The organism is Streptomyces sp. 7R007, assembly GCF_054850255.1.
The window spans coordinates 1-55508 of sequence record NZ_JBTWMV010000039.1; the positions used below are offsets into that span (position 1 = coordinate 1).

Annotated in this window: 61 protein-coding genes and 1 tRNA gene (1 of these 62 running past the window's edge); 48 read left to right on the plus strand and 14 right to left on the minus strand. The window is 67.7% G+C overall.

Annotated features, from left to right (window positions below):
* The first annotated feature begins 94 nt into the window (after positions 1-94).
* Positions 95-1150, plus strand: coding sequence for a UDP-N-acetylmuramate dehydrogenase (locus ACYF6T_RS33975; RefSeq protein WP_461701352.1), 1056 nt, complete (start codon positions 95-97; stop codon positions 1148-1150).
* A 32-nt stretch (positions 1151-1182) separates the two neighbouring features.
* Here the strand turns inward: ACYF6T_RS33975 and ACYF6T_RS33980 are convergent, their stop codons facing one another.
* From ACYF6T_RS33980 to ACYF6T_RS33990, 3 genes are all read right to left on the minus strand, one after another.
* Positions 1183-1656 carry a carboxymuconolactone decarboxylase family protein gene (locus tag ACYF6T_RS33980; protein ID WP_461701353.1) on the minus strand — a complete coding sequence of 158 codons (474 nt, stop codon included), beginning with the start codon at positions 1654-1656 and terminating at the stop codon, positions 1183-1185.
* Between the two features lie 85 nt (positions 1657-1741).
* Positions 1742-2785: an adenosine deaminase gene (locus tag ACYF6T_RS33985; RefSeq protein WP_461701355.1), complete on the minus strand. Its 1044-nt coding sequence runs from the start codon at positions 2783-2785 to the stop codon at positions 1742-1744.
* 169 nt (positions 2786-2954) lie between these two features.
* Positions 2955-4181, minus strand: coding sequence for a pyridoxal phosphate-dependent aminotransferase (locus ACYF6T_RS33990; protein ID WP_461701356.1), 1227 nt, complete (start codon positions 4179-4181; stop codon positions 2955-2957).
* A gap of 305 nt (positions 4182-4486) precedes the next feature.
* Between ACYF6T_RS33990 and ACYF6T_RS33995 the strand changes: the two genes are divergently transcribed.
* From ACYF6T_RS33995 to ACYF6T_RS34040, 10 genes are all read left to right on the plus strand, one after another.
* Positions 4487-4559: transfer RNA gene (locus ACYF6T_RS33995), tRNA-Trp, on the plus strand.
* 108 nt (positions 4560-4667) lie between these two features.
* A complete protein-coding gene (gene secE, locus ACYF6T_RS34000) occupies positions 4668-4955 on the plus strand; it encodes a preprotein translocase subunit SecE (protein WP_461701358.1) in 288 nt (95 codons plus the stop codon).
* A gap of 80 nt (positions 4956-5035) precedes the next feature.
* The gene (nusG, locus tag ACYF6T_RS34005; RefSeq protein WP_461701359.1) at positions 5036-5899 is read left to right on the plus strand and encodes a transcription termination/antitermination protein NusG; all 864 of its coding nucleotides are present in this window, start codon (positions 5036-5038) and stop codon (positions 5897-5899) included.
* Between the two features lie 154 nt (positions 5900-6053).
* Positions 6054-6488: a 50S ribosomal protein L11 gene (gene rplK / locus ACYF6T_RS34010; RefSeq protein WP_030747472.1), complete on the plus strand. Its 435-nt coding sequence runs from the start codon at positions 6054-6056 to the stop codon at positions 6486-6488.
* Positions 6489-6571: 83 nt separating this feature from the next.
* Positions 6572-7297, plus strand: coding sequence for a 50S ribosomal protein L1 (gene rplA, locus ACYF6T_RS34015; RefSeq protein ID WP_461701360.1), 726 nt, complete (start codon positions 6572-6574; stop codon positions 7295-7297).
* Positions 7298-7431: 134 nt separating this feature from the next.
* Positions 7432-8346 carry a LolA-like protein gene (locus ACYF6T_RS34020; protein WP_461701361.1) on the plus strand — a complete coding sequence of 305 codons (915 nt, stop codon included), beginning with the start codon at positions 7432-7434 and terminating at the stop codon, positions 8344-8346.
* 331 nt (positions 8347-8677) lie between these two features.
* Entirely contained in the window at positions 8678-9208 is a 531-nt protein-coding gene (gene rplJ / locus ACYF6T_RS34025) for a 50S ribosomal protein L10 (RefSeq protein ID WP_461701362.1), read from the plus strand.
* Positions 9209-9315: 107 nt separating this feature from the next.
* On the plus strand, positions 9316-9705 hold the full coding sequence (gene rplL / locus ACYF6T_RS34030; protein ID WP_461701412.1) for a 50S ribosomal protein L7/L12: 390 nt from the start codon (positions 9316-9318) through the stop codon (positions 9703-9705).
* Positions 9706-10252: 547 nt separating this feature from the next.
* Entirely contained in the window at positions 10253-13738 is a 3486-nt protein-coding gene (gene rpoB / locus ACYF6T_RS34035; protein WP_461701363.1) for a DNA-directed RNA polymerase subunit beta, read from the plus strand.
* A gap of 93 nt (positions 13739-13831) precedes the next feature.
* Positions 13832-17731 (plus strand): DNA-directed RNA polymerase subunit beta', encoded by a 3900-nt coding sequence (locus ACYF6T_RS34040; protein WP_461701364.1) that lies wholly within the window; start codon positions 13832-13834, stop codon positions 17729-17731.
* 53 nt (positions 17732-17784) lie between these two features.
* Here ACYF6T_RS34040 and ACYF6T_RS34045 read toward each other — a convergent pair whose 3' ends face one another.
* The 6 genes from ACYF6T_RS34045 to ACYF6T_RS34070 form a co-directional block, all read right to left on the minus strand.
* Complete coding sequence (locus ACYF6T_RS34045) at positions 17785-18786, minus strand: M48 family metalloprotease (RefSeq protein ID WP_461701365.1); 1002 nt, start codon at positions 18784-18786, stop codon at positions 17785-17787.
* Positions 18787-18813: 27 nt separating this feature from the next.
* Positions 18814-19323 carry a Pycsar system effector family protein gene (locus ACYF6T_RS34050; protein WP_461701367.1) on the minus strand — a complete coding sequence of 170 codons (510 nt, stop codon included), beginning with the start codon at positions 19321-19323 and terminating at the stop codon, positions 18814-18816.
* The gene (locus ACYF6T_RS34055) at positions 19320-20393 is read right to left on the minus strand and encodes an SPFH domain-containing protein (RefSeq protein WP_461701368.1); all 1074 of its coding nucleotides are present in this window, start codon (positions 20391-20393) and stop codon (positions 19320-19322) included. Before ACYF6T_RS34055 ends, ACYF6T_RS34050 begins: the two co-directional genes overlap by 4 nt.
* A gap of 12 nt (positions 20394-20405) precedes the next feature.
* Entirely contained in the window at positions 20406-22559 is a 2154-nt protein-coding gene (locus ACYF6T_RS34060) for a hypothetical protein (protein ID WP_461701370.1), read from the minus strand.
* Complete coding sequence (locus ACYF6T_RS34065) at positions 22556-23308, minus strand: hypothetical protein (RefSeq protein WP_461701371.1); 753 nt, start codon at positions 23306-23308, stop codon at positions 22556-22558. Before ACYF6T_RS34065 ends, ACYF6T_RS34060 begins: the two co-directional genes overlap by 4 nt.
* A 125-nt stretch (positions 23309-23433) precedes the next feature.
* Positions 23434-24150 carry a Crp/Fnr family transcriptional regulator gene (locus tag ACYF6T_RS34070; RefSeq protein WP_461701372.1) on the minus strand — a complete coding sequence of 239 codons (717 nt, stop codon included), beginning with the start codon at positions 24148-24150 and terminating at the stop codon, positions 23434-23436.
* Between the two features lie 340 nt (positions 24151-24490).
* Here ACYF6T_RS34070 and ACYF6T_RS34075 point away from each other — a divergent pair, with 340 nt between their 5' ends.
* The 37 genes from ACYF6T_RS34075 (at position 24491) to truA (ending at position 48657) form a co-directional block, all read left to right on the plus strand.
* Entirely contained in the window at positions 24491-24958 is a 468-nt protein-coding gene (locus tag ACYF6T_RS34075; RefSeq protein ID WP_461701373.1) for a DUF1707 and DUF4190 domain-containing protein, read from the plus strand.
* Between the two features lie 338 nt (positions 24959-25296).
* Positions 25297-25668, plus strand: a complete 372-nt coding sequence (gene rpsL, locus ACYF6T_RS34080) for a 30S ribosomal protein S12 (RefSeq protein WP_003948652.1) — start codon at positions 25297-25299, stop codon at positions 25666-25668.
* Positions 25669-25670: 2 nt separating this feature from the next.
* Positions 25671-26141 carry a 30S ribosomal protein S7 gene (gene rpsG, locus ACYF6T_RS34085; RefSeq protein WP_003998848.1) on the plus strand — a complete coding sequence of 157 codons (471 nt, stop codon included), beginning with the start codon at positions 25671-25673 and terminating at the stop codon, positions 26139-26141.
* A gap of 39 nt (positions 26142-26180) precedes the next feature.
* A complete protein-coding gene (gene fusA, locus ACYF6T_RS34090) occupies positions 26181-28307 on the plus strand; it encodes an elongation factor G (protein ID WP_461701374.1) in 2127 nt (708 codons plus the stop codon).
* 156 nt (positions 28308-28463) lie between these two features.
* Positions 28464-29657 (plus strand): elongation factor Tu, encoded by a 1194-nt coding sequence (gene tuf, locus ACYF6T_RS34095; RefSeq protein ID WP_461701376.1) that lies wholly within the window; start codon positions 28464-28466, stop codon positions 29655-29657.
* Positions 29658-29922: 265 nt separating this feature from the next.
* Positions 29923-31071 (plus strand): acyltransferase family protein, encoded by a 1149-nt coding sequence (locus ACYF6T_RS34100; protein WP_461701378.1) that lies wholly within the window; start codon positions 29923-29925, stop codon positions 31069-31071.
* Positions 31072-31470: 399 nt separating this feature from the next.
* On the plus strand, positions 31471-31779 hold the full coding sequence (gene rpsJ, locus ACYF6T_RS34105) for a 30S ribosomal protein S10 (protein WP_003948644.1): 309 nt from the start codon (positions 31471-31473) through the stop codon (positions 31777-31779).
* A 16-nt stretch (positions 31780-31795) separates the two neighbouring features.
* On the plus strand, positions 31796-32440 hold the full coding sequence (gene rplC, locus ACYF6T_RS34110; protein WP_189933353.1) for a 50S ribosomal protein L3: 645 nt from the start codon (positions 31796-31798) through the stop codon (positions 32438-32440).
* 8 nt (positions 32441-32448) lie between these two features.
* On the plus strand, positions 32449-33105 hold the full coding sequence (gene rplD, locus ACYF6T_RS34115) for a 50S ribosomal protein L4 (protein ID WP_461701379.1): 657 nt from the start codon (positions 32449-32451) through the stop codon (positions 33103-33105).
* Entirely contained in the window at positions 33105-33524 is a 420-nt protein-coding gene (rplW, locus tag ACYF6T_RS34120) for a 50S ribosomal protein L23 (RefSeq protein ID WP_461701380.1), read from the plus strand. Before rplD ends, rplW begins: the two co-directional genes overlap by 1 nt.
* Before the next feature lie 38 nt (positions 33525-33562).
* Positions 33563-34399, plus strand: coding sequence for a 50S ribosomal protein L2 (gene rplB, locus ACYF6T_RS34125; protein ID WP_242772511.1), 837 nt, complete (start codon positions 33563-33565; stop codon positions 34397-34399).
* Between the two features lie 12 nt (positions 34400-34411).
* Complete coding sequence (rpsS, locus tag ACYF6T_RS34130; RefSeq protein ID WP_003998828.1) at positions 34412-34693, plus strand: 30S ribosomal protein S19; 282 nt, start codon at positions 34412-34414, stop codon at positions 34691-34693.
* Positions 34694-34736: 43 nt separating this feature from the next.
* Positions 34737-35084, plus strand: coding sequence for a 50S ribosomal protein L22 (rplV, locus tag ACYF6T_RS34135; protein ID WP_351143382.1), 348 nt, complete (start codon positions 34737-34739; stop codon positions 35082-35084).
* Positions 35084-35911: a 30S ribosomal protein S3 gene (gene rpsC / locus ACYF6T_RS34140; RefSeq protein ID WP_240863444.1), complete on the plus strand. Its 828-nt coding sequence runs from the start codon at positions 35084-35086 to the stop codon at positions 35909-35911. Before rplV ends, rpsC begins: the two co-directional genes overlap by 1 nt.
* A 5-nt stretch (positions 35912-35916) precedes the next feature.
* Positions 35917-36336: a 50S ribosomal protein L16 gene (gene rplP / locus ACYF6T_RS34145; RefSeq protein ID WP_055536777.1), complete on the plus strand. Its 420-nt coding sequence runs from the start codon at positions 35917-35919 to the stop codon at positions 36334-36336.
* Positions 36336-36560 (plus strand): 50S ribosomal protein L29, encoded by a 225-nt coding sequence (gene rpmC / locus ACYF6T_RS34150; RefSeq protein WP_007494763.1) that lies wholly within the window; start codon positions 36336-36338, stop codon positions 36558-36560. The genes rplP and rpmC overlap by 1 nt, the downstream gene beginning before the upstream one ends.
* A complete protein-coding gene (gene rpsQ / locus ACYF6T_RS34155) occupies positions 36557-36841 on the plus strand; it encodes a 30S ribosomal protein S17 (protein ID WP_039656223.1) in 285 nt (94 codons plus the stop codon). Before rpmC ends, rpsQ begins: the two co-directional genes overlap by 4 nt.
* 98 nt (positions 36842-36939) lie before the next feature.
* Positions 36940-37308: a 50S ribosomal protein L14 gene (rplN, locus tag ACYF6T_RS34160; protein ID WP_003998823.1), complete on the plus strand. Its 369-nt coding sequence runs from the start codon at positions 36940-36942 to the stop codon at positions 37306-37308.
* 2 nt (positions 37309-37310) lie between these two features.
* Positions 37311-37634 (plus strand): 50S ribosomal protein L24, encoded by a 324-nt coding sequence (gene rplX / locus ACYF6T_RS34165; protein WP_076097138.1) that lies wholly within the window; start codon positions 37311-37313, stop codon positions 37632-37634.
* Entirely contained in the window at positions 37634-38191 is a 558-nt protein-coding gene (gene rplE, locus ACYF6T_RS34170; protein ID WP_014674377.1) for a 50S ribosomal protein L5, read from the plus strand. Before rplX ends, rplE begins: the two co-directional genes overlap by 1 nt.
* A gap of 5 nt (positions 38192-38196) precedes the next feature.
* A complete protein-coding gene (locus tag ACYF6T_RS34175; RefSeq protein ID WP_003948630.1) occupies positions 38197-38382 on the plus strand; it encodes a type Z 30S ribosomal protein S14 in 186 nt (61 codons plus the stop codon).
* A 214-nt stretch (positions 38383-38596) separates the two neighbouring features.
* Complete coding sequence (gene rpsH / locus ACYF6T_RS34180; protein ID WP_006130772.1) at positions 38597-38995, plus strand: 30S ribosomal protein S8; 399 nt, start codon at positions 38597-38599, stop codon at positions 38993-38995.
* A 24-nt stretch (positions 38996-39019) separates the two neighbouring features.
* Positions 39020-39559, plus strand: coding sequence for a 50S ribosomal protein L6 (rplF, locus tag ACYF6T_RS34185; RefSeq protein ID WP_461701383.1), 540 nt, complete (start codon positions 39020-39022; stop codon positions 39557-39559).
* Positions 39560-39562: 3 nt separating this feature from the next.
* Entirely contained in the window at positions 39563-39946 is a 384-nt protein-coding gene (rplR, locus tag ACYF6T_RS34190) for a 50S ribosomal protein L18 (RefSeq protein ID WP_029380981.1), read from the plus strand.
* 36 nt (positions 39947-39982) lie between these two features.
* Positions 39983-40588 (plus strand): 30S ribosomal protein S5, encoded by a 606-nt coding sequence (gene rpsE / locus ACYF6T_RS34195; protein ID WP_014674381.1) that lies wholly within the window; start codon positions 39983-39985, stop codon positions 40586-40588.
* 2 nt (positions 40589-40590) lie between these two features.
* Entirely contained in the window at positions 40591-40773 is a 183-nt protein-coding gene (gene rpmD, locus ACYF6T_RS34200) for a 50S ribosomal protein L30 (RefSeq protein WP_003998814.1), read from the plus strand.
* A gap of 2 nt (positions 40774-40775) precedes the next feature.
* A complete protein-coding gene (gene rplO, locus ACYF6T_RS34205) occupies positions 40776-41231 on the plus strand; it encodes a 50S ribosomal protein L15 (protein ID WP_014674382.1) in 456 nt (151 codons plus the stop codon).
* Between the two features lie 188 nt (positions 41232-41419).
* Positions 41420-42733, plus strand: coding sequence for a preprotein translocase subunit SecY (gene secY, locus ACYF6T_RS34210; RefSeq protein ID WP_461701385.1), 1314 nt, complete (start codon positions 41420-41422; stop codon positions 42731-42733).
* On the plus strand, positions 42733-43395 hold the full coding sequence (locus tag ACYF6T_RS34215; RefSeq protein ID WP_461701387.1) for an adenylate kinase: 663 nt from the start codon (positions 42733-42735) through the stop codon (positions 43393-43395). The genes secY and ACYF6T_RS34215 overlap by 1 nt, the downstream gene beginning before the upstream one ends.
* A gap of 95 nt (positions 43396-43490) precedes the next feature.
* Positions 43491-44327: a type I methionyl aminopeptidase gene (gene map, locus ACYF6T_RS34220; protein ID WP_461701389.1), complete on the plus strand. Its 837-nt coding sequence runs from the start codon at positions 43491-43493 to the stop codon at positions 44325-44327.
* 153 nt (positions 44328-44480) lie between these two features.
* Entirely contained in the window at positions 44481-44702 is a 222-nt protein-coding gene (gene infA, locus ACYF6T_RS34225; RefSeq protein ID WP_003948620.1) for a translation initiation factor IF-1, read from the plus strand.
* Between the two features lie 29 nt (positions 44703-44731).
* Positions 44732-44845, plus strand: coding sequence for a 50S ribosomal protein L36 (rpmJ, locus tag ACYF6T_RS34230; protein ID WP_003998809.1), 114 nt, complete (start codon positions 44732-44734; stop codon positions 44843-44845).
* A 188-nt stretch (positions 44846-45033) separates the two neighbouring features.
* Entirely contained in the window at positions 45034-45414 is a 381-nt protein-coding gene (gene rpsM, locus ACYF6T_RS34235; protein WP_461701393.1) for a 30S ribosomal protein S13, read from the plus strand.
* A gap of 70 nt (positions 45415-45484) precedes the next feature.
* Positions 45485-45889, plus strand: a complete 405-nt coding sequence (rpsK, locus tag ACYF6T_RS34240) for a 30S ribosomal protein S11 (protein ID WP_003956432.1) — start codon at positions 45485-45487, stop codon at positions 45887-45889.
* A 147-nt stretch (positions 45890-46036) separates the two neighbouring features.
* Positions 46037-47059 (plus strand): DNA-directed RNA polymerase subunit alpha, encoded by a 1023-nt coding sequence (locus ACYF6T_RS34245; RefSeq protein WP_003966937.1) that lies wholly within the window; start codon positions 46037-46039, stop codon positions 47057-47059.
* A gap of 105 nt (positions 47060-47164) precedes the next feature.
* Entirely contained in the window at positions 47165-47668 is a 504-nt protein-coding gene (rplQ, locus tag ACYF6T_RS34250; protein ID WP_461701395.1) for a 50S ribosomal protein L17, read from the plus strand.
* Positions 47669-47811: 143 nt separating this feature from the next.
* Complete coding sequence (truA, locus tag ACYF6T_RS34255; protein WP_461701397.1) at positions 47812-48657, plus strand: tRNA pseudouridine(38-40) synthase TruA; 846 nt, start codon at positions 47812-47814, stop codon at positions 48655-48657.
* A 13-nt stretch (positions 48658-48670) separates the two neighbouring features.
* Here truA and ACYF6T_RS34260 read toward each other — a convergent pair whose 3' ends face one another.
* The 5 genes from ACYF6T_RS34260 to ACYF6T_RS34280 form a co-directional block, all read right to left on the minus strand.
* A complete protein-coding gene (locus tag ACYF6T_RS34260) occupies positions 48671-50698 on the minus strand; it encodes an acyltransferase family protein (protein WP_461701398.1) in 2028 nt (675 codons plus the stop codon).
* Between the two features lie 24 nt (positions 50699-50722).
* The gene (gene manB, locus ACYF6T_RS34265) at positions 50723-51820 is read right to left on the minus strand and encodes a mannose-1-phosphate guanylyltransferase (RefSeq protein WP_461701400.1); all 1098 of its coding nucleotides are present in this window, start codon (positions 51818-51820) and stop codon (positions 50723-50725) included.
* A 15-nt stretch (positions 51821-51835) separates the two neighbouring features.
* Positions 51836-53029 carry a glycoside hydrolase family 113 gene (locus ACYF6T_RS34270; RefSeq protein ID WP_461701402.1) on the minus strand — a complete coding sequence of 398 codons (1194 nt, stop codon included), beginning with the start codon at positions 53027-53029 and terminating at the stop codon, positions 51836-51838.
* A gap of 59 nt (positions 53030-53088) precedes the next feature.
* Positions 53089-54438, minus strand: coding sequence for a glycosyltransferase family 2 protein (locus ACYF6T_RS34275; RefSeq protein WP_461701403.1), 1350 nt, complete (start codon positions 54436-54438; stop codon positions 53089-53091).
* 334 nt (positions 54439-54772) lie between these two features.
* Positions 54773-55508: the 3' portion of a glycoside hydrolase family 26 protein gene (locus ACYF6T_RS34280; protein ID WP_461701404.1), read on the minus strand. Its footprint extends 608 nt past the window's final position; 736 of the gene's 1344 nt are visible here — the last part of the coding sequence; its start codon lies off the right edge, out of view — the gene reads right to left on this strand; it ends in the stop codon at positions 54773-54775.

A 55508-nucleotide genomic window follows, 5' to 3' on the forward strand; every position in this document is an offset into this window, starting at 1 on the left:
CCCCCCCGGCCCCGACCCCACCCCACACCGCAGGCGCTACGTGCACCCCCACCGAACCCGCACAGGCGCCGCAGGCACCCGTACCCTAGAGCCCGTGCAGGTACGACACGACGCCCCCCTGGCCCCCCTGACCACCTTCCGGCTGGGCGGCCCCGCAACGCGACTGCTCACCGCGACCACCGACGCCGAGGTGATCGACGCGGTCCGCGAAGCCGACGACAGCAGAACCCCGCTGCTCGTCATCGGCGGCGGCTCCAACCTCGTCATCGGCGACAAGGGCTTCGACGGCACCGCCCTGCGCATCGCCACCACCGGCGCGGAACTGCACGGCACCACCCTCGAACTCGCGGCCGGCGAGACCTGGACGGACGCGGTCACCCGCACCGTGGAGGCCGGACTCGCCGGCATCGAATGCCTCGCCGGCATCCCCGGCTCCGCGGGCGCCACCCCCATCCAGAACGTCGGCGCCTACGGCCAGGAGGTCTCCTCGACGATCACCGAGGTGATCGCCTACGACCGCCACGCCGGCCGCACCGTCACCCTCACCAACGCCGACTGCGCCTTCTCCTACCGCCACAGCCGCTTCAAGGCCGACCCCGAGCGCTACATCGTCCTGCGCGTCCGCTTCGAGCTGGAGGACGCCGACGGCCTGTCGGCCCCGATCAAGTACGCCGAGACGGCCCGCGCCCTGGGCGTCGAGCCCGGCGACCGCGTACCCCTCGCCGACGCCCGCGAGACGGTACTGAAGCTCCGCGCCGGCAAGGGCATGGTTCTCGACCCCGAGGACCACGACACCTGGTCGGCGGGTTCCTTCTTCACCAACCCGATCCTCACCGACGAGCAGTTCGCCGCGTTCCACGCACGCGTGCACGCGCACCTGGGCGAGGACGTGGAACCGCCCGCCTACCCCGCGGGAGACGGCCGCACCAAGACCTCCGCGGCCTGGCTGATCGACAAGGCCGGTTTCACGAAGGGCTACGGCACCGGCCCCGCCCGCATCTCCACCAAGCACACCCTCGCCCTCACCAACCGAGGCGACGCCACCACCGAGGACCTCCTCGCGCTGGCCCGCGAGGTCGTGGCGGGCGTACGCGAGACGTTCGGGATCACGCTGGTCAACGAACCGGTGACGGTAGGGGTGACCCTCTAGGGGCCACCCCTGAAGAACACCTCAGTCAGCCGTCAGCCGAACATCCCCACCTCGTAGTCGCCCGCAGGCTGCTGGACGATGACGTTCAGGCGGTTGTACGTGTTGATGAGCGCGATGAGCCCCACCAGCGCGGCGAGCTGCTCCTCGTCGTAGTGCTTGGCGGCGTTCTCCCACACCTCGTCCGGCACACCCCCGGCCGCGTCGGCGATCCGGGTGCCCTGCTCGGCCAGTTCCAGCGCGGCCCGCTCGGCCTCGGTGAACACCTTGGCCTCCCTCCAGGCCGCGACCAGGTGCAGCCGCTGCGCGGTCTCGCCCGCAGCGGCCGCGTCCTTGGTGTGCATGTCGGTGCAGAAACCGCAGCCGTTGATCTGACTCGCGCGGATCTTCACCAGCTCCTGCGTCGCCGCCGGCAGCGACGACTCGGAGATCGCCTTGCCTGCGGTGTTGATGTACCGCAGGAACTTGCCGGCGACGGGGTTGGCGAAGAGGTTGAGGCGAGCTTCCATGGTGGACTCCAGTGCCGTTGTGGACGGTTACACCTCCTTGACGGCACGGCCCGCCCCGATGTGACAGACCCGCATGTGACCTGAGTCACCCCTCCTCCCCGCCCCCCAACCACCCGTCCACCCCACCCAAGAGCTCCGCCTTGACCCCCTCCGGAGCGGCGGACGCACGGATCGACTGCCGGGCCAGCTCCGCCAGCTCCTCGTCCGTGAAGGCGTGATGCCGCCGCGCGATCTCGTACTGCGCGGCGAGACGCGCCCCGAACAACAGCGGATCGTCGGCGCCGAGAGCCATCGGCACCCCGGCCTCGTACAGGGTCCGCAACGGCACGTCCTCAGGCTTCTCGTACACGCCCAGCGCGACGTTCGACGCAGGACACACCTCGCACGTCACGCCCTTCTCCGCCAGCCGCCGCAGCAGCCGCGGGTCCTCGGCCGCCCGCACACCGTGCCCCAGCCGATCGGCGTGCAGGTCGTCAAGACAGTCCCGTACGGACGACGGCCCCGTCAGCTCACCCCCGTGCGGCGCGGACAGCAGCCCGCCCTCCCGCGCGATGTGAAACGCCCGGTCGAAGTCCCGGGCCATGCCCCGCCGTTCGTCGTTGGACAGCCCGAACCCGACCACACCGCGGTCGGCGTACCGCACCGCGAGCCGGGCCAGCGTCCGCGCGTCGAGCGGGTGCTTCATACGGTTCGCGGCGACGAGCACCCGCATCCCCAGCCCCGTCTCGCGCGAGGTCGTCTCGACCGCGTCCAGGATGATCTCCAGAGCCGGGATCAGCCCGCCCAGCCGGGGCGCGTACGACGTCGGGTCGACCTGGATCTCCAGCCACCCCGAGCCGTCCCTGAGGTCCTCCTCTGCCGCCTCCCGGACCAGCCGCTGTATGTCCTCGGGCTCCCTGAGGCACGAGCGCGCCGCGTCGTACAGCCGCTGGAAACGGAACCAGCCGCGCTCGTCGGTGGCCCGCAGCCGCGGCGGCTCCCCGCTGGTCAGCGCCTCCGTCAGCGCTTCGGGAAGCCGTACTCCGTACTTGTCGGCCAGCTCGAGGACGGTCCCGGGCCGCATCGACCCGGTGAAGTGCAGGTGCAGATGGGCCTTCGGCAGCTCAGAGACATCACGTACACGCTCCATTCCAGGATCCTGCCGTACGCCGCCGCCGTCCCGGTAGCCGATTCCCCTTTAGTGGTCTTGCTCGCACAAAGAACGCGTGCGCAGAACGCACACAAGAGAAAACACAAAAGAAAGCGGACCCCCTCACCCGAGGGAGCCCGCTCCACACCGGAAGTCCACCCCGGGAGCGTCAGTCCCGAGCCTCCGCCAGCAGCTTCTGGATCCGCGACACGCCCTCGACGAGGTCCTCGTCCCCCAGGGCGTACGACAGCCGCAGGTACCCCGGCGTACCGAACGCCTCACCCGGGACGACCGCGACCTCGGCCTCCTCCAGGATCAGCGCGGCCAGCTCGACCGTGTCCTGCGGCCGCTTGCCGCGGATCTCCTTGCCGAGCAGCGCCTTCACCGACGGGTAGGCGTAGAACGCGCCCTCCGGCTCGGGGCAGACGACGCCCTCGATCTCGTTCAGCATCCGCACGATGGTCTTGCGGCGCCGGTCGAACGCCTCGCGCATCGCCGCGACCGCGTCCAGGCCACCCGACACCGCCGCCAGCGCCGCCACCTGCGCGACGTTGGACACGTTCGACGTGGCGTGCGACTGGAGGTTGGTGGCCGCCTTGACGACGTCCTTCGGGCCGATGACCCAGCCCACGCGCCAACCGGTCATCGCGTACGTCTTCGCGACACCGTTGACGACGATGCACTTGTCCCGCAGCTCGGGCAGCAGCGCCGGCAGGGACACGGAGACCGCGTCGCCGTACACCAGGTGCTCGTAGATCTCGTCGGTCAGCACCCACAGGCCGTGCTCGACGGCCCAGCGGCCGATCGCCTCGGTCTCGGCCTCGGAGTACACCGCGCCGGTCGGGTTCGACGGCGACACGAAGAGGACGACCTTGGTCTTCTCCGTACGGGCCGCCTCCAGCTGCTCCACGGAGACCCGGTAGCCGGTCGTCTCGTCGGCGACCACCTCGACCGGCACACCGCCCGCGAGCCGGATCGACTCCGGGTACGTCGTCCAGTACGGGGCCGGAACGATGACCTCGTCGCCCGGGTCGAGGATCGCGGCGAAGGCCTCGTAGATGGCCTGCTTGCCACCGTTGGTGACCAGGATCTGCGAGACGTCGGGCTCCCAGCCGGAGTCGCGCAGCGTCTTCGCGGCGATCGCGGACTTCAGCTCGGGCAGACCGCCGGCCGGGGTGTACCGGTGGTACTTCGGGTTCTTGCAGGCCTCGATCGCGGCCTCGACGATGTAGTCGGGCGTCGGGAAGTCGGGCTCACCGGCGCCGAAGCCGATCACCGGGCGCCCGGCGGCCTTGAGGGCCTTGGCCTTGGCGTCCACGGCGAGGGTGGCGGACTCGGAGATCGCGCCGACTCGGGCGGAGACCCGGCGCTCGGTGGGAGGGGTTGCAGCGCTCATGAGCCCATCGTTTCAGACCGGAAACCGGCGCGGCACGCGGGTTTCACAGACTGAACAACGACTGAACACCCGTCCGGATCCGGCGCCCGGCACAGGCTCCGTACAGGGCGGTCTTCCGTGTCCGGGCCGCGTTCGGGCCGCGTCCGGGCCGTGGATGTTCCGCGATCAAAGCCCCTACAGGCACTTTCTGTTCGACGCCCGGCTCCGGAACACGTACACTCTCTCCTCGTTGGCCTCAGACGGGCCGTCCCCGGCAGGTGCACACCGAGCATCCGCCCGGATGCGGTACGTTTGGGGAGAACCAAAGGGTCGTAGCTCAATTGGTAGAGCACCGGTCTCCAAAACCGGCGGTTGGGGGTTCAAGTCCCTCCGGCCCTGCTACACACACCTTCGCCAGGATGTGTGCGCATGTACGTACAGCACTGCACCGCCGTGCGGCTCAGACCGGGCGCGGCACGGCCACGACCCGGGATCAGGTGAGGACTAATGGCGGACGCCGTGGGCTCCATCGACACGCCTGACGCCCAGGACGAGGCGCAGGAAACGAAGAAGAAGGCCCGCAAGGGTGGCAAGCGCGCCAAGAAGGGCCCGTTCAAGCGACTCGGCATCTTCTACCGCCAGATCGTCGCGGAGCTGCGCAAGGTCGTCTGGCCGACGCGTAACCAGCTGACGTCGTACACCACCGTGGTGATCTTCTTCGTGGCCATCATGATCGCCCTGGTGACCGTGATTGACTATGGGCTCAACCACGCGGCCAAGTACGTATTCGGCTGAGCCGTCAGCGAAGGGCGCCGTGGTTACCGGCGCCCCTTTCGCGTGTTCCACCCCTATGTATCCAGGAAGAAGCAGCCACCGTGTCTGAGCAGAACCTGAACGACGCCATCGAGCCCGACGAGTCTGTCGACGACGAGCTCGACATCGTCGAGGGCGCGGACGAGCAGGACGAGTTCGAGGCTGCCGAGGCCGAGGCGGGGGAGCCGGCCGAGGAGGCCGCCCTGGAGGTCGTGGACGAGGACGACGCGGACGTCGACTCCGAGGACGAGGGCGCGGACGACACCGAGGCCGTCGCGGAAGCCGAGGAGGAGGAAGAGGCCGAGCCGGTCGACCCGGTCGAGGCCCTGCGCGAGGAGCTGCGCTCCCTTCCCGGCGAGTGGTACGTCATCCACACGTACGCGGGTTACGAGAACCGCGTGAAGACCAACCTGGAGCAGCGCGCCGTCTCGCTGAACGTCGAGGACTACATCTTCCAGGCCGAGGTGCCGCAGGAGGAGGTCGTCCAGATCAAGAACGGCGACCGCAAGACGATCAAGCAGAACAAGCTGCCGGGTTACGTCCTGGTCCGCATGGACCTGACGAACGAGTCCTGGGGCGTCGTCCGCAACACGCCGGGCGTCACCGGCTTCGTGGGCAACGCCTACGACCCGTACCCGCTGACCCTGGACGAGATCGTCAAGATGCTCGCCCCGGAGGCCGAGGAGAAGGCCGCGCGCGAGGCCGCCGAGGCCGAGGGCAAGCCGGCTCCGCAGCGCAAGGTCGAGGTCCAGGTGCTGGACTTCGAGGTCGGCGACTCGGTCACCGTCACCGACGGCCCGTTCGCCACGCTGCAGGCGACCATCAACGAGATCAACCCCGACTCGAAGAAGGTCAAGGGCCTGGTGGAGATCTTCGGCCGCGAGACGCCGGTCGAGCTGAGCTTCGACCAGATCCAGAAGAACTGACGCCTTCGGCGACACAAAGCCACCGACCGGGTCAGGCAGGCTGCCACAGCCTGTCTGACCTGCTCGGTTTTTAGCCGCGCAGCGCCACCCGTTAAGGTTGTGCGGTTGCCTTTCGGCACCAGGAAATCGACAAGGAAGTGGGAGAGGACCCGTAATGCCTCCCAAGAAGAAGAAGGTCACGGGGCTCATCAAGCTCCAGATCCAGGCCGGCGCCGCCAACCCGGCCCCGCCGGTCGGCCCCGCGCTGGGTCAGCACGGCGTGAACATCATGGAGTTCTGCAAGGCCTACAACGCGGCCACCGAGTCGCAGCGCGGCTGGGTGATCCCGGTGGAGATCACGGTCTACGAGGACCGCTCCTTCACCTTCGTCACCAAGACGCCGCCGGCCGCCAAGATGATCCTCAAGGCCGCGGGTGTGGAGAAGGGCTCCGGCGAGCCGCACAAGACCAAGGTCGCCAAGATCACCGAGGCGCAGGTCCGCGAGATCGCCCAGACCAAGATGCCCGACCTGAACGCCAACGACCTGGACGCCGCCGCGAAGATCATCGCCGGCACCGCCCGTTCCATGGGCGTCACGGTCGAGGGCTGAGCCCCACCCCCCCGTACACAACAGAACCGTGGCAGGGCCTGCTCGGCCCGCACCACGACTCCTAAGAACACACAGGAGCAGTAGTGAGCAAGCGCAGCAAGGCTCTCAAGGCTGCGGACGCGAAGGTCGACCGGGAGAAGCTGTACGCCCCGCTCGAAGCCGTCCGCCTCGCCAAGGAGACCTCCACGACCAAGTTCGACGGCACCGTCGAGGTCGCCTTCCGTCTGGGTGTCGACCCGCGCAAGGCCGACCAGATGGTCCGTGGCACCGTGAACCTTCCGCACGGCACCGGCAAGACCGCCCGGGTCCTGGTCTTCGCGACCGGTGACCGTGCCGAGGCCGCGCGTGCCGCGGGCGCCGACATCGTCGGCGCCGACGAGCTGATCGATGAGGTCTCCAAGGGCCGCCTGGACTTCGACGCCGTCGTCGCCACCCCGGACCTCATGGGCAAGGTCGGCCGCCTCGGCCGCGTCCTCGGCCCGCGTGGTCTGATGCCGAACCCGAAGACCGGCACCGTCACCCCCGACGTGGCCAAGGCCGTCACCGACATCAAGGGCGGCAAGATCGAGTTCCGCGTCGACAAGCACTCGAACCTGCACTTCATCATCGGCAAGACGTCGTTCGACGACAGCAAGCTGGTGGAGAACTACGGCGCCGCGCTGGAGGAGATCCTCCGTCTGAAGCCGTCCGCCGCCAAGGGGCGCTACATCAAGAAGGCCGCCATCACCACCACCATGGGCCCCGGCATCCCGGTCGACCCGAACCGCACGCGCAACCTCCTCGTCGAGGAGGACCCGGCCGCGGTCTGAGCCTGAGGCTCACCCCCTGTCGGACGACGGGCCCCGCAACCTTCCGAGGTGCGGGGCCCGTCTCGTTTTCCGGGTACGCGTGTCGGTGCCGTGCGTTAGCGTGCGGGACAGGAATCGCACAGGGGGGAACGACGATGGGGACGAACGTGCGCCGGGTGGGCCTCGCGGTCGCGGCGGTGACCGCCCTGGCGGGAGTGGCCGCCTGCAGCTCCTCGGGCTCCTCCGGGGGCTCCGGCAAGGACGAGGGGGCGTCGGCGTCCGGCGGGGGCACGACCCGCGTCAGCCCCCTCGCGGCCCTGCGCAGCGCCGAGAAGTCCACCGACGCGGCCGACTCCGCCAGGGTCGAGTCCACCACGACCATGGGCTCCCTGATGTCGATGAAGGCCGACGGCGCCATGGGCTGGTCGGACGGCATCACCGGCACCCTCACCATCACCTACACCGGCGGCCAGATGGCCGACGCCATGCGCCAACTGGGCACCACCTCCATGGAGGCCCGCTACCTGTCCGACGCGTACTACGCGCGCATGGGGGAGAAGTTCGCCCGGCAGACGGGCGGCAAGCACTGGATCCGCTACGGCTACGACGACCTCGCCCGCCTCGGCGGCGGCTCCGGCGCCTACCTCAAGGACCAGATGCGGCACACCACCCCCAACCAGTCGGTGAAGCTCCTGCTGGCCTCCGGGGACGTGCAGAAGGTCGGCGAGGAGAAGGTGCGCGGTCAGGACACCACGCACTACGCGGGCACGCTGGACGTGGCCGACCTCGCCAAGAGGAACTCCGGGCTGAGCGCGGGCCAGCTCGCCGACCTGAAGAAGCAGCTCACCCAGGCCGGGGTGACCACGGAGACGGTGGACATCTGGGTCGACGACCACGATCTGCTGGTCAAGAAGATCGAGAAGGGCGAGATGTCGGCCGGCTCGTACACGCAGACCGCGTACTACAGCGACTACGGCGTGAAGGTCTTGGCCGCCCAGCCGCCGGCGGGCGACACCGAGGACTTCACCAAGCTGGTCGGGCAGCAGGGCGGGGCCGGGACGACGTCCTGACCGCCGGGCGGCCGGGCGGCCGGGCCGCCGGGTCCCTGGGCCGTCGTAGGGACCGGATTTGCTTGACCGGGATCCGGTCCCGTACTCTCCTACAGAAGCCAAAGACCGCTGGTCGTTGCCGTGCGCTCACGAGAGGGCGCGGTGGCCGAAGGATCCGCTGAAAATGCGGGCGACCCGCGCAGGTGACAGTGGAAGAGCTCCCGGAGTGCACGCCCCGCGTGTGTACGGCCGGTCGAGTCCGCCCCGTGCGCCTGCGCCGGGGCGTTTCGTTTTCCCCAGTCCTCCTTCGGGTCCGCGCGGTCCGAATCACCCGGAAGGAGGCCGAGGCTCTATGGCGAGGCCCGACAAGGCTGCCGCGGTGGCCGAGTTGACGGAGCAGTTCCGCAACTCCAGCGCTGCCGTGCTGACCGAGTACCGCGGTCTCACCGTGGCGCAGCTCAAGACGCTGCGCCGGTCGCTCGGTGAGAACGCCCAGTACGCCGTGGTGAAGAACACGCTGACCAAGATTGCGGCCAACGAGGCCGGGATCACGACGCTGGACGACCTGTTCAACGGTCCGACGGCTGTCGCCTTCGTCACCGGTGACCCGGTGGAGTCGGCGAAGGGTCTCCGTGACTTCGCCAAGGACAACCCGAATCTCGTCATCAAGGGCGGTGTCCTTGACGGCAAGGCGTTGTCCGCCGACGAGATCAAGAAGCTTGCGGACCTCGAGTCCCGCGAGGTTCTGCTCTCCAAGCTGGCCGGTGCCTTCAAGGCGAAGCAGTCCCAGGCTGCCTCCGTCTTCCAGGCGCTGCCGTCGAAGCTCGTCCGCACCGTGGACGCGCTCCGTGCCAAGCAGGACGAGCAGGGCGGTGCCGAGTAACTCGGCTCGCACAATGACCGCCGCCTGACGCGGGGGTCGTAGCGGGCCGAACGTACGCCCGCCAGACATGTACATCCGGCACCAGCCGAATTAGTGGAAGGAAAGCCATCGTGGCTCTCACCCAGGACGAACTGCTCGCCGAGTTCGAGAACATGACCCTCATCCAGCTCTCCGAGTTCGTGAAGGCGTTCGAGGAGAAGTTCGACGTCACCGCCGCCGCGGCCGCCCCGGTCGTCGTCGCCGGTGGTGCCGCCGGTGGCGCCGCCGCCGAGGCCCCCGAGGAGAAGGACGAGTTCGACGTCATCCTCTCCGGTGCCGGCGACAAGAAGATCCAGGTCATCAAGGTCGTGCGCGAGCTGACCTCCCTGGGCCTGAAGGAGGCCAAGGACCTGGTCGACGGTGCGCCGAAGCCGGTTCTGGAGAAGGTCAACAAGGAGGCCGCCGACAAGGCCAAGGAGGCCCTCGAGGGCGCCGGCGCCTCCGTCGAGGTCAAGTAAGACCTCTCGCAGCCACACGGCTGTGCTGTGCGGCCCTCTGGGCTGTAACGCGTAAGCGGCGAGGAGCGATCATCCATCCGGGTGGTCGCTCCTCGGCGTTCCTGGGGGCGCGGCCGCGGTTGCCTTGCGGCCTCGGAGACGAGGGGTATGGTGATCTTCGTCGTGTCTCCCGACAGCCCCGGTCGGGCTGGGGGGCCTTGACGAACCGCACGCAGCGCGCAATTCTCAGGACGCGTCGCCAGAACGGTCCGAATCCGAGGCATGGATCGGCGACGAAGAGGGCAGTATCAACGTGCGTTGAGGGCAAGCATGCCAAGGGCGTTGAGGACAACGAGGGTCACAGAAAATCGGGGCTGGACATCAGTGCGCCAAGTGGCTACACTGACCCTTTGCGCTGCCTGTTAGCTGTCCCCTGCCCGTCACCAGGGGCATGCCCTCGCTTGAGCATTGACGATCAGAACACTCCTGACCTGGGGTTTCTGTCTCTGTGCATGGGAGAGGGACCGGTACGCGCGTAGTGAGTCCGAGCCCTCGGAAGGACCCCCTCTTGGCCGCCTCGCGCACTGCCTCGACCGCGAATACGAACAACGGCGCCAGCACCGCCCCGCTGCGCATCTCCTTTGCAAAGATCAAGGAGCCTCTCGAGGTTCCCAACCTGCTCGCGCTGCAGACCGAGAGCTTTGACTGGCTGCTCGGCAACACCGCTTGGCAGAGTCGGGTCGAGGAGGCTCTGGAGTCCGGTCAGGACGTCCCCACCAAGTCCGGTCTGGAGGAGATCTTCGAGGAGATCTCCCCGATCGAGGACTTCTCCGGGTCGATGTCGCTGACGTTCCGCGACCACCGTTTCGAGCCGCCGAAGAACAGCATCGACGAGTGCAAGGAGCGCGACTTCACGTACGCCGCCCCGCTCTTCGTCACGGCCGAGTTCACCAACAACGAGACCGGCGAGATCAAGTCCCAGACGGTCTTCATGGGCGACTTCCCGCTCATGACCAACAAGGGCACCTTCGTCATCAACGGCACCGAGCGTGTCGTGGTGTCGCAGCTGGTCCGCTCGCCCGGCGTCTACTTCGACTCCACCATCGACAAGACGTCCGACAAGGACATCTTCTCGGCCAAGATCATCCCCTCCCGGGGTGCCTGGCTGGAGATGGAGATCGACAAGCGCGACATGGTCGGCGTCCGCATCGACCGCAAGCGCAAGCAGTCGGTCACCGTGCTCCTGAAGGCGCTCGGCTGGACGACCGAGCAGATCCTGGAGGAGTTCGGCGAGTACGAGTCGATGCGCGCCACCCTGGAGAAGGACCACACCCAGGGCCAGGACGACGCGCTGCTCGACATCTACCGCAAGCTGCGCCCGGGCGAGCCCCCCACGCGTGAGGCCGCGCAGACGCTGCTGGAGAACCTCTACTTCAACCCCAAGCGCTACGACCTCGCCAAGGTCGGCCGCTACAAGGTCAACAAGAAGCTGGGTGCGGACGCTCCGCTGGACGCGGGCATCCTGACCGTCGAGGACATCATCTCGACGATCAAGTACCTGGTGAAGCTGCACGCCGGCGAGACCGAGACGGTCGGCGACAGCGGCGAGACGATCGTCGTCGAGACCGACGACATCGACCACTTCGGCAACCGTCGTCTGCGCAGCGTCGGCGAGCTCATCCAGAACCAGGTCCGCACCGGTCTGGCCCGTATGGAGCGCGTCGTCCGCGAGCGTATGACGACCCAGGACGTCGAGGCGATCACGCCGCAGACCCTGATCAACATCCGGCCGGTCGTCGCCTCCATCAAGGAGTTCTTCGGCACCAGCCAGCTGTCGCAGTTCATGGACCAGAACAACCCGCTGTCGGGTCTCACCCACAAGCGCCGTCTGTCGGCCCTTGGTCCGGGTGGTCTCTCCCGTGAGCGGGCCGGCTTCGAGGTCCGTGACGTGCACCCGTCGCACTACGGCCGCATGTGCCCGATCGAGACGCCCGAAGGCCCGAACATCGGTCTGATCGGCTCGCTCGCCTCCTACGGCCGTGTGAACGCGTTCGGTTTCGTCGAGACCCCGTACCGCAAGGTCGTCGACGGCCAGGTCACCGACGACGTCGACTACCTGACCGCCGACGAAGAGGACCGATTCGTCATCGCGCAGGCCAACGCCACGCTGACGGACGACCTCCGCTTCGCCGAGGCCCGCGTCCTGGTCCGCCGCCGTGGCGGCGAGGTCGACTACGTCAGCCCCGAGGACGTCAACTACATGGACGTCTCGCCGCGCCAGATGGTGTCGGTCGCGACCGCCATGATCCCGTTCCTCGAGCACGACGACGCCAACCGCGCCCTCATGGGCGCGAACATGATGCGCCAGGCCGTGCCGCTGATCAAGAGCGAGGCCCCGCTCGTCGGCACCGGCATGGAGTACCGCTCCGCGGTCGACGCCGGCGACGTGGTCAAGGCCGAGAAGGCCGGTGTGGTCCAGGAGGTCTCCGCGGACTACATCACCACCGCCAACGACGACGGCACCTACATCACCTACCGGCTGGCCAAGTTCGCCCGCTCCAACCAGGGCACCTCGGTCAACCAGAAGGTCATCGTCAACGAGGGCGACCGCGTCATCGAGGGCCAGGTCCTCGCCGACGGCCCGGCCACCCAGAACGGCGAGATGGCGCTCGGCAAGAACCTGCTGGTCGCGTTCATGCCGTGGGAGGGTCACAACTACGAGGACGCGATCATCCTGTCGCAGCGCCTCGTGCAGGACGACGTCCTCTCCTCGATCCACATCGAGGAGCACGAGGTCGACGCCCGTGACACCAAGCTCGGCCCCGAGGAGATCACCCGGGACATCCCGAACGTCTCCGAGGAGGTCCTCGCCGACCTCGACGAGCGCGGCATCATCCGCATCGGCGCCGAGGTCATCGCCGGCGACATCCTGGTCGGCAAGGTCACCCCGAAGGGCGAGACCGAGCTGACGCCGGAGGAGCGCCTGCTGCGCGCGATCTTCGGTGAGAAGGCCCGTGAGGTCCGTGACACCTCGCTGAAGGTGCCGCACGGCGAGACCGGCAAGGTCATCGGCGTGCGCGTCTTCGACCGCGAGGAGGGCGACGAGCTTCCCCCCGGTGTGAACCAGCTGGTGCGCGTCTACGTCGCGCAGAAGCGCAAGATCACCGACGGTGACAAGCTCGCCGGCCGCCACGGCAACAAGGGCGTCATCTCCAAGATCCTGCCGATCGAGGACATGCCGTTCCTGGAGGACGGCACCCCGGTCGACATCATCCTCAACCCGCTGGGTGTGCCGTCCCGAATGAACCCGGGACAGGTCCTGGAGATCCACCTCGGCTGGCTCGCCAGCCAGGGCTGGGACGTCTCCGGCCTCGCGGACGAGTGGGCGCAGCGCCTGCAGGCCATCGGCGCCGACCAGGTGCCGGCCCGCACGAACGTCGCGACCCCGGTCTTCGACGGTGCCCGCGAGGACGAGCTGGCCGGTCTGCTGGAGAACACCCTGCCCAACCGCGACGGCGACCGCATGGTCCTGCCGTCCGGCAAGGCGCGGCTGTTCGACGGCCGCAGCGGCGAGCCGTTCCCGGACCCGATCTCGGTCGGCTACATGTACATCCTGAAGCTGCACCACCTGGTCGACGACAAGCTGCACGCCCGCTCGACCGGCCCGTACTCGATGATCACCCAGCAGCCGCTGGGTGGTAAGGCCCAGTTCGGTGGCCAGCGCTTCGGCGAGATGGAGGTGTGGGCGCTGGAGGCGTACGGCGCCGCGTACGCCCTCCAGGAGCTGCTGACCATCAAGTCCGACGACGTCACCGGCCGCGTGAAGGTCTACGAGGCCATCGTCAAGGGCGAGAACATCCCCGAGCCGGGCATCCCCGAGTCCTTCAAGGTCCTCATCAAGGAGATGCAGTCCCTGTGCCTGAACGTGGAGGTGCTGTCCAGCGACGGTATGTCCATCGAGATGCGTGACACCGACGAGGATGTCTTCCGCGCTGCGGAGGAGCTCGGCATCGACCTGTCCCGGCGCGAGCCGAGCAGCGTCGAAGAGGTCTGACGGGAGTCCGGCGGGCCTGCCACCAAGGCCCGCCGACCCCGGTGACCCCCGTACAGACCAGAGAATTACGACCCTGAGAGGGATTGACGCATAGTGCTCGACGTCAACTTCTTCGACGAGCTCCGGATCGGCCTGGCCACCGCTGACGACATCCGTCAGTGGAGCCACGGCGAGGTCAAGAAGCCCGAGACCATCAACTACCGCACCCTCAAGCCGGAAAAGGACGGACTCTTCTGCGAGAAGATCTTCGGTCCGACCCGGGACTGGGAGTGCTACTGCGGCAAGTACAAGCGTGTCCGGTTCAAGGGCATCATCTGTGAGCGCTGCGGCGTCGAGGTGACTCGCGCCAAGGTGCGCCGTGAGCGGATGGGCCACATCGAACTGGCCGCCCCCGTCACGCACATCTGGTACTTCAAGGGCGTCCCGTCGCGCCTGGGCTACCTGCTCGACCTGGCCCCGAAGGACCTGGAGAAGGTCATCTACTTCGCGGCGTACATGATCACGTACGTCGACGAGGAGCGCCGTACCCGCGACCTGCCCTCCCTGGAGGCGCACGTCTCGGTCGAGCGCCAGCAGATCGAGAACCGCCGGGACGCCGACCTGGAGGCCCGCGCCAAGAAGCTGGAAAGCGACCTGGCCGAGCTGGAGGCCGAGGGCGCCAAGGCCGACGTGCGCCGCAAGGTGCGCGAGGGTGCCGAGCGCGAGATGAAGCAGCTGCGCGACCGTGCGCAGCGCGAGATCGACCGCCTCGACGAGGTGTGGACCCGGTTCAAGAACCTCAAGGTCCAGGACCTGGAGGGCGACGAGCTCCTCTACCGCGAGCTGCGGGACCGCTTCGGCACGTACTTCGACGGTTCGATGGGTGCCGCGGCGCTGCAGAAGCGCCTGGAGTCCTTCGACCTCGACGAGGAGGCCGAGAAGCTCCGCGAGATCATCCGCACCGGCAAGGGCCAGAAGAAGACCCGCGCCCTGAAGCGGCTGAAGGTCGTCTCCGCGTTCCTGCAGACCTCCAACAGCCCCAAGGGCATGGTCCTGGACTGCGTCCCGGTCATCCCGCCGGACCTGCGTCCGATGGTGCAGCTGGACGGTGGCCGCTTCGCGACCTCCGACCTGAACGACCTGTACCGCCGTGTGATCAACCGCAACAACCGGCTGAAGCGCCTTCTCGACCTCGGTGCGCCCGAGATCATCGTCAACAACGAGAAGCGCATGCTCCAGGAGGCCGTCGACGCGCTCTTCGACAACGGCCGTCGTGGTCGCCCGGTCACGGGCCCCGGCAACCGTCCGCTGAAGTCGCTGTCCGACATGCTCAAGGGCAAGCAGGGCCGCTTCCGTCAGAACCTGCTCGGCAAGCGTGTCGACTACTCGGCGCGTTCCGTGATCGTCGTCGGTCCGCAGCTGAAGCTGCACCAGTGCGGTCTGCCGAAGGCGATGGCGCTGGAGCTGTTCAAGCCGTTCGTGATGAAGCGTCTGGTCGACCTGAACCACGCGCAGAACATCAAGAGCGCCAAGCGCATGGTGGAGCGCGGCCGCACGGTCGTGTACGACGTCCTCGAAGAGGTCATCGCCGAGCACCCGGTGCTGCTCAACCGTGCTCCCACCCTGCACCGCCTGGGCATCCAGGCCTTCGAGCCGCAGCTGGTCGAGGGCAAGGCCATCCAGATCCACCCGCTCGTGTGCACCGCGTTCAACGCGGACTTCGACGGTGACCAGATGGCCGTGCACCTGCCGCTGTCCGCGGAGGCGCAGGCCGAGGCCCGCATCCTGATGCTGTCCTCGAACAACATCCTCAAGCCCGCCGACGGCCGTCCGGTGACGATGCCGACCCAGGACATGGTCCTCGGTCTGTTCTTCCTCACCACCGACGGCGAGATGCGCAACGTCAAGGGCGAGGACCGCTCCTTCGCGTCCGTGGCCGAGGCGATCATGGCGTTCGACGCCGGTGAGCTCTCGCTGCAGTCGCGCGTGGACATCCGCTTCCCGGTGGGCACCATCCCGCCGCGCGGCTGGACCCCGCCGGTGCGGGAGGAGGGCGAGCCGGAGTGGCAGCAGGGTGACAGCTTCCGTCTGAAGACGACCCTCGGCCGGGCCCTCTTCAACGAACTGCTGCCCGAGGACTACCCGTTCGTCGACTACGAGGTCGGCAAGAAGCAGCTCTCCGAGATCGTCAACGACCTCGCCGAGCGCTACCCGAAGGTCATCGTGGCGGCGACGCTCGACAACCTGAAGGCGGCCGGCTTCTACTGGGCGACCCGTTCCGGTGTCACCGTGGCCATCTCCGACGTCGTCGTTCCCGAGGCGAAGAAGGAGATCGTCAAGGGCTACGAGGCGCAGGACGAGAAGGTCCAGAAGCAGTACGAGCGCGGTCTGATCACCAAGGACGAGCGCACGCAGGAGCTCATCGCGATCTGGACCAAGGCGACCAACGAGGTCGCCGAGGCGATGAACGACAACTTCCCGAAGACCAACCCGATCTTCATGATGGTGAACTCGGGTGCACGAGGCAACATGATGCAGATGCGTCAGATCGCCGGTATGCGTGGTCTGGTGTCGAACGCGAAGAACGAGACGATCCCGCGTCCGATCAAGGCGTCGTTCCGTGAGGGCCTGTCCGTGCTGGAGTACTTCATCTCCACGCACGGTGCCCGTAAGGGTCTGGCGGACACCGCCCTGCGCACCGCCGACTCGGGTTACCTCACCCGTCGTCTGGTGGACGTCTCGCAGGACGTCATCATCCGCGAGGAGGACTGCGGCACCGACCGCGGCCTCAAGCTCCGCATCGCGGAGCGCGGCGCGGACGGCGTGCTGCGCAAGGCGGACAACGTCGAGACGTCCGTGTACGCGCGCTGCCTCGCCGAGGACATCGTGGTCGACGGGCAGGTGCTGGCCCCGGCCGGCACCGACCTGGGCGACGTCCTCATCGAGGAGCTCGTGGGCCGCGGCGTCGAGGAGGTCAAGACCCGCTCGGTCCTGACCTGCGAGTCCGCCGTCGGCACCTGCGCGATGTGCTACGGCCGCTCCCTGGCCACCGGCAAGCTGGTCGACATCGGTGAGGCGGTCGGCATCATCGCCGCCCAGTCCATCGGTGAGCCCGGTACCCAGCTGACGATGCGTACCTTCCACACCGGTGGTGTGGCCGGTGACGACATCACCCAGGGTCTGCCGCGTGTCGTCGAGCTCTTCGAGGCCCGTACCCCGAAGGGTGTCGCCCCGATCTCCGAGGCCTCCGGCCGCGTCCGGATCGAGGAGACCGAGAAGACCAAGAAGATCGTCATCACCCCGGACGACGGCAGCGACGAGACGGCGTACCCGATCTCCAAGCGCGCCCGGCTCCTGGTCAGCGAGGGCGAGCACGTCGAGGTGGGCCAGAAGCTCACCGTGGGTGCCACCAACCCGCACGACGTGCTGCGCATCCTGGGCCAGCGTGCCGTCCAGGTCCACCTGGTCGGCGAGGTCCAGAAGGTCTACAACTCGCAGGGTGTGTCGATCCACGACAAGCACATCGAGATCATCATCCGGCAGATGCTGCGCCGCGTGACGATCATCGAGTCCGGCGACGCCGAGCTGCTGCCCGGCGAGCTGGTCGAGCGCTCGAAGTTCGAGCAGGAGAACCGTCGTGTGGTCCAGGAGGGCGGTCACCCGGCCTCCGGTCGTCCGCAGCTCATGGGTATCACCAAGGCCTCGCTGGCCACGGAGTCCTGGCTGTCGGCGGCGTCCTTCCAGGAGACGACGCGAGTCCTCACGGACGCGGCGATCAACGCCAAGTCCGACTCGCTCATCGGCCTCAAGGAGAACGTCATCATCGGTAAGCTCATCCCGGCCGGTACGGGCCTGTCCCGTTACCGCAACATCCGGGTCGAGCCGACCGAGGAGGCCAAGGCCGCGATGTACTCGGCCGTCGGCTACGACGACATCGACTACTCGCCGTTCGGCACGGGCTCCGGCCAGGCCGTGCCGCTGGAGGACTACGACTACGGTCCGTACAACCAGTAAGGCGCACGTCAGCCGAGGGCGGTCACCCCGCGGGGTGACCGCCCTTCGGCGTGTCAGCGCCGGCGGTCCAGGTGGGTCTGCAGACGGTGCATGCGCGTATGGACGTCGGGATGCGAGTCGAGCAGCCGTAACATCACTCCGCCCGGGGTGACCTGGCGGGACTCCTGCCGGTCGTGCTCGGCACGCAGCACCGATATGAGGGCCGCCGCGAAACCGAGTCCCGCCGCGTGTTCGTCGGCGCGCAGCTCCGCCTGGCGGGAGACCGCGGCCACCAGGTAGGGCGTGGCCAGGGGAAGGAAGACCAGGCCGTACGTCGCGGTCGCCAGTGCGAGGACGACCACTGCGATCACGGCCACGGTCAGGACGGCCGCGGTCCCGGTGGGGCGCTCCACCCGCTGGACCAGCCGGAGCAGGAGATGCCGGGCCAACCGGGCCGGCAGGGCGTACCAGAACGACAGCAGCGACGCCCAAGCGTGGCCACGGGTGTGGTGGCCGAGCTCATGGGCGAGCACACCGCCGAGCTGGGCCGGCGTGAGCGTCGACAGCGAGTGGCTGGTCACGCTGACGATGTGGCCCGCCGCCGCGGAGGCGTTGATCCCGTCGTCCTCCTGCACCCACAGCTGGTACGCGTTCGCGTCGACCCCGCCACGACGGGTCACCTCCCGCCAGACGGGCCGCAGTTTCCGCTCCTCGTCCGGTGCCGGATAGCGAAGGCGCAGCAGCCAGCGCGCCAGCAGATGCTCGCAGGGCCCGTTGAAGACCAGGGCACCGCTCAGCGCCCAGCAGCCGAACGGGATCCACCACACGATGCCGGTGACGATGCCGACGAGGTACGACAGCACGAACACGACGACCGTACTGGCGAGCCCGTGGGGGAGGTGGAGCGCCAGATGGCCGAGGGCCGCGATGTCCACGCCCCGCCGACGAGCGGATATGTGGACACGGCCGGTGGGGAACGGTGACTCCTCCCTGGGTTCTTCCGGCTCGTGCTGCTTCTTCGAACGGGCCGGTTCGTCGGGGTCCTCGGGGTCCTTCCGTCCGTAGAACAGGGACATGGCGCGTCCTTTCACGCGGGGACGGGGTCAGGCGACGAGCAGTGACACGGGGAGCAGGACCGCCGAGCCGCCGAAGGCGATCAGGCCGGTCCGGATCCAGAAGTGCTTGCGAGCGGCGATACGGCTGTTCTCGGCGAGGGCGGCACGCAGCGCCCGGGCGGGGGCGCGTTCCGTGTCCGCGAGCGCCGAGCCGAGGAGGCCGGCGCGGGCGGCCTCGCGGATGTCGCCGAAGTAGGTGAGCGGGAGTCCCGGCGCCCAGCGGTTTCTGCCGTAGCGGGGCGTGACGGCGAGCAGCAGCGCGAGAAGCGAGGTGACCAGCAGCGCCGTTCCCGCCCACCACAGCAGGGCGGCGGGCGCCGGAAGCCTGGCGGGGGTCCAGCGCAGGTTGATCAGCAGAGCGCTGAGCAGCCCCGCCGTCAGGCCGAGCATGCCCACCAGGACCGTGGCCTTGGCGTCGGCGCGGCCTATCTCGCCACGGAGGTCGGCGAGCAGCCGGATGTCGGCTCGGGGCCGCGGGGCGCGGGGGGCTCGGGTCATGGTCCTTCGTCCGGGTGCTTGTCGAGGGACAGCTCCGGGTACGGCGGAGGGGGTTCGGCACCGGTGGGGGTACCGGTCGCGCGCAGGATGGCGGTCATCCGGTCGGCGATGAGCTGGTAGGGCTCGTCGAGCTGGTAGGCCTCCAGCCGCTTGTTGTCCAGTGCCTGGTCGATCAGGTGCAGCTGGGCCTGCACCAGCTGTGCCTGATCGGTGTGCAGGCGGTCCAGGACCAGAGCGGTGTCCTCCGGGTGCACCGCAAGATGCAGGGCGACCGCGGCGGTACCGCCCCGGGCCAGCTGGCACTCGTAGAACCTGACCTTCTTGGCTGTCCGCTGCGCCGCGTACTCCTCACGGAGGCTGGCTGCCTTGTGCTCGGGTTCGGCGGCCTCCGCCTCATACCGGGCCGAACGCAGGCGGTCCTGGTGTGAGCGCTCGGCGGCATCGCGTCGCAGCCGCACCGAGCAGCTGACCTCCACGCCCTCCGCGGCGCCGAGCGGCGGGGCGGCATCCACCGCGCGCTGTACCGCCTTCTCCGCCTCGGCGCTCGCCTCGATGGGGTGACCGCGGCCGGCTGCCCGCATCACCCGCAAGAGCCTGCGGGTGATGAGTGCGGGCACGTCACGTTCCTGGCTTTCCACGAACAGGGCCGGATCGACGACGCGCCAGGTGATGTCGGCGGTGGCCTCGAACTCGAAGCTGTCGACCCGGCTGGGCAGGGGCACGTTCAGCTGGAAGGCGTGGGGGTCCGTGTTCACCTCGTACAGAGCGACGTATCCCCAGACGGACGTGGGTCGCTTCGGCGGCATGAACGTCCGGTACGTCCCCTGCTTGGTGACCAGGACCAGCGCGTGGTCGAGGCGTCCGGTGAAGCGCCGGCTGCCGAGCCGGAGGCGGGGCAGCTGCCAGACGGTGCGGACGGGGTCGGCGTCGCGGTGCGGGGGCACGGGGTAGTCGGGCTGCTGGCGGAACCAGTCGAGCTGCTCGCCGGTGGGGTGCTCGACCTGCGTCCAGCCCTGCGGCGGCCTCTCCTGCTCGGGAGGCGGATCGGACGGGGGATGGGTCTGTGGCATGGTCTTCCTCCTTCAGGACGGGGAGATGCGTGTCAGCAGACGGTCCGCAGCCGGTGAGCGGCCCTTGTCGGGGCCGCGGACCGTGCGCAGCAGGTGGCTGACCCGGCTGTGGTTGGCGGGCGTCGTGACGAGAGCGGGCAGCAGCGAGGTGAGGGCTGCCTCGGCCTCGGGATCGCGGTCGGCGGTGAGGACCCAGCCGCGCAGGATGCGCAGCGCGTGCGCGGTGCGTGTCCGGTCGGCCAGCGCGGACTGCCAGAACGCGATGAGATGGCGTGCCTCGGTGTCGTCGACCGCCGCCGCGGCCTGGGCGTACCAGTTGAGGACGAGCGGGCGGTCGTTCTGCTCGTCGGGCTGCTCGCAGGCCTGGAGGAAGGCGAGCAGCGCGTACTCCCTCACCGTGCGGTCGGTGAGGAGCTCCGCGAGGGCCCTCAGCACGGGCTCGCGCAGTGCCAGGAGCAGCAGCTCCAGAGCGTCCGCGAACTGAAGCGCCTCCTGCCTCAGGTACTCCTCGTGGGCCTCGGGGTCGTCCTCGTCCTCCACCAGGTCGTACGGCCGGTGCTGTCCGCGTATCGCTTCCAGTAGCGAGTTGAGGGCGTGCTCGTAGTGGACCGGCCCCAGTAGGCCGTATGCGCGGACGGCCGTCCAGCGGCGGCCCTCGTCGCCGTCGTCGTCGCCGGTGCACCAGTCGTGCAGGATGCGGAAGACGGCGGGGACCTCCAGCAACTGGGCCATGGTGAGGGCGTTGGCCGCCGTCAGCCAGGAGCCGAACCGGTCGTCGTCCGCCCAGGGTTCGATGAGCAGGGCCATGGCCGACGACAGGTCGGCGGTGGCGAGCAGGGCGGTGGCGGAGGCCGCTCGCGTGCGGACCAGGGGGCGGCCGTCCTCGGCGAGTTCCTGGATCCACTCGACGAGGGCGGGCCGGGCGGACGGATGGAGGTTCCAGACCTCCTTCAGCAGGAGCCGGGCCGCGTGCTCGTCCCCGAAGGCGGCGAAGTACTGGCCGACGAGGGGTCCCCATTCGGTGACCTCGGTGTCCCAGTAGCCGCGGGCGTGGGCGAGCCGGAGCCGCTCCTCACGTGAGCCGCCGAAGACGGGGATGTCGGGCGGAACGCGGGGGTTGGCCGTGCGCTGCAGCCGTACGTAGAGCGTGTCGGCGAGTTCGGCGGTCACCGCGTAGGGGGCTTTGTCGAACACGGCGAGAGAGATGAGGAAGGCCTTGTCGTGCAGGGAGCTCGGGCGTTGCTCGTCGCTGAGCCAGCGGGATATCTGGGCGGTCACGGCCTGCTGGCCGAAGGCGGCGAGCTTCTCCTCGTCGATGTCACCGTGGTGGAAGGCGACGACCTGCTCTGCGAACTCCTCGATCCGGCCCGGCTGTTGCTGCCGTGCCAGGAATTGGGCCACCGGCTCCAGTGCGCACAGCGCGTCCCAGGCGGCGGCCCCGGTGTGCCGGGTGACGTGGTTGCGCAGCATGTCCTCGGCCGCCGGTGGTTCCCAGCGGATGCAGGGGACGTCTTCCAGGGCCGCCGACGGCTCGACCGTGATCACCAGGTAGCCGTCCACGTGGTTCAGGCGCTCGCGCAGGCCCAGCAGGTGCGGTTCACGCAACGGATGGCTCCGGCTGGTGGCCAGGTTGAGCAGGACGTATCCGGCCGCGCCGGTCAGTTGGTCCAGCAGCGCCGAGAGCGAGCCGGGCGGGTCGAGGTTGAGCACGCGTTCGGCGCGCAGCCGCCGCAACAGCATGAGCGCCGCAGAGCGCCGGCCGGTGTCCCGTCCGCCGGCCAGGACCACGACCCGCTCGGCACGCAGCTGGGCGAGCGCCTCATGGAAGCTGGGGCACTCGTGGAAGACGTACGACAGCTCCTCGATCTGTTCCCGGCGGATCTCCCCGGAGAGGTGTTCCGGCCGCTCCTGGCGCAGGCCGAAGTTGTAGTTCACGTTGCCCTTGACGACGCCGCCGCTGACGCCGAGGAGATCACGCTCGACCCGTGTCCGAGCCAGGGGCATGACGAACGAGGGCCCGTGAGCGATCAGGTTGCGGCGCGCCGCCCAGGCCTCTTGCCGTTGCTGTTCCTGAGCCTCGGCCGACTCGTCCTGCTTCTTCTGCTTGCCGTCCGCTTCGGCGCCTTCCGCCGGTACCGCCGCGGTCGCTGCCTCGTCCTGGCTCACCGGCGCTCACCTCGCCGGGACGGGCCGAAGTTGAAGTTCAGGTCGCCTGCGGTACCACCGCTGAGGCCGTAGTGATCGCCTCCCACGTGGGTCGTGTTGTGCTGGCCGGAGGGAGTGCCGCCCGCCGGGGAGCCGGTGTCGGCGGCGGGGGAGCCCGGCATGGCGGCACCCGGCGCACCGTGGAGCCAGGCGACCGTCGGCCCCTCCTTCGTCTCCACGGTGATCCGGTGGAAGTCCTCCGGCCGCACGCCCAAGGGGCCGTCCGACACGACACCCTGGTAGATGCCGTCGGACGCGCACAGCACGCAGTCGTCGTCGCGCGTCTTCAGGGCCGTGCGCAGCGGGTCGCAGTCCAGCAGCCGTACCGCGTGATTGAGGTCCCGGCCGACCCAGCCGCCGAGCTCGTCGACGGCGACGTAACCGGCGGACAGCACGATGCGCAGGCGCATCCGCGTGCTCTCGGCGATCAGGCGGTTCTGCGCGTGCAGGAGGGCGGGTGTCTCGGTCAGCAGGGCTTTGACGAGTGCCGGCACGGAGACCTGGGTGCCGATGAGCTCCATGACGGAGTCACCTCGGTCCGCTGACAGCCGGGACGTCTCGTCGACGCCTGCGGCGAGGAGCGTGGCGCCGACGACGTCGTAGAGCATGCGGCGCAGATACGCCTGCTCCACGTTGTCGCGCCTGCCGAACTGCTCGATGTCGAACAGCAGGATGGTGCGGTACACGGGATCGGTCGTGTGCTGGGCCATGGCTGCCTCTCGTGAGTCGGGCTGATGCCCAGCACGATGGCCGCCCTCGGACATCCGGCCGAGGTCCGATGACATGGACGGATTGTGACCGCGTACACAGACGCCGGGCGGCGGCCCGCGTACCGTCAGGCGGCGCTTCCGGCGATGATGCGGCGCAGCACGTCAGGGCGGAGGACCACGATGCGGCGACGCCGGGTGACGACGACCTCGCGACTGCGCAGGTCCTTGAGGAGGCGGGCGACCGCTTCACGCGAGGAGCCGACAGAACCCGCGAACTCCTGCTGGCTGAGGCCGATGGTGAGCTCGATGCCCTCGTCGGTGCGTTTGCCGTGAGTGCGGACGAGTTCGAGGAGCAGGACGGCGAGGCGCTCGCGCACCGAAAGGGCGGCCCACTCCAGTCTGCGGCGGTCCGTCGACCGCTGCCGGTCGGTGGCAAGGCTCAGCAGGTGCAGTGACACGCGCGCGTTCTCCGTGAGGAACGCCGTGAACCGGCTCTGCTCGATGACCACCGCGTCGACCGGGTCCAGGGCGGTGACGGTCGCCGAGCGCTGGCGTCTGCTCAACGCGGCGCCCTCACCGACTATGTCTCCCGGGCCACGCAGGGCGAGCAGGGCTTCGTAGCCGTTGACGGCGAGCACGGTGACCTTGGTCCAGCCGCGCAGGAGAAGCAGTACATGGGACGCCGGCTCGTCCTGTCGCATGATCACACTGCGCGCCGGATAGCTCAGCGGCCGCCCGATGGCGAGCAGGGCGGCCCGGTCGTCCTTTTCCAGCCGGGCGAGGAACGGCACCCGATCGTCGAAACCTGCGTCGTCCCACGCGTGCGCCTGCCCCCCGGTCATAACCTTGTCCCCCTCGTTCACCTGCGCCGACGTCCACGACTCCGCAACCTTTCAACGTACTTGACGGGGAGGGAGCGGCAATGGGCGGCAATCGGCCGCCGTGGCCGACACGCATCCGTCGAAGGCCTGGCGGGTCCCGGCAGGCGCAGGCCCCCTCCGCCGCCTCCCACAATGGCCGGAAGTTGGTGAAACCGGCGGGGAACCCGTGGCGAAAGCTGGGCGTTGGAGGATGATGGAGGCATTCAGCCGCTTTTGGGGGGAGGCGCCCGTGTCGCACCCGACGCCATGGCAGCCAGGGCGAGGAGTTCCGCCGTCGTGGCCGCAGCAGACCGCTCCCTCCATGCTCGCCTCCCACGCCGACCGGGAGCGGGCCGTGGACGTGCTCAGGGCGGGGTACGGGGAGGGGCGGCTGGACGACGAGGAGTTCGACAAGCGGGTGGCGCGGGCCTATGCCGCCCGTACGGTGGGGGAGCTGGCGCTGCTGGTGGCCGACCTGCCGCAGGGGCCCGTACCGCAGCCGGCGCCCGCGCAGCCGGTGGTGCCGCGGACCTTCCTGCCCGCCCCGCGGGCGCGGACGAACGGCAAGGCGGTCGGCGCCGCCGTGCTCGGCCTGCTGTGCCTGCCGACCTTCGGGCTGGCCGGCGTCCCGGCGGTCATCCTGGGGCACACCGCGCGCGCCGAGATCGAGCGGACCGGTGAGGCCGGCGAGGGACTGGCGATGACCGGGCTGGTCCTGGGCTGGCTGTCGACGGCGGTCTGGGCGCTCGTGATCACGCTGCTGATAGCGGTGGCGCTGGCCTCCGGGTGAGGGCCGGGGGCGCCTCGGGGCGGCGTCCGTACGTCACCGGCGTGTGAAATCGAAGATCACCGGCGGTGTGGGTCTTGACAGGTTCCGCAGGGTGATGCGGGCGGGGCCCATTTGTTTTGACCGCAGCGAATGCGGTAGGTACGCTCAGACCTTGTGCCTGGGGTGTGCCCTGGCTCTCGTGCGTGCCATCAACCGCACGGCGAGCTGTGAGCGGCCACCGTAATCTGTGCTCTTTTCGCCTCGCGGCGGGAGTCCGCCGGATTCGACACACCCGACCGCGTGGGTCGGCGACGTTCCAGGTTAGCTGTACCCATCGGCACACAGAAACCGGAGAAGTAGTGCCTACGATCCAGCAGCTGGTCCGCAAGGGCCGGCAGGACAAGGTCGAGAAGAACAAGACGCCCGCACTCGAGGGTTCCCCTCAGCGTCGCGGCGTCTGCACGCGTGTGTTCACGACCACCCCGAAGAAGCCGAACTCGGCCCTGCGTAAGGTCGCGCGTGTGCGTCTGACCAGCGGGATCGAGGTCACCGCTTACATTCCGGGTGAGGGACACAACCTGCAGGAGCACTCCATCGTGCTCGTGCGCGGCGGCCGTGTGAAGGACCTGCCGGGTGTTCGCTACAAGATCATCCGTGGCTCGCTCGACACCCAGGGTGTCAAGAACCGCAAGCAGGCTCGCAGCCGTTACGGCGCCAAGAAGGAGAAGTAAGAATGCCTCGTAAGGGCCCCGCCCCGAAGCGCCCGGTCATCATCGACCCGGTCTACGGTTCTCCTCTGGTGACCTCCCTGATCAACAAGGTGCTGCTGAACGGCAAGCGCTCCACCGCCGAGCGCATCGTCTACGGCGCCATGGAGGGTCTGCGCGAGAAGACCGGCAATGACCCGGTCATCACGCTCAAGCGCGCCCTTGAGAACATCAAGCCGACGCTTGAGGTCAAGTCCCGCCGTGTCGGTGGCGCCACCTACCAGGTCCCGGTCGAGGTCAAGCCCGGCCGTGCCAACACCCTGGCGCTGCGCTGGCTGGTCGGCTACTCCCGCGCCCGTCGCGAGAAGACCATGACCGAGCGTCTGCTCAACGAGCTTCTCGACGCTTCGAACGGCCTCGGTGCGGCCGTCAAGAAGCGCGAGGACACGCACAAGATGGCCGAGTCCAACAAGGCCTTCGCGCACTACCGCTGGTAGTCGCAGACCCCATCGAGACCGAGAGAAGACTGAAGCCTTATGGCTACCACTTCGCTTGACCTGGCCAGGGTCCGCAACATCGGGATCATGGCCCACATCGACGCGGGCAAGACGACCACCACCGAGCGGATCCTGTTCTACACCGGCGTTTCGTACAAGATCGGTGAGGTCCACGACGGCGCTGCCACCATGGACTGGATGGAGCAGGAGCAGGAGCGTGGCATCACGATCACCTCTGCTGCCACCACCTGTCACTGGCCGCTGGAAGACGTCGACCACACCATCAACATCATCGACACGCCGGGCCACGTCGACTTCACCGTCGAGGTGGAGCGTTCGCTGCGCGTGCTCGACGGTGCCGTGACGGTGTTCGACGGCGTCGCCGGCGTTGAGCCGCAGTCCGAGACCGTGTGGCGTCAGGCGGACCGCTACGGCGTTCCGCGCATCTGCTTCGTCAACAAGCTCGACCGCACCGGTGCCGAGTTCCACCGCTGCGTCGACATGATCTCCGACCGCCTGGGCGCGCAGCCGCTGGTCATGCAGCTGCCGATCGGTGCCGAGGCGGACTTCAAGGGCGTCGTCGACCTGGTGAAGATGAAGGCCCTGGTGTGGTCCGCCGAGGCGACCAAGGGCGAGATGTACGACATCGTCGACATCCCGGCCACGCACACCGAGGCCGCCGAGGAGTGGCGCGGCAAGCTGCTCGAGGCCGTCGCCGAGAACGACGAAGAGCTGATGGAGCTGTACCTGGAGGGCGAGGAGCCCACCGAGGAGCAGCTGTACGCGGCGATCCGCCGTATCACCATCGCCTCCGGCAAGGGCACCGGCACCACCGTGACCCCGGTGTTCTGCGGCACCGCCTTCAAGAACAAGGGCGTGCAGCCCCTGCTCGACGCGGTCGTGCGCTACCTGCCGTCGCCGGTCGACATCGAGGCCATCGAGGGCCACGACGTCAAGGACCCGGAGACGGTCATCAAGCGCAAGCCGTCCGACGACGAGCCGCTGTCCGCGCTGGCGTTCAAGATCATGAGCGACCCGCACCTGGGCAAGCTCACCTTCGTGCGCGTCTACTCCGGCCGCCTGGAGTCCGGCACCGCCGTGCTGAACTCGGTCAAGGGCCGCAAGGAGCGCATCGGCAAGATCTACCGCATGCACGCCAACAAGCGTGAGGAGATCGAGTCGGTGGGCGCCGGCGACATCGTCGCCGTCATGGGCCTGAAGCAGACCACCACCGGTGAGACGCTGTGCGACGAGAAGAGCCCGGTGATCCTGGAGTCCATGGACTTCCCGGCGCCGGTCATCGAGGTCGCCATCGAGCCCAAGTCCAAGGGTGACCAGGAGAAGCTGGGTGTCGCCATCCAGCGGCTCGCGGAGGAGGACCCCTCCTTCCAGGTGCACACCAACGAGGAGACCGGCCAGACCGTCATCGGCGGTATGGGCGAGCTGCACCTCGAGGTGCTCGTCGACCGCATGAAGCGCGAGTTCAAGGTCGAGGCCAACGTCGGCAAGCCGCAGGTCGCCTACCGCGAGACCATTCGCAAGGCGGTCGAGAAGGTCGAGTACACCCACAAGAAGCAGACGGGTGGTACCGGCCAGTTCGCTCGCGTCATCATCGCGATCGAGCCGATCGAGGGCGGCGACGCCTCGTACGAGTTCGTCAACAAGGTGACCGGTGGTCGCGTCCCGAAGGAGTACATCCCCTCGGTCGACGCCGGTGCGCAGGAGGCCATGCAGTTCGGCATCCTCGCCGGGTACGAGATGACCGGTGTCCGCGTGACGCTGCTCGACGGTGCCTACCACGAGGTCGACTCCTCCGAGCTCGCGTTCAAGATCGCCGGTTCGCAGGCCTTCAAGGAGGCCGCGCGCAAGGCCAGCCCCGTGCTCCTGGAGCCGATGATGGCCGTCGAGGTCACCACGCCCGAGGACTACATGGGTGAGGTCATCGGCGACATCAACTCCCGCCGTGGCCAGATCCAGGCCATGGAGGAGCGGGCCGGTGCCCGCGTCGTGAAGGGCCTCGTGCCCCTTTCGGAGATGTTCGGTTACGTCGGCGACCTGCGCAGCAAGACGTCCGGCCGCGCCAGCTACTCCATGCAGTTCGACTCCTACGCCGAGGTTCCGCGGAACGTCGCCGAGGAGATCATCGCGAAGGCCAAGGGCGAGTAACGCACCGCGTTCCCACGCCGTAGGCTTGACTCCGGAGCCTCACGGGGCAAACGCACACGTTCGTGAGTGTTCGCCCCGGGTTCCGGGACCTAACAGCAAAGATCACCTGGCGCCGATGAAGTAAGGCGTACAGAACCACTCCACAGGAGGACCCCAGTGGCGAAGGCGAAGTTCGAGCGGACTAAGCCGCACGTCAACATCGGCACCATCGGTCACATCGACCACGGTAAGACGACCCTCACGGCCGCCATTACCAAGGTGCTGCACGACGCGTACCCGGAGCTGAACGAGGCCACCCCGTTCGACAACATCGACAAGGCTCCCGAGGAGCGCCAGCGCGGTATCACCATCTCCATCGCGCACGTCGAGTACCAGACCGAGGCGCGTCACTACGCCCACGTCGACTGCCCGGGTCACGCGGACTACATCAAGAACATGATCACCGGTGCCGCCCAGATGGACGGCGCGATCCTCGTGGTCGCCGCGACCGACGGTCCGATGCCGCAGACCAAGGAGCACGTGCTCCTGGCCCGTCAGGTCGGCGTTCCGTACATCGTCGTCGCCCTGAACAAGGCCGACATGGTGGACGACGAGGAGATCATGGAGCTCGTCGAGCTCGAGGTCCGTGAGCTCCTCTCCGAGTACGAGTTCCCGGGCGACGACCTGCCGGTCGTCCGCGTCTCCGCCCTGAAGGCCCTTGAGGGCGACAAGGAGTGGACGCAGTCCGTCCTGGACCTCATGAACGCCGTCGACACCGCGATTCCGGAGCCGGAGCGCGACGTCGACAAGCCGTTCCTGATGCCGATCGAGGACGTCTTCACCATCACCGGTCGCGGTACGGTCGTCACCGGCCGTATCGAGCGTGGTGTCCTCAAGGTCAACGAGACCGTCGACATCATCGGCATCAAGCCGGAGAAGACCTCCACCACGGTCACCGGCATCGAGATGTTCCGCAAGCTGCTCGACGAGGGCCAGGCCGGTGAGAACGTCGGTCTGCTCCTCCGCGGCATCAAGCGCGAGGACGTCGAGCGCGGCCAGGTCATCATCAAGCCGGGCTCGGTCACCCCGCACACCGAGTTCGAGGCGCAGGCCTACATCCTCTCCAAGGACGAGGGTGGCCGCCACACGCCGTTCTTCAACAACTACCGTCCGCAGTTCTACTTCCGTACGACGGACGTGACCGGCGTCGTGACCCTCCCCGAGGGCACCGAGATGGTCATGCCGGGTGACAACACCGAGATGAAGGTGGAGCTCATCCAGCCCGTCGCCATGGAAGAGGGCCTGAAGTTCGCCATCCGCGAGGGTGGCCGGACGGTCGGCGCCGGCCAGGTCACCAAGATCACGAAGTGAGCTTGAGCCGACCGGCAGACCGCTAGGTCTACGAAGGGCCCGTACGACTCCGGTCGTACGGGCCCTTCCGCATGCGCCGCCCGGGTCGCCTTCGGGGGTTGCCTCGAACCCTGGTGAAGTCTGGGCGAACTCTGTGAGACGGGTCGTCGAGAGTTGTACCAACTCCCCGCCGACCGCGCCCCGAATGTTCTTGTCTGCTCGCTGTGGGGTGGTTGTGACGTCCTAGCGTGGACGGACGGAGCAGTCAGACAGGGGATGATCGCGGATGTCCATCATGGTCGACCGGCCGACGCAGCAGTTGCGGAGAGTCCAGGTGGACCGCCCCGCCCCGCCCCTGCGCCGGGACCGCCCCCGCCTGTACGCCATCGACGGCATACGCCTCGTCGCCGCGCTGATGGTCGCCGTCCACCACTACGCCGGCACGCGCCGCGTGGACCGGCCGCACAACGCCATCTGGGACCGGCCGGTCTCCGACATCATGCCGACGGTGTTCCACGTCGCCTCCTACGGCTGGGTCGGCGTCGAGATCTTCTTCGTGATCAGCGGCTTCGTGATCTGCATGTCCTGCTGGGGCCGCACCCCGCGCCAGTTCTTCGTCTCCCGGGTGATCCGCCTGTACCCCGCGTACTGGTTCGCCATAGCCTTCACGACGGCCGTCATGGTCGCCCTGCCGGGCGTCTGGGACCGGCTGCGCCCGCGGGACATCCTGCTCAACTTCACGATGCTGCAAGCCGGTTCGGGCGTCGGCAACGTCGACGGGGTGTACTGGACGCTCTGGTCGGAGCTGCGCTTCTACCTCCTCTTCCTGGTCGTCGTCGCGATGGGACTGACGTACAAGAGGGTGGTGGCCTTCTGCTGCCTGTGGGGCGCGGCGGCGATGCTGGCCCCGGTGTCGCGGTTCCACCTGCTGGAGCTCGTCGCCAACCCGGACGGCGCCTGGTACTTCATCGCCGGCCTCGCCCTCTACCTCATGTACCGCTTCGGCCAGGACCTGCTGCTGTGGGGCATCCTCGGCATGGCCTGGCTGATGGGGCAGCGGGAGCTGGGGATGCGCATCGACAACGTCGAGCACGTCTCCAGCTGGCGTGGGGCGGTGCTCGTCTTCACCGCGTTCCTGCTGCTGATGGTCGCGATCGCGCTCGGCGCGACGGACCGCGTCCGCTGGAAGTGGCTGGTGACGGCGGGCAGCCTGACGTATCCGCTGTACCTGATGCATTACGTCGCCGGTACGACGATCATCAACCGCCTCAAGGACACGATGGACGCGCGTCTCCTGGTCGCCGCCGTGCTCACGGGCTTCCTGCTGCTGAGCTGGCTGGTCCACCGCCTGGTGGAGGCGCCGCTCGCGCGGTGGGTGAAGCGGGGGCTGGAGACCTCGTTCGCACGGCTGCGGAACGCGGACCAGACGGGCTGAGACGGTGCGGGTTCGCCCCCGTGTTTGACCTACGTCACTCCCGGGGTATTCTCTCCGGCTCGATTGGCCAGGCCCCCGCCCCATATGGCAGACTGTCGGAGTTGCTCGGTCGAGTGTTGATGCTGCGCGCCTCCCGCCGGGGGGACCGGAAGCGAGTCCCACAGTACTCGTCGTCCTAACTGCCACACGGCAGCGCTGGGGCGGACGTACGGGAATCTTCCGGGAAGTGTGGTGCGGCACTGGCCAGGCACCCGGTGGACCTCTTTCCCAAGGCAAGAGATGTTCGAACAAGGGACATCTGTGTCAGCGGAAGGGCGACACGCCCGACCGCGTGGGTCGGAGGAAGTCAAAGGAACACCGGGTTCCAGAGCTGTAGAGAGACAGGACTACTGAGTAGCCATGGCGGGACAGAAGATCCGCATCCGGCTCAAGGCCTACGACCACGAGGTCATCGACTCCTCGGCGAAGAAGATCGTCGAGACGGTGACCCGTACTGGTGCGTCGGTCGCGGGCCCGGTGCCGCTGCCCACTGAGAAGAACGTGTACTGCGTCATCAAGTCGCCGCACAAGTACAAGGACTCGCGCGAGCACTTCGAGATGCGCACGCACAAGCGCCTGATCGACATCCTCGACCCGACGCCCAAGACCGTTGACTCTCTGATGCGACTCGACCTGCCGGCCGGTGTCGACATCGAGATCAAGCTCTGAGGCTGGTGAGCTGAGAATGGCTAAGCAGATCAAGGGCATCCTGGGCGAGAAGCTCGGCATGACGCAGGTGTGGGACGAGAACAACCGCGTTGTTCCGGTCACCGTCGTCAAGGCCGGCCCCAACGTCGTCACCCAGGTGCGTACGAACGACAGCGACGGCTACGAGTCGGTCCAGATCGCCTTCGGCGAGATCGACCCGCGCAAGGTGAACAAGCCCCTCAAGGGCCACTTCGCCAAGGCCGACGTCACCCCGCGCCGCCACCTCGTCGAGATCCGTACCGCTGACGCCAGCGAGTACACCCTCGGCCAGGAGATCACCGCCGAGGTGTTCGAGGCCGGCGTCAAGGTCGACGTCACCGGCAAGAGCAAGGGCAAGGGCTTCGCCGGTGTCATGAAGCGCCACAACTTCGGTGGCCTCGGCGCCGGTCACGGCACCCAGCGCAAGCACCGCTCTCCCGGTTCCATCGGTGGCTGCGCCACCCCGGGCCGCGTGTTCAAGGGCCTCCGCATGGCGGGTCGCATGGGCAACGAGCGGGTCACCACCCAGAACCTGACCGTCCACGCCGTTGACGCGGAGAAGGGTCTGCTGCTCATCAAGGGCGCGGTTCCCGGTCCGAACGGCGGCCTCGTCCTGGTCCGCACCGCGGCCAAGGGGGCCTGAGGTAACCGATGAGCACTGTTGACATCCTTTCGCCGGCTGGCGAGAAGGCCGGTACCGTCGAGCTCCCCGCGGAGATCTTCGGCGTTGAGAAGGTCAGCATCCCGCTGATCCACCAGGTCGTCGTCGCGCAGAACGCCGCAGCCCGTCAGGGCACGCACAAGACCAAGACCCGTGGCGAAGTCCGCGGCGGTGGCAAGAAGCCGTACCGCCAGAAGGGCACCGGTCGCGCCCGTCAGGGTTCGACCCGCGCGCCGCAGTTCGCCGGTGGTGGCGTCGTGCACGGTCCCGTGCCGCGCGACTACTCGCAGCGGACCCCGAAGAAGATGAAGGCCGCGGCCCTGCGCCACGCCCTCACCGACCGGGCCCGCCACAACCGCATCCACGTCGTCACCGGCGTGATCGAGGGCGACACCCCGTCCACGAAGGCCGCCAAGAGCCTGTTCGGCAAGATCTCGGAGCGCAAGAACCTGCTCCTGGTCGTCGAGCGCGCCGACGAGGCCGCGTGGCTGTCCGCCCGCAACCTGCCCCAGGTGCACATCCTGGAGCCGGGCCAGCTGAACACGTACGACGTGATCGTCTCGGACGACGTGGTCTTCACCCAGGCCGCTCTCGAGTCCTTCGTCGCCGGCCCGAAGGCCAACGACACCGAAGGGAGCGAGGTCTGATGGCCATCCGTCACCCCGCGATCGCCTCGAAGGCTGCGAAGAAGGCGAAGGCCGCGCGCGTCGCGAAGGCCCGCCGGCACGCCGCCGAGGGCAAGAACACCGTCGAGACCCCGCTGAGCAAGTCGTACACGGACCCCCGTGACGTGCTGCTGAAGCCGGTCGTCTCCGAGAAGAGCTACGCGCTCCTGGACGAGAACAAGTACACGTTCATCGTCGACCCGCGCGCCAACAAGACCCAGATCAAGGAGGCCGTCCAGTCGGTCTTCTCGGTCAAGGTCACCGGGGTCAACACGATCAACCGCATCGGCAAGCGCAAGCGGACCCGCACCGGCTTCGGCCAGCGCGCGGCCACCAAGCGCGCGATCGTGACCCTCGCCGAGGGCGACCGTATCGACATCTTCGGCGGTCCGACCGCGTAAGCGGGTCGGATCGTCCGATATCGGACGAGGACTGAGAAATGGGAATCCGCAAGTACAAGCCGACTACGCCGGGCCGCCGTGGTTCCAGCGTCGCCGACTTCGTCGAGGTCACGCGGTCCACGCCGGAGAAGTCGCTGGTCCGCCCCCTGCACAGCAAGGGCGGCCGTAACAACGCCGGTCGTGTGACCGTTCGCCACCAGGGTGGCGGACACAAGCGCGCCTACCGCGTGATCGACTTCCGTCGTCACGACAAGGACGGCGTGCCGGCGAAGGTCGCGCACATCGAGTACGACCCCAACCGCACCGCGCGCATCGCGCTGCTCCACTACGCGGACGGCGAGAAGCGCTACATCCTGGCGCCGAAGGGTCTGAACCAGGGCGACCGGATCGAGAACGGTCCCGCCGCCGACATCAAGCCCGGCAACAACCTGGCGCTGCGCAACATCCCGGTCGGTACGACGATCCACTCCGTGGAGCTTCGTCCGGGCGGCGGCGCCAAGTTCGCCCGCTCCGCCGGTGCCTCCGTGCAGCTGCTCGCGAAGGAGGGCACGATGGCCCACCTCCGCATGCCGTCCGGTGAGATCCGCCTGGTCGACCAGCGCTGCCGCGCCACGGTCGGCGAGGTCGGCAACGCCGAGCAGAGCAACATCAACTGGGGCAAGGCCGGCCGCAAGCGCTGGCTGGGCGTTCGCCCGACCGTCCGCGGTGTGGCGATGAACCCGGTTGACCACCCCCACGGTGGTGGTGAGGGCAAGACCTCCGGTGGTCGCCACCCGGTCAGCCCCTGGGGTCAGAAGGAAGGTCGTACTCGTTCGCCCAAGAAGGCGTCGAACAAGTACATCGTCCGCCGCCGCAAGACGAACAAGAAGCGCTAGGAGCGGGTTTAGATGCCGCGCAGTCTCAAGAAGGGGCCCTTCGTCGACGACCACCTGATCAAGAAGGTGGAAGCCCAGAACGAAGCCGGCACCAAGAACGTCATCAAGACCTGGTCCCGTCGCTCCATGATCGTGCCGGCCATGCTCGGCCACACGCTCGCGGTGCACAACGGCAAGACCCACATCCCGGTGTTCGTCACCGAGTCGATGGTCGGCCACAAGCTCGGCGAGTTCTCGCCGACGCGCACCTTCCGGGGTCACGTCAAGGAAGACCGGAAGTCGAAGCGCCGCTAGCAGCGGATCGCATTCAGACACGTAAGTAACTGAAGGGACAACCATGGAAGCCAGGGCCCAGGCGCGGTACATCCGCGTCACGCCCATGAAGGCCCGCCGCGTGGTGGACCTCATCCGTGGCATGGACGCCACGGAGGCCCAGGCTGTTCTGCGATTCGCTCCGCAGGCAGCCTCCGTGCCCGTCGGCAAGGTGCTCGACAGCGCCATCGCCAACGCCGCGCACAACTACGACCACACCGATGTCGACAGCCTCTTCGTTTCCGAGGCCTTCGTCGACGAGGGCCCGACCCTGAAGCGGTTCCGTCCGCGTGCCCAGGGCCGTGCCTACCGGATCCGCAAGCGGACCAGCCACATCACCGTGGTCGTCAGCAGCAAGGAAGGAACCCGGTAATGGGCCAGAAGGTAAACCCGCACGGGTTCCGGCTCGGTGTCACCACGGACTTCAAGTCCCGGTGGTACGCCGACAAGCTGTACAAGGACTACGTCAAGGAAGACGTCGCCATCCGTCGGATGATGACGTCCGGCATGGAGCGCGCCGGCATCTCCAAGGTCGAGATCGAGCGCACCCGTGACCGCGTCCGCGTGGACATCCACACCGCGCGTCCCGGCATCGTCATCGGCCGCCGCGGCGCCGAGGCCGACCGCATCCGCGGTGACCTGGAGAAGCTGACCGGCAAGCAGGTCCAGCTGAACATCCTCGAGGTCAAGAACCCGGAGACGGACGCTCAGCTGGTGGCCCAGGCCGTCGCCGAGCAGCTGTCCTCCCGCGTCTCCTTCCGTCGGGCCATGCGCAAGAGCATGCAGTCCGCCATGAAGGCCGGCGCCAAGGGCATCAAGATCCAGTGCGGTGGCCGCCTCGGCGGCGCCGAGATGTCCCGCTCGGAGTTCTACCGCGAGGGCCGCGTGCCCCTGCACACGCTCCGCGCGAACGTGGACTACGGCTTCTTCGAGGCCAAGACGACCTTCGGCCGCATCGGTGTGAAGGTCTGGATCTACAAGGGCGACGTCAAGAACATCGCCGAGGTCCGCGCCGAGAACGCTGCCGCCCGTGCGGGCAACCGCCCGGCTCGCGGTGGCGCGGGTGACCGCCCGGCCCGTGGTGGCCGCGGTGGCGAGCGGCGTGGTCGCAAGCCGCAGCAGCAGGCTCCGGCTGCCGAGGCCCCCCAGGCCGAGGCGCCCGCTGCCGCTCCGGCTGAGAGCACCGGAACGGAGGCCTGACCGACATGCTGATCCCCCGTAGGGTCAAGCACCGCAAGCAGCACCACCCCAAGCGCAACGGCGCGGCCAAGGGTGGCACGACGGTGGCGTTCGGCGAGTACGGCATCCAGGCGCTCACCCCGGCGTATGTGACCAACCGTCAGATCGAGGCCGCTCGTATCGCCATGACGCGTCACATCAAGCGTGGTGGCAAGGTCTGGATCAACATCTACCCGGACCGTCCGCTCACCAAGAAGCCCGCCGAGACCCGCATGGGTTCCGGTAAGGGTTCTCCGGAGTGGTGGATCGCCAACGTCAAGCCCGGACGCGTGATGTTCGAGCTGTCGTACCCCAACGAGAAGATCGCCCGTGAGGCGCTGACCCGAGCGGCCCACAAGCTGCCGATGAAGTGCCGGATCGTCAAGCGCGAGGCAGGTGAAGCGTGATGTCGGCCGGTACCAAGGCGTCCGAGCTGCGCGAGCTGGGCAACGAGGAGCTTCTGGCGAAGCTCCGCGAGGCCAAGGAAGAGCTGTTCAACCTCCGCTTCCAGGCGGCCACGGGTCAGCTCGAAAACCACGGTCGGCTGAAGGCCGTCCGTAAGGACATCGCGCGGATCTACACCCTGATGCGCGAGCGTGAGCTGGGCATCGAAACGGTGGAGAACGCATGAGCGAGAGCAACGTGACCGAGAACAAGGAAGCGCGCGGTTTCCGCAAGACCCGTGAGGGTCTGGTCGTCAGCGACAAGATGGACAAGACCGTCGTCGTCGCCGTCGAGGACCGCGTCAAGCACGCGCTGTACGGCAAGGTCATCCGCCGTACCAACAAGCTCAAGGCGCACGACGAGCAGAACGCCGCGGGTGTCGGCGACCGCGTCCTCCTGATGGAGACCCGGCCGCTGTCCGCGACGAAGCGCTGGCGCGTCGTCGAGATCCTCGAGAAGGCCAAGTAATTCTCCTGCGGGGCATTCCTCGCAGGACAGTTCCGCCAGGCTCCGGGGGCCGTTGAACGACGGCCCCCGGGGAACCGGCAGACACACAGGAGATAGACGTGATCCAGCAGGAGTCGCGACTGCGCGTCGCCGACAACACGGGGGCGAAGGAGATCCTTTGCATCCGTGTGCTCGGTGGCTCCGGTCGCCGCTACGCGGGCATCGGTGACGTCATCGTCGCCACCGTCAAGGACGCGATCCCCGGTGGCAACGTGAAGAAGGGTGACGTCGTCAAGGCGGTCATCGTTCGCACCGTCAAGGAGCGCCGCCGTCCGGACGGCTCGTACATCCGCTTCGACGAGAACGCCGCCGTCATTCTGAAGAACGACGGCGACCCTCGCGGCACCCGCATCTTCGGCCCGGTCGGGCGTGAGCTGCGCGAGAAGAAGTTCATGAAGATCATCTCGCTGGCTCCGGAGGTGCTGTAAGCATGAAGATCAAGAAGGGCGACCTGGTCCAGGTCATCACCGGCAAGGACAAGGGCAAGCAGGGCAAGGTCATTGCCGCTTACCCGCGCGAGGAGCGCGTCCTGGTCGAGGGTGTCAACCGGGTCAAGAAGCACACCAAGGCCGGCCCGACCGCGCGCGGTTCCCAGGCCGGCGGCATCGTGACCACCGAGGCGCCGATCCACGTCTCCAACGTCCAGCTGGTCGTGGAGAAGGACGGGCAGAAGGTCGTCACGCGTGTCGGTTACCGCTTCGACGACGAGGGCAACAAGATCCGCGTTGCCAAGCGGACGGGTGAGGACATCTGATGGCTACCACCACCACTCCGCGTCTCAAGACGAAGTACCGCGAGGAGATCGCGGGCAAGCTGCGTGACGAGTTCAAGTACGAGAACGTCATGCAGGTTCCCGGCCTCGTCAAGATCGTGGTCAACATGGGTGTGGGCGACGCCGCCCGCGACTCCAAGCTGATCGAGGGCGCCATCCGCGACCTCACCACGATCACCGGTCAGAAGCCGGCCGTCACCAAGGCCCGCAAGTCCATCGCGCAGTTCAAGCTGCGCGAGGGTCAGCCGATCGGTGCCCACGTCACCCTCCGTGGCGACCGCATGTGGGAGTTCCTGGACCGCACCCTGTCGCTCGCGCTGCCGCGCATCCGCGACTTCCGCGGTCTGTCCCCCAAGCAGTTCGACGGGCGTGGCAACTACACCTTCGGTCTCACGGAGCAGGTCATGTTCCACGAGATCGACCAGGACAAGATCGACCGTGTCCGGGGTATGGACATCACCGTGGTCACCACGGCGACCAACGACGAAGAGGGCCGTGCCCTTCTCCGTCACCTCGGCTTCCCGTTCAAGGAGGCGTGAGCGAGATGGCGAAGAAGGCTCTCATCGCGAAGGCTGCTCGCAAGCCCAAGTTCGGCGTGCGCGGTTACACGCGCTGCCAGCGCTGCGGCCGTCCCCACTCCGTGTACCGCAAGTTCGGCCTGTGCCGCGTGTGCCTTCGTGAGATGGCTCACCGTGGCGAGCTGCCGGGCGTGACCAAGAGCTCCTGGTAATCCCTCATTTAGGGATTCCTGGACCTCTCGGTAAGCAACCGGGACGGCAGAGGCCCTCCTCACGATGCCTTAGGCTGGGAGGGTTGGGCCTCTGCCGCCCTGAACGACTTACTACGCCGTAGGTCCCCGCACCGCACCCGTCCCGTCTCAAGAAGTACGGGGAGAGGGATGGCGCATATAGGAAACCCCGGCGAGAAAGGCCACAGGCCAATTCATGACCATGACTGATCCGATCGCAGACATGTTGACGCGTCTGCGGAATGCGAACTCGGCGTACCACGACACGGTGTCGATGCCGCACTCCAAGATCAAGTCCCACATCGCGGAGATCCTCCAGCAGGAGGGCTTCATCACGGGCTGGAAGGTCGAGGACGCCGAGGTCGGCAAGAACCTCGTCCTGGAGCTGAAGTTCGGCCCCAACCGTGAGCGCTCCATCGCGGGCATCAAGCGGATCTCCAAGCCCGGTCTCCGGGTGTACGCGAAGTCCACCAACCTGCCGAAGGTGCTCGGCGGCCTGGGCGTGGCGATCATCTCCACGTCGCACGGGCTCCTCACCGACAAGCAGGCCGGCAAGAAGGGCGTGGGTGGGGAAGTCCTCGCCTACGTCTGGTAGCGGAAGGGAACGGAGGAAACAGCTATGTCGCGCATCGGCAAGCTCCCCATCGCGGTTCCCGCCGGCGTGGACGTCACCATCGACGGCCGTACGGTCAAGGTCAAGGGCCCCAAGGGCGAGCTGACCCACACCGTCGTGGCTCCGATCGACATCGCCAAGGGCGAGGACGGCACCCTGCAGGTGACCCGCCCCAACGACGAGCGTCAGAGCAAGGCCCTGCACGGCCTGTCCCGCACGCTGGTGGCGAACATGATCACCGGCGTGACCCAGGGTTACGTGAAGAAGCTCGAGATCAGCGGTGTCGGTTACCGCGTGACCGCCAAGGGCTCGAACCTCGAGTTCGCGCTCGGTTACAGCCACCCGATTCTCGTCGAGGCCCCCGAGGGCATCACCTTCAAGGTGGAGACCCCGACCCGTTTCTCGGTCGAGGGCATCGACAAGCAGAAGGTCGGCGAGGTCGCGGCCAACATCCGCAAGCTGCGCAAGCCCGACCCGTACAAGGCCAAGGGCGTCAAGTACGAGGGCGAAGTCATCCGCCGCAAGGTCGGAAAGGCGGGTAAGTAAGCCATGGCATACGGGCAGAAGATCCTCAAGGGCGACGCCTACAAGCGCGCCGCGATCAAGCGCCGTCACATCCGGATCCGCAAGAAGGTGTCCGGTACGGCGGAGCGTCCCCGTCTGGTCGTGACCCGCTCCAACCGCCACATCGTGGCGCAGGTGATCGACGACCTGAAGGGCCACACCCTGGCGTCGGCGTCCACCCTGGACGCGTCGATCCGCGGTGGCGAGGGCGACAAGTCCGCGCAGGCCAAGCAGGTCGGTGCCCTGGTCGCCGAGCGTGCCAAGGCCGCCGGTGTCGAGGCCGTCGTGTTCGACCGTGGTGGCAACCAGTACGCCGGGCGCATCGCCGCCCTGGCGGACGCCGCCCGCGAAGCCGGGCTCAAGTTCTGAGCCGCTTGTAGCTAGCGGAAAGAGAGAGGTAATCCAATGGCTGGACCCCAGCGCCGCGGAAGCGGTGCCGGTGGCGGCGAGCGGCGGGACCGGAAGGGCCGTGACGGCGGCGCTGCTGCCGCCGAGAAGACCGCGTACGTTGAGCGCGTCGTCGCGATCAACCGCGTCGCCAAGGTTGTGAAGGGTGGTCGTCGCTTCAGCTTCACCGCGCTGGTCGTGGTGGGCGACGGTGACGGCACCGTGGGTGTCGGATACGGCAAGGCCAAGGAGGTGCCGGCCGCCATCGCCAAGGGCGTTGAGGAGGCCAAGAAGCACTTCTTCAAGGTCCCCCGGATCCAGGGCACCATCCCGCACCCGATCCAGGGTGAGAAGGCTGCAGGCGTCGTGCTCCTGAAGCCCGCGTCGCCCGGTACCGGTGTGATCGCCGGTGGTCCGGTGCGTGCCGTGCTCGAGTGCGCCGGTATCCACGACGTGCTGTCGAAGTCGCTCGGCTCCGACAACGCGATCAACATCGTGCACGCGACCGTGGAGGCCCTGAAGGGCCTGCAGCGTCCCGAGGAGATCGCGGCCCGCCGTGGTCTGCCCCTGGAGGACGTCGCTCCCGCGGCTCTGCTGCGTGCGCGCGCCGGGGTGGGTGCGTAATCATGGCGCAGCTCAAGATCACGCAGGTCAAGTCCTACATCGGCAGCAAGCAGAACCACCGTGACACCCTGCGGTCGCTTGGTCTCAAGGGGATCAACACCGTGGTCGTCAAGGAGGACCGCCCCGAGTTCCGCGGCATGGTGCACACCGTCCGCCACCTCGTGACGGTCGAGGAGGTCGACTGATCATGGCGGAGCAGAACCCGCTCAAGATCCACAACCTCCGTCCCGCCCCGGGCGCCAAGACCGCCAAGACCCGTGTCGGTCGTGGTGAGGCGTCGAAGGGTAAGACGGCCGGTCGTGGTACCAAGGGCACCAAGGCCCGCTACCAGGTTCCGGAGCGCTTCGAGGGCGGCCAGATGCCGCTGCACATGCGCCTCCCGAAGCTGAAGGGCTTCAAGAACCCGTTCAAGACCGAGTACCAGGTCGTGAACCTCGACAAGCTGGCCGCGCTCTACCCCGAGGGTGGCGAGGTCACCGTCGAGGGTCTGGTGGCCAAGGGCGCCGTTCGCAAGAACAGCCTGGTCAAGGTCCTCGGTCAGGGTGAGATCTCCGTGGCGCTGCAGGTGACGGTCGACGCCGTCTCCGGCTCCGCCAAGGAGAAGATCACCGCCGCCGGCGGCACCGTCACCGAGCTCGTCTGAGTTCCTCAGGCGTCTCGATGACGTAAGCAACTCCCGACCGGGGATACCTCACAATGGGGTATCCCCGGTTGGTCGTTCCACGGGGAGCAGTGTCGCCGGTAAGGTGGCCTGCACTGTTCACTCTCTTATTCGTCGAACCTCAAGACCGTCACCCTTGACGCAGTTGCGCGGGGGTCGCAGGAGGCACCGTGCTCACCGCGTTCGCCCGGGCGTTCAGGACGCCCGACCTGCGCAAGAAGCTGCTCTTCACGCTCGGCATCATCGTGGTCTACCGGGTCGGTACCCACATCCCGATCCCCGGCGTCAACTACCAGGCCGTCCAGGACTGCGTGGACCAGGCGTCCGGCAACCAGGGCCTCTTCGGTCTCGTCAACATGTTCAGCGGCGGCGCGCTGCTGCAGATCACGGTCTTCGCGCTGGGCATCATGCCGTACATCACGGCGAGCATCATCCTGCAGCTGCTGACCGTGGTGATCCCGCGGCTGGAGGCCCTCAAGAAGGAGGGCCAGGCCGGTACGGCGAAGATCACCCAGTACACCCGTTACCTGACGGTGGCGCTCGCCATCCTCCAGGGCACCGGTCTGGTGGCCACCGCCCGCAGCGGCGCCCTGTTCTCCGGCTGCACGGTCGCCTCCAGCATCGTCCCGGACCAGGCGATCTTCACCACCATCACCATGGTCGTCTGCATGACCGCCGGTACGGCCGTCGTGATGTGGCTGGGCGAGCTGATCACCGACCGCGGCATCGGCAACGGCATGTCGATCCTGATGTTCATCTCGATCGCCGCCACCTTCCCGTCCGCCCTGTGGTCGATCAAGAAGTCCGGCGACCTGGCCGGCGGCTGGATCGAGTTCGGCACCGTCCTGCTGGTCGGCCTGGTCATGGTCGGCCTGGTGGTCTTCGTCGAGCAGGCCCAGCGCCGTATCCCGGTGCAGTACGCGAAGCGCATGATCGGCCGGCGTTCCTACGGCGGCACGTCCACCTACATCCCGTTGAAGGTGAACCAGGCCGGTGTGATTCCGGTCATCTTCGCGTCGTCGCTGCTCTACATTCCGGCTCTGGTCGCGCAGTTCTCCGGATCCACGGCGGGCTGGAAAACGTGGATCGAGCAGAACCTGACCAAGGGCGATCACCCGATTTACATCGTTTCGTACTTCTTGCTCATCGTTTTCTTCGCGTTCTTCTACGTGGCGATCTCCTTCAACCCCGAAGAAGTAGCCGACAACATGAAGAAGTATGGTGGCTTCATCCCGGGCATCCGGGCTGGCCGACCGACCGCTGAGTACCTGAGTTACGTGCTCAACCGGATCACCTGGCCGGGTTCGCTGTATCTGGGGCTGATCGCTCTCGTGCCGACGATGGCGTTGGTGGGGTTCGGGGCGACCAATAACTTCCCGTTCGGCGGGACCAGCATCCTGATCATCGTGGGTGTCGGTCTTGAGACGGTGAAGCAGATCGAGAGCCAGCTTCAGCAGCGCAATTACGAAGGGTTCCTCCGCTGATGCGAATCGTCCTCGTCGGGCCGCCGGGTGCTGGAAAGGGCACACAGGCAACCCGCCTCGCTGCGAAGCTGCGCATCCCGCACATCTCCACGGGCGATCTGTTCCGCGCCAACATCAGCCGGCAGACGGATCTCGGGAAACTCGCGAAGTCCTACATGGACGCCGGCAATCTCGTGCCCGACGAGGTCACCATCGCGATGGCCAAGGACCGTATGGAGCAGCCGGACGCCGAGGGCGGCTTCCTGCTCGACGGTTTCCCGCGCAACGTCTCGCAGGCCGAGGCGCTCGACGAACTGCTGAAGACCGAGGCCATCAAGCTGGACGCGGTGCTCGATCTGGAGGTCTCCGAGGACGAGGTCGTCAAGCGGATCGCCGGCCGGCGCATCTGCCGCAACGACTCCGCGCACGTCTACCACGTGACGTACAGCCCGCCGAAGAAGGAGGGCGTCTGCGACGTCTGCGGCGGCGAGCTGTACCAGCGCGACGACGACTCCGAGGCGACGGTCCGCAACCGGCTGGAGGTCTACCACACGCAGACCGAGCCGATCATCGACTACTACAAGGCGCAGGGACTGGTCGTCACGATCTCCTCCCTCGGCCCGGTCGACGAGGTCACGCAGCGGGCGCTCGAGGCGCTCAAGCGCGAGGACGACGGCAAGTAGGCGGAGCCTGTACGGCCGTGGCACCCGAAGGGGCGTCACGGCCGTACTGTTGTGTACGTAACCGGTTGACGTGAGTGACGGAGAGCGCAGGACCCATGGTGCAGATCAAGACCCCCGAGCAGATCGCCAAGATGCGTGAGGCGGGGCTGGTCGTCGCCGCCATCCACGCGGCGACCCGTGAGGCCGCGGTGCCCGGAGCCACCACCAAGGACCTGGACGAGGTGGCCCGCAAGGTCCTCGCCGAGCACAACGCCAAGCCGAACTTCCTCGGCTACGGCGGCTTCCCGGCCACGATCTGCACGTCCGTCAACGAGGTCGTCGTGCACGGCATCCCGTCCGAGGACGTCGTCCTGAAGGACGGCGACATCATCTCCGTCGACTGCGGCGCGATCGTCGACGGCTGGCACGGGGACGCCGCCTACACGGCCTTCGTGGGCTCCGGCCACGCTCCGGAGCTGATCGAGCTCTCCCGGGTGACCGAGGAGTCGATGTGGGCCGGCATCGCGGCGATGAAGCAGGGCAACCGGCTCGTCGACATCTCCCGCGCGGTCGAGACGTACATCCGCCGCCAGCCCAAGCCCGGCGGCGGCCGGTACGGGATCATCGAGGACTACGGCGGCCACGGCATCGGCACCGAGATGCACATGGACCCGCACCTGCTGAACTACGTCGACCGCCGCCGCGGCAAGGGCCCCAAGCTGGTCCCCGGCTTCTGCCTGGCGATCGAGCCGATGGTCTCCCTGGGCACCCCGAAGACCGAGGTCCTCTCCGACGACTGGACGGTCATCACCACCGACGGCACCTGGTCCTCGCACTGGGAGCACTCCGTCGCCCTGACCGAGCAGGGCCCGCTGGTCCTCACGGCACCGGACGGCGGCAGGGCGAAGCTGGCGGAACACGGCGTCACGGCGGCCCCGGACCCGTTGGCTTAACGATCTGGCCGGTGGGGCAGACTCTCTCGATTCGTCTTTCCGGGTGCGCTGACGTAGACTGACTCGTCGGCTCTCGTGCATCCGCATGTCCGCATGCGCCCGTCAGGGAGAAGCAGGGGAGTCGATCAAGGTAGTCGATTCGAAGGGCGAAGCGTGGCCAAGAAGCAAGGTGCCATCGAGATCGAGGGCACTGTCGTCGAGTCTCTGCCGAACGCCATGTTCAAGGTCGAGCTCCAGAACGGCCACCAGGTCCTGGCACACATCAGCGGCAAGATGCGCATGCACTACATCCGCATCCTCCCTGACGACCGGGTCGTGGTGGAGCTGTCTCCGTACGACCTGACGCGTGGCCGGATCGTCTACCGCTACAAGTAGATCCCTCTGACTCGGAGAACCTCGATCCCATGAAGGTCAAGCCGAGCGTCAAGAAGATCTGCGACAAGTGCAGGGTGATCCGCCGTCACGGCCGGGTCATGGTCATCTGCGAGAACCCGCGCCACAAGCAGCGCCAGGGCTGACGTAACGACCTCCCTCTGCGGTTTCGCAGGGCTTCGCGCGACGCGAGCTGAATATGTTCATACGCAGAATCCAGGCGAGCGATCGTCTGACACCCCCGGTTCGGAGGCCGGGGACCCGGTCCGTACCTGATACGGCGGCCGGGAACCGGTTCTGTGGAAGACCTCCGAAGATCACCAGGAGCCATTGAATGGCACGCGTTTCCGGTGTTGACATCCCGCGCGAAAAGCGCGTGGAGGTCGCCCTCACCTACGTGTTCGGCATCGGCCGGACCCTCTCGAAGGAGACGCTGGCTGCGACCGGCGTCGACCCCGACACCCGCGTCCGCGACCTCTCCGAGGAGCAGCTCGTCGCGATCCGCGAGTACGTGGACAACAACATCAAGACCGAGGGTGACCTCCGTCGTGAGATCCAGGCCGACATCCGCCGCAAGGTGGAGATCGGCTGCTACCAGGGTCTGCGTCACCGTCGTGGTCTGCCCGTCCGCGGTCAGCGCACCAGCACCAACGCCCGCACCCGCAAGGGCCCGCGTCGCGCCATCGCCGGCAAGAAGAAGCCGGGCAAGAAGTAGTCCTCAGCGGACAACGCTTCATCAGCGGTCTTCGCTGTAGGACCGACCACCTCCCCGTAGGAGTTTGTAGATGCCCCCCAAGGGTCGTCAGGGCGCTGCCAAGAAGGTGCGCCGCAAGGAAAAGAAGAACGTCGCTCACGGCCACGCGCACATCAAGAGCACGTTCAACAACACGATCGTCTCCATCACGGACCCGTCCGGCAACGTGATCTCCTGGGCCTCCGCCGGCCACGTCGGCTTCAAGGGCTCCCGGAAGTCCACGCCGTTCGCCGCGCAGATGGCCGCCGAGTCGGCCGCCCGCCGCGCCCAGGAGCACGGCATGCGCAAGGTCGACGTGTTCGTCAAGGGCCCGGGCTCCGGTCGTGAGACCGCGATCCGCTCCCTGCAGGCCACGGGCCTGGAGGTCGGCTCCATCCAGGACGTCACCCCGACCCCGCACAACGGCTGCCGCCCGCCGAAGCGCCGCCGCGTCTGAGGCACCGGCTGCTTGAGGATTCGGGCGGTACGGCTCCGTGAAAGGGCCGTATCGCCCGTACCCTTGCAGTACCCGCGCTTTTCACGGGCGCGGTTTCCGTCGGACGTCAAATAGCGGGCGTCCACGAAAGAAGGATCTGATCCACACATGCTGATCGCTCAGCGTCCCTCGTTGACCGAAGAGGTCGTCGACGAGTTCCGCTCCCGGTTCGTGATCGAGCCGCTGGAGCCGGGCTTCGGCTACACCCTCGGCAACTCCCTGCGTCGTACGCTCCTCTCCTCGATCCCGGGTGCGGCGGTCACGTCCATCCGCATCGACGGCGTTCTGCACGAGTTCACCACCGTGCCGGGCGTCAAGGAGGACGTCACCGACCTGATCCTCAACATCAAGCAGCTGGTCGTGAGCAGTGAGCACGACGAGCCGGTCGTGATGTACCTGCGCAAGCAGGGCCCGGGTCTGGTCACCGCCGCCGACATCGCGCCCCCGGCCGGTGTCGAGGTGCACAACCCCGACCTCGTCCTCGCCACGCTCAACGGCAAGGGCAAGCTGGAGATGGAGCTCACGGTCGAGCGCGGCCGCGGTTACGTCTCCGCCGTGCAGAACAAGCAGGTGGGCCAGGAGATCGGCCGTATCCCGGTCGACTCCATCTACTCGCCGGTGCTCAAGGTCACGTACAAGGTCGAGGCGACCCGTGTCGAGCAGCGCACCGACTTCGACAAGCTGATCGTCGACGTCGAGACCAAGCAGGCCATGCGTCCCCGTGACGCCATGGCGTCGGCCGGCAAGACCCTGGTCGAGCTGTTCGGTCTCGCCCGCGAGCTGAACATCGACGCCGAGGGCATCGACATGGGCCCGTCCCCCACGGACGCCGCCCTGGCCGCCGACCTCGCGCTGCCGATCGAGGAGCTGGAGCTCACGGTCCGCTCCTACAACTGCCTCAAGCGTGAGGGCATCCACTCCGTGGGTGAGCTCGTGGCGCGCTCCGAGGCCGACCTCCTGGACATCCGCAACTTCGGTGCGAAGTCCATCGACGAGGTCAAGGCGAAGCTGGCCGGCATGGGCCTGGCCCTGAAGGACAGCCCGCCCGGATTCGACCCGACCGCCGCCGCCGACGCCTTCGGCGCCGACGACGACGCGGACGCGGGTTTCGTGGAGACCGAGCAGTACTGAGCGGTACCGAGCAGTACTGACCGGTCGTTGCCGGTGGGCATCCGCTCATCGGGTTCCTGACCCCGGTACCTGATACGGCCGGGGCAGACACACAGGAGAAAGAACATGCCGAAGCCCACCAAGGGTGCCCGTCTGGGCGGCAGCGCCGCGCACGAGAAGCTGCTCCTCGCGAACCTCGCGAAGTCGCTCTTCGAGCACGGCCGTATCACCACCACCGAGGCGAAGGCCCGCCGCCTGCGGCCGTACGCCGAGCGTCTGATCACCAAGGCGAAGAAGGGCGACCTTCACAACCGCCGTCAGGTGCTCCAGGTCATCACGGACAAGGGCGTCGTCCACACGCTCTTCACCGAGATCGGCCCGCGGTACGAGAACCGTCCGGGTGGCTACACCCGTATCACCAAGATCGGTAACCGCCGTGGCGACAACGCGCCCATGGCCGTCATCGAGCTGGTGGAGGCGCTGACGGTGGCGCAGCAGGCGACCGGCGAGGCCGAGGCGGCGACCAAGCGTGCCGCGAAGGACGCCGAGGCTGCCGAGGCGGCTCCGGCTGCCGAGGCCACCGAGGCCACCGAGGCCGAGGCTCCCGCCGAGGAGTCGAAGGACGCGTAAGCGTCTGCGGGGTGCTGTTCGGTTGGCGGCTGCGGGTTCGTCGCGGCTGATCGCGCGGTTCCCCGCGCCCCTGAAGGGGCGCGTCAGCGGGTCCGTTCCTTTCCAGGGGCGGGCCCGCTTTCGTGTTTTGAGAGGATCTCTGGGTGAGTGATGAAGTAGAGCCCGGTTGTGTCCGGGTCCGTCTTGACCTGTCCTATGACGGCACCGAGTTCTCCGGGTGGGCCAAGCAGGCCGGGGGGCGGCGGACCGTGCAGGGGGAGGTCGAGGACGCTCTGCGTGTCGTCACGCGGTCGCGGGAGGCGTCGTACGAGCTGACGGTCGCCGGGCGCACTGATGCCGGGGTGCATGCGCGGGGGCAGGTCGCCCATGTCGATCTGCCGGCCGGGGTGTGGGAGGAGCAGCGGGAGAAGCTGCTGAAGCGGCTGGCGGGGCGGCTGCCGAAGGACGTGCGGGTGTGGGCGGTCGGGGAGGCGCCGGCCGGGTTCAACGCGCGGTTCGCGGCGCTGTGGCGGCGCTACGTCTACCGGGTGGGCGACCGGCCCGGGGGAGTGGACCCGCTGCTGCGCAACCATGTGCTGTGGCACGACTGGGAGTTGGACGTCGCGGCCATGGACGCCGCCGCCAAGTCCCTCGTGGGGGAGCACGACTTCGCCGCGTACGCGAAGAAGCGGGAGGGGGCGACGACCATCCGCGAGATCCTCGACTTCGGGGTGAGCCGGCGGGCGGACGGGGTCGTCGAGATCGAGGTCCGCGCCGACGCCTTCTGCCACAACCAGGTGCGGTCCATGGTGGGCGCGCTGCTGTTCGTGGGGGACGGGCACCGGGGTGTGGAGTGGCCGCGGAAGGTGCTGGAGGCCGGGGTGCGGGACAGCGCCGTCCACGTGGTGCGGCCGCATGGGCTGACGTTGGAGGAAGTCGCGTACCCGGCGGACGACCGGCTGCTGGAGAGGCAGCGGGAGGCCCGCCGGGTGCGGGTGCGGTCGAGTTGACCGCGGTGCCGGGTCAGCCGGCGAGGACCTTCTTGAAGGTCGGCTCCAAGAATGGCGCCAGCGAGCGGGCGTAGCCGCCGGTCATGTGGCTGTTGTCCCAATAGACCACGTGGCCGCCGATGACCGCCGGACAGTAGCCGTCCGCACAGAAGGCAGGGAGCGTGTTGAGCACGCTCGCCCCGTACTGCTCGGCGACCTCGCGCTCCATCAGCCGCAGGTCGGGGAGGTCGACGGCGGTTTCGGACTTGAGGGTGCACTCGCCAGGGGTGTCGGACTTCTCGGCCAGGCAGTCCGGGACGTTGAAGGTCGGCTTCGGGGTGTCGGTCAGGTAGACCAGCCGCGCCCCCATGGCCTTGAGCTTCTTGAACGTGTCCTCGGCGCCCTCGCGTACGGCGGTGTACTGGACGCGGTCGGCCACCGCGACCACCTCCGGCCTGAGCTTCTTGATGTAGGCGAAGGCCGATTCCCGCCACTTGGGGCACTCGGTGTATTCGCGGCCCAGATCCTCGCGGGTGATCTTGTACGCCTCGGGTGAGCAGCCGCTCTTGATGACCGTGACGACCTTGACGTGCAGCTTGCGGCCGAGCGCGTCGAAGGCGTTGCCCCATTGGTAGGCGTGCGAGTCGCCCAGCAGCACCATGGTCTTGTCGGACGTCTTGTCACCGATGACGCACTCGTCGTGCAGGGTGAAGCTGGTGACGAGCAACTGGTCGATGCAGCCGTAGTCGCCTCGGTCGTCGGGGGATTTCAGCAGCATGCTCTGGCTGATCTTGGGCTCGTTCCGCTCGCTCACCGCCTGCTCGACGGACTTGGTGCCGTTGAACCCGGTCAGCGCGGCCGCGGTCCCCGCGGTGCCGATGGACAGGTTGAGCGGTACCTGGAGAGCGATCACCATGGCGCAGGCGGAGGTGGCCGTCAGCGTGCCGCCGGTGAGAATGCCCCGCCACGGGCGGACGACCAGCTTCACGTTGTCCCTGAACCGCTTCTCGATGGCGAAGTGCATCGCGATGGCCAGCAGGAAGGAGAGGACCGCCACGCGGAAGCGGTCGGAGTAGCCGAACTCCCAGCCGATGATGTGGGGCCAGAGGATCAGCAGCGGCCAGTGCCACAGGTACCAGCCGTAACTGACCTTGCCGATGAAGTCGAAGACGGGGTTGTCGAGGAGCTTTTCGGCACCGAGGCGGGGGTTGGCGCATCCACCGGCGATGATCATCCACGCGCCGAGTACTGGTCCGGCGACGGCGTAGCCCGGCAGCGGTGTGTCCTCCGTGATGAGCATTCCCGTTATCAGGGTGGTGGCCAGGCCCAGCCAGGAGACGAACGCGGCGAGACCGCGTGGCATGCGGGACAGGAAGGGCGCCCAGAGGGCGAGCAGGACGCCGAAGGCGAGCTCCCAGATGCGGGAGTGGGTGCCGAAGTAGGCCAGCGGTTGATTCGTCGTGGTTTCGGTGTAGCCCAGGTAGAACGAGTATCCCACCACCCCCATGAGAACCGCCCCTACAAGGAGGCGGTTGCGGAAGACGACCCGGCTGAGCCAGGCCACGACGACCAGCAGGACCGGGGTGGCGAGGTAGAACTGCTCCTCGATGCCCAGCGACCAGAAGTGCTGGTAGGGCGACTGGCTGCCGTCGTTGGCGAAGTAATCGGTGCCGTTCTCGGCGAGACGCCAGTTGATCACGCTCAGGGAGGCGGCGAACCCGTCGTCCATGTAGTCGCGGAAGCTGAACGGACTGGCGTAGATCCAGGAGAGGACGCCCGTGGCGACGATGGTCAGGGCGGCCCCAGGAGCCAGGCGCCGGAAGCGGCGGGCCCAGAACTTGCTCAGGGACACCTTGCCGGTCTTGTCGATCTCGGCCAGGAGCTGGCTGCCGATGAGGAAGCCGCTGAGCACGAAGCTGACGTCCACACCGCCGTGGATGTCGAGGATGCCGCAGTGCATGCTGACCACCATCACGATGGCGACGGCACGCAGGCCCTGAATGTCCGGCCGGTACTTGCGAAGGCGCTCCGCGTTCGCGGTCGTTGAACGATGGCGGGTCACGGTTCTCCAGTAACTACTGCGACTTCAGTGGGCGGTCAGGCAGGCGGCGGTCGTGCCGCTCACGCGTACGCCCTGGGCGGGGATGTGGAGGCCGCACGACAGGCGGAGGTGGGCCGGCAGTTCGTTGTCGGCGCCGATGTGGGCGTGGCAGCCCACCACCACCTCCCGCAGGAGGGAGGCGCTGCCGATTGAGGAGTCGTGGTCGACCACGGACTCGTGGATGCGCGCACCCTCGGCCACGGTGACGTGTGCGCCGACGATGGAGCGGTCGACGACCACACACGGGCCGATCACGGCATGCGCGCCGATGGTCGAGCCGCCGGTGACACGTGCCGTCGGGTCGACGGTGGCGGTGGGATGGATCAGCGCCTCGGCCGGCGGCCCCACCAGCGGCGAGGTCACCCGGCCGGTGACCAGGTCGGCCGAGCCGTGCACGAAGGCCAACGGGGTGCCGAGGTCGCGCCAGTATTCGTCGGTGACGTGGCCGAAGACCCGCCTGCCCCGAGCGACGAGGTGCGGGAAGGTCTCCTGTTCGACCGAGACCTCCCGGTCGCCCGGGATGGCGTCCAGGACGGAGCGGCGGAAGACGTAGCAGCCGGCGTTGATCTGGTCGGTGACGCACTCCTGCTGGGTCTTGGGCTTCTCCAGGAAGGCGAGCACCCGGCCGTCCTCGGCGGTGGGCACCAGCCCGAAGGCGCGCGGGTCGGCCACCCGGGTCAAGTGCAGACTCACATCGGCCGCGCGCTCCCGGTGCCGTTCCAGTACGGCGCGCAGGTCGACTCCGGAGAGGATGTCGCCGTTAAGGACGAGCACCGGCTCCTCGGAGCCCCCGCGCAGCAGTCGCGCGGCATTGCGGATCGCCCCGCCGGTGCCCAGGGGCACCTTCTCGACGGCGTAGGAGATGTCGAGTCCCTCGCCGAAGTCCTTGAACTCTTCCTCGAAAAGGCTCGCCAGATAGGACGTGGCGAACACGACGTGCTCGACGCCGGCATCCATCAGCTTGGCTATCTGGTGCCGGATGAAGGAGGCACCGGCGACGCCCAGCAGCGGCTTCGGGGTGTGGTTCGTCAGCGGGCGCAAGCGCGTTCCCTTGCCGCCCACGAGGATAATGGCTTCCTGCATGATCGCCTCGCTCGGTCAGCTCGCGGTGTCGGTGCCAGGGCCTGCGTAGTCGGAGCCGAAGCAGGTCTTGATGGCCTTCTCGGAGAGGGGACGCCCCGCGAAGTCGAGCCGGGAGGCCGTCTTGTCGTCGGGTGCGGTGTTCGGATCGTCGTCGAAGTGGATCGACCACCAGTACACGCCCTGCATACGGCGCTCCTGGACGACCCGGCAGACGGCCGTGTACCAGTTGGCCTGCACCGTCTCGTTGACCGTGCGCCGGGCGTAGAAGTCACCGGGAGCGTGGTAGGCGCCGTTCATGGCGCCGATGCCGGATTCGGCGACGAGGATGTTCGGCAGGGGTCCGGTGGCCTTCTTGTCCAGCCACTTCTCCCAGCCGTCGATGAGGTCCTTGACGGGCGCGGTGTCCGGGACCTTGACCGGGAAGTAGGCGTCGACGCCGAGGTGGTTGACCGGCATGTTGATACGACCGGAGACGTAGTTGTCCCAGTTGGCGTCGTAGGAGACCTCGCCGGAGAACGTCTTCTCGGCGGAGTCGACCAGGGCCTCCCAGTTGGGGTCGCCCTCCAGGGAGTTGAGTTCGGTACCGATGACGAAGGTGTTCGTCTGCGCCTCGTCGGCCGCTTCGAGGTACGGGGTGAGCAGTTTCCTGTACGAGACGAACCAGGCGGAGCGCGAGGCCGGTTCGATGTTGCCGCGCCAGCCGTTGTTCTGCTTCAGGGTTCCCTCGTCCATGATCGGACGCAGCGTGGTGCGGAAGCCGGCGTCCTTGAATACCTTCAGCACCCGCTCCAGGCGTTGCGGGGACGGGGTCTTGGCGCCGGTCGACAGCTCGTTGGAGGTGCGGCTGTCGATGTAGAACGGAAAGGAGATGGAAACCGAGTTCGCGCCGAGGCCGATGAGGTACTTGGCGTGCTTGCTGGCCTGCTTCTCGATGAACGTGTCGGAGCGCTTGGTCTTCTCCTCCTCCCAGTAGAGCTGCACGCCCCACTGCGGCATCCCGGCCTTCCAGGGCTTGGCGACCTTGAGGGGGTCGGAGGGCGAGGACGACGAGGAGGAGACAGTGGACTTCGTACCGGCGTCGTGCCCCTGGGAGGAGGACTCCTCGGAGTCGCCCAGGACGATCCGGGGCAGGGCGGAGCCTCCCTCCCAGCGCACCGGGTGGTTGCCGAGGACGAAAGGGGCGCCCAGTACGACGGTCAGGACCGTCACCGGGAAAATGGCAAGCAGAGGCAATCGTGAACGCATGTGAGTGGTTGTCTTCCAGGCGGTCAGGCGGGCTTGGCGATCACGACGAACTTGTTCTCCTCGCGCCGGACGAACTTCATGAAGCCCTTGAAGCCGCCGAGCCCTTCCAGCACGGAGAAGACGGGAATGAGTGCGATCACCACGATCGGCTCCCACCACTTGCGCCGGCCGCTGATTGAAGCGAGCGCGTTCAGCCGCAGTCCCTCCCAGTACGTCCAGATGACGTAGGCGAAGTTGAGCGCCCAGAGGATGGTGATGGACTGGGTCACCGGCGAGGTGTTCATGTCGTTGATCAGCCAGCCGGCGAGCAGCACGGCGCCGATGTGTTGGAGCGGGCCCAGAATCCAAGTGGCCACGCAGACCGACAGGAACCAGCGGTAGCGCAGCGGGACGGCGCGGTTGAAGCAGAGCGCTACCAGTCCCCACGCCCAGCGCTCGCGCTGCTTGACGAAGTCTGCGGCGTTGGCAGGGGAGGCGCCGTAGCAACGGCCGTTGAACCAGTCGCTGCGGCCCGGGTACTTGCGGCAGAAGGTCAAGGCGAGACGGGCGTCCTCGACGATCTCCTTGGGGCCGAAGTCCCAGCCGATCTCGGCCTCGATGGACGCGCGCAGCACCAGCAGTTCGCCGTGCACACCGGCGGCCGGGGTGCCCATGCCGGTCAGCGCGCGGAAGCGGGCGATGTCGTCGGCGGGACGTACGGCGTCCGCGAGCCAGGTGAAGAGGTTGACCGCGTTCTCACGGGGGTACGTGAGGATGCCCTGGGCCATGTGCTTGGCCTCGTCCGGGTGGGCGCGGCGCTGGCGATTGATGAACTGGGCCAAGGCGGTCGCCGTGTCGGGGCCGACACCGGTGTCGTCGTCCATGTGCAGCACCCAGACGTATTCCAGGGCCTCGCCCTCCGCGATCCGCAGTTCGTGGGCGTAGTGGTTGGCGCGGGCCTTGAAGCGGGTGCCGTTGGCCGGGACGTAGTCCTTGGGGACGGTGACCACCCGCATCAGCGGGTGCGAGGCCGCGAGCCGGTCGATGTCCGCCGCCGCCTCACAGCCCTCCTCGGTCAGGATGTCGACCCGCATGTACGGGAACCACTCCGGCAGGTGCTCGACGTAGGAGAGGACGGAGCGCTCCAGGGCCGGATAGGTGTCGTGCCGCCCGATGGTCGGGCACAGGACGATCAGGAAGTCCTGTTCGGCGGGGGCGGGCGGGGTCATACGGTCGCTCTTGCGGACGCGGCGGCGGATCAGCAGGGCGCCCTGGATGCCCACCAGCACACCGGCCACCGGCAGGGACCAGACGATGGTCAGGATCCAGCTCTGCAGTGACGAACTGGGTCGGTACGACCACAGTCCGAAGACGACCAGTAGGACGAACGGCAACAGGAACGGAAGGATCCCCGGCTTCCAGGAAGCAGTGCGCTTCGCCAGTTTCTGATGGTGCCGCGAATACGGCACACCCCCGTCGACCAGTGTCGATGCCATGACGACTGCGGAACTCCCGTGAGATCGGTGGCGCGGCAAGACAGCAACCGATCTCTGCACGGCACGCTGCGCGCGCCGTGCTGTGTTGTTCCGGTGTGCCCCCCAACGCCGTCTTCGGCGTTTCGGCCGCGCCCCTCGGATGTCCCCCACCCCGGACGGGCCGAACAGATGGCCGATCCTCGCACACATTTCTTACACAAGGGAATACTTGTGTGAATGGTGTAGTCGAAAGTTAACCAATCATGGTCTTGCTCAGTGATCTCCAGACACTGCTGGTGATCACCGAGGGGGAGTAGTAGGTCCGCTTCACGTCGGCTGCGCTGTTGTCCTGGGTGAGCCCCTGTCCCCACACCGTCCACAGCGCCCAGGGGGTCCTGGCCAGGGTCTCAGGCTGCGCCGCGTTCAGCGGCACGTGGAAGGACTCGGCGACGATCCGGGGTTTGCCGTACCGCCTCAGGCCGCTGTGCCAGAACTCGGTCCAGGCGCCCTCGCCGAACGGCTTCGCCGGGCTGTCGCTGTACGCGTCGACGCCGACGACGTCCACGTGGCGGTCGCCGGGGTAGTAGGCGTGCGGCTCGGTGGTGTGCGTGCCGTCCCAGGAACTCGGCGACCACACGAAGACCAGGTTGTGCAGGCCGCGCCGGCGCACGAGATGGTCGTACGCCACCCGCCACAGCGTCCGATACGCCGCCGGGTCCTGCCCCGCCCACCAGAAGCCGTGTCCCGGTCTGGCGTTCATCTCGTGGTACGGCCGCAGCAGCACCGGCACCCCATGGGAGGCCAGGTAGCCGAGGTGGTCGGCGAGGAAGTCCAGGTCGTGCAGGAGGGCCCGGTACTCGCCGGTGCCTTCGGTGACCACCCGGCCGAACCAGGCGGGATCCCGCGCACCGGGGGAGTTGCGCAGCAGCGTCTGGGGGAAGCCCTTGACGGGGCTGCCCGGATAGGGCTGGTGGAAGGAGAAGCCCACC

What these genes read in the sequence shown, in the direction of transcription:
- ACYF6T_RS33980 (WP_461701353.1), bottom strand. Translation starts at nt 1,656, where the DNA reads ATGGAAGCTCGCCTCAACCTCTTCGCCAACCCCGTCGCCGGCAAGTTC.
- ACYF6T_RS33985 (WP_461701355.1), bottom strand. Translation starts at nt 2,785, where the DNA reads ATGGAGCGTGTACGTGATGTCTCTGAGCTGCCGAAGGCCCATCTGCAC.
- ACYF6T_RS33990 (WP_461701356.1), bottom strand. Translation starts at nt 4,181, where the DNA reads ATGAGCGCTGCAACCCCTCCCACCGAGCGCCGGGTCTCCGCCCGAGTC.
- secE (WP_461701358.1), top strand. Translation starts at nt 4,668, where the DNA reads ATGGCGGACGCCGTGGGCTCCATCGACACGCCTGACGCCCAGGACGAG.
- rplK (WP_030747472.1), top strand. Translation starts at nt 6,054, where the DNA reads ATGCCTCCCAAGAAGAAGAAGGTCACGGGGCTCATCAAGCTCCAGATC.
- ACYF6T_RS34020 (WP_461701361.1), top strand. Translation starts at nt 7,432, where the DNA reads ATGGGGACGAACGTGCGCCGGGTGGGCCTCGCGGTCGCGGCGGTGACC.
- rplJ (WP_461701362.1), top strand. Translation starts at nt 8,678, where the DNA reads ATGGCGAGGCCCGACAAGGCTGCCGCGGTGGCCGAGTTGACGGAGCAG.
- ACYF6T_RS34045 (WP_461701365.1), bottom strand. Translation starts at nt 18,786, where the DNA reads ATGTCCCTGTTCTACGGACGGAAGGACCCCGAGGACCCCGACGAACCG.
- ACYF6T_RS34050 (WP_461701367.1), bottom strand. Translation starts at nt 19,323, where the DNA reads ATGACCCGAGCCCCCCGCGCCCCGCGGCCCCGAGCCGACATCCGGCTG.
- ACYF6T_RS34055 (WP_461701368.1), bottom strand. Translation starts at nt 20,393, where the DNA reads ATGCCACAGACCCATCCCCCGTCCGATCCGCCTCCCGAGCAGGAGAGG.
- ACYF6T_RS34065 (WP_461701371.1), bottom strand. Translation starts at nt 23,308, where the DNA reads ATGGCCCAGCACACGACCGATCCCGTGTACCGCACCATCCTGCTGTTC.
- ACYF6T_RS34070 (WP_461701372.1), bottom strand. Translation starts at nt 24,150, where the DNA reads ATGACCGGGGGGCAGGCGCACGCGTGGGACGACGCAGGTTTCGACGAT.
- ACYF6T_RS34075 (WP_461701373.1), top strand. Translation starts at nt 24,491, where the DNA reads ATGCTCGCCTCCCACGCCGACCGGGAGCGGGCCGTGGACGTGCTCAGG.
- rpsG (WP_003998848.1), top strand. Translation starts at nt 25,671, where the DNA reads ATGCCTCGTAAGGGCCCCGCCCCGAAGCGCCCGGTCATCATCGACCCG.
- fusA (WP_461701374.1), top strand. Translation starts at nt 26,181, where the DNA reads ATGGCTACCACTTCGCTTGACCTGGCCAGGGTCCGCAACATCGGGATC.
- ACYF6T_RS34100 (WP_461701378.1), top strand. Translation starts at nt 29,923, where the DNA reads ATGTCCATCATGGTCGACCGGCCGACGCAGCAGTTGCGGAGAGTCCAG.
- rpsJ (WP_003948644.1), top strand. Translation starts at nt 31,471, where the DNA reads ATGGCGGGACAGAAGATCCGCATCCGGCTCAAGGCCTACGACCACGAG.
- rplC (WP_189933353.1), top strand. Translation starts at nt 31,796, where the DNA reads ATGGCTAAGCAGATCAAGGGCATCCTGGGCGAGAAGCTCGGCATGACG.
- rplD (WP_461701379.1), top strand. Translation starts at nt 32,449, where the DNA reads ATGAGCACTGTTGACATCCTTTCGCCGGCTGGCGAGAAGGCCGGTACC.
- rplW (WP_461701380.1), top strand. Translation starts at nt 33,105, where the DNA reads ATGGCCATCCGTCACCCCGCGATCGCCTCGAAGGCTGCGAAGAAGGCG.
- rplB (WP_242772511.1), top strand. Translation starts at nt 33,563, where the DNA reads ATGGGAATCCGCAAGTACAAGCCGACTACGCCGGGCCGCCGTGGTTCC.
- rpsS (WP_003998828.1), top strand. Translation starts at nt 34,412, where the DNA reads ATGCCGCGCAGTCTCAAGAAGGGGCCCTTCGTCGACGACCACCTGATC.
- rplV (WP_351143382.1), top strand. Translation starts at nt 34,737, where the DNA reads ATGGAAGCCAGGGCCCAGGCGCGGTACATCCGCGTCACGCCCATGAAG.
- rpsC (WP_240863444.1), top strand. Translation starts at nt 35,084, where the DNA reads ATGGGCCAGAAGGTAAACCCGCACGGGTTCCGGCTCGGTGTCACCACG.
- rplP (WP_055536777.1), top strand. Translation starts at nt 35,917, where the DNA reads ATGCTGATCCCCCGTAGGGTCAAGCACCGCAAGCAGCACCACCCCAAG.
- rpmC (WP_007494763.1), top strand. Translation starts at nt 36,336, where the DNA reads ATGTCGGCCGGTACCAAGGCGTCCGAGCTGCGCGAGCTGGGCAACGAG.
- rpsQ (WP_039656223.1), top strand. Translation starts at nt 36,557, where the DNA reads ATGAGCGAGAGCAACGTGACCGAGAACAAGGAAGCGCGCGGTTTCCGC.
- rplX (WP_076097138.1), top strand. Translation starts at nt 37,311, where the DNA reads ATGAAGATCAAGAAGGGCGACCTGGTCCAGGTCATCACCGGCAAGGAC.
- rplE (WP_014674377.1), top strand. Translation starts at nt 37,634, where the DNA reads ATGGCTACCACCACCACTCCGCGTCTCAAGACGAAGTACCGCGAGGAG.
- ACYF6T_RS34175 (WP_003948630.1), top strand. Translation starts at nt 38,197, where the DNA reads ATGGCGAAGAAGGCTCTCATCGCGAAGGCTGCTCGCAAGCCCAAGTTC.
- rpsH (WP_006130772.1), top strand. Translation starts at nt 38,597, where the DNA reads ATGACCATGACTGATCCGATCGCAGACATGTTGACGCGTCTGCGGAAT.
- rplF (WP_461701383.1), top strand. Translation starts at nt 39,020, where the DNA reads ATGTCGCGCATCGGCAAGCTCCCCATCGCGGTTCCCGCCGGCGTGGAC.
- rplR (WP_029380981.1), top strand. Translation starts at nt 39,563, where the DNA reads ATGGCATACGGGCAGAAGATCCTCAAGGGCGACGCCTACAAGCGCGCC.
- rpsE (WP_014674381.1), top strand. Translation starts at nt 39,983, where the DNA reads ATGGCTGGACCCCAGCGCCGCGGAAGCGGTGCCGGTGGCGGCGAGCGG.
- rpmD (WP_003998814.1), top strand. Translation starts at nt 40,591, where the DNA reads ATGGCGCAGCTCAAGATCACGCAGGTCAAGTCCTACATCGGCAGCAAG.
- rplO (WP_014674382.1), top strand. Translation starts at nt 40,776, where the DNA reads ATGGCGGAGCAGAACCCGCTCAAGATCCACAACCTCCGTCCCGCCCCG.
- ACYF6T_RS34215 (WP_461701387.1), top strand. Translation starts at nt 42,733, where the DNA reads ATGCGAATCGTCCTCGTCGGGCCGCCGGGTGCTGGAAAGGGCACACAG.
- map (WP_461701389.1), top strand. Translation starts at nt 43,491, where the DNA reads ATGGTGCAGATCAAGACCCCCGAGCAGATCGCCAAGATGCGTGAGGCG.
- rpmJ (WP_003998809.1), top strand. Translation starts at nt 44,732, where the DNA reads ATGAAGGTCAAGCCGAGCGTCAAGAAGATCTGCGACAAGTGCAGGGTG.
- rpsM (WP_461701393.1), top strand. Translation starts at nt 45,034, where the DNA reads ATGGCACGCGTTTCCGGTGTTGACATCCCGCGCGAAAAGCGCGTGGAG.
- rpsK (WP_003956432.1), top strand. Translation starts at nt 45,485, where the DNA reads ATGCCCCCCAAGGGTCGTCAGGGCGCTGCCAAGAAGGTGCGCCGCAAG.
- ACYF6T_RS34245 (WP_003966937.1), top strand. Translation starts at nt 46,037, where the DNA reads ATGCTGATCGCTCAGCGTCCCTCGTTGACCGAAGAGGTCGTCGACGAG.
- rplQ (WP_461701395.1), top strand. Translation starts at nt 47,165, where the DNA reads ATGCCGAAGCCCACCAAGGGTGCCCGTCTGGGCGGCAGCGCCGCGCAC.
- manB (WP_461701400.1), bottom strand. Translation starts at nt 51,820, where the DNA reads ATGCAGGAAGCCATTATCCTCGTGGGCGGCAAGGGAACGCGCTTGCGC.